Raw genomic sequence first — 57,671 nt, 5'->3', positions numbered from 1 at the left:
CAAGTACCTGCCACAGCTCGCCCGGCTGCCCGACAAGTTCATTCACGCCCCGTGGACGGCCCCGGCCGATGTGCTGAAGGATGCGGGCATCGTGCTGGGCGAGACCTATCCTGTGCCCATCGTCGACCACGCAGGCGCGCGGGCGGCCACGCTGGACCGTTACGCCGTCACCAAGGCGCGCCGCACATCAGATGCGGAGGCAGCGGCGTTAGGTAACACCACCGACGACTGACGCGAAAAAAACAACGGGCCGGTATCGCTCCGGCCCGTTGTCATTGCTACTGTGAACCGCGTCAGCCGACGTTGGCCGCCGGCGCGCGTTCGCCGATCAGGTTGCGCAGGTGCTGCAGCAATTCCTCTTCGTTGTACGGCTTGCCGAGGTAGACGTTCACGCCAATCTCCGCAGCGTAGCGGCGGTGTTTGTCCGCCGTACGCGAGGTGATCATGATGATCGGCGTCGCGCCAATGCGCTCGTCGGCACGCACGTTGCGCGTGAGGTCGAAGCCGTCCATGTGCGGCATCTCAATGTCGACCAGCATGGCGTCGGGCGTGATCTCCTGCAGCTGACGCAGCGCGTCCACGCCATCGCGGGCGAGCACGGCCTGGTAGCCGGAACGCGTGAGCAGACGCTGCGTGACCTTGCGCACCGTAAGCGAATCGTCGACCACCATGACGATCGGCTGCGTGGCCAGACCCGGCACGGCACCGGTGCTGCCGTTGCGTGAGAGTTCCGCCACAGCGCCCGTGGTTTCCTGGTCCGCCTGCGGCAAGCCCAGCGCGGCGGCTTCGCGCTCGAAGCGCTGCGTGAGCACCACGGGGTTGTAGATCAGCACGATCTCGCCGTCGCCCAGCGTGGTCGCACCGGCAATGCCTTCCAGTCGCGCGAGGTGCGGGCCAATGTGCTTGACCACCACTTCACGGTTGCCGAGCACTTCGTCCACATGTACGGCGGCGCGGTCGGCGCCGTTGCGCACCACAACGGCGGGCGAATACTTGCGACCGCCGGCCACGGGCTGCGCCTCTTCAAGCAGCGCGCCGAAGTAGTGGAACGGCACCGGGCCGGTCGGCAACTGCAGCGCGGCGGCGTTGTATGCCTCGGCCAGCGACTGCGGGCGCAGTTGCTGCACGTGGTCGATCATGCCCGACGGAATCGCGTACACACGCTCGCCAACGCGCACCAGCAGCACCTGCGTGATGGCCGTCGTCAACGGCAGGTGGATGGTGAAGCGCGTACCGACCTCCGGCGTGGTCTGCAGCGAGATCCGGCCGCCCAGCGCCACAGTCTCGGCACGCACTACGTCCATACCGACGCCCCGGCCTGCCAGTTCGGACACCTGATCGGCGGTGGAGAAACCCGGCGAGAAGATCATCTCGGTCAGGCGCGCGTCGCTGGCCTCTTCGTCCGGAGCGAGGAGCTGGCGCTCCAGCGCGCGGGCACGGATGCGGTCCAGGTTCAGGCCGGCGCCGTCGTCCACGAAGTGCAGCACGACTTCGTTGCCTTCCTGCTGCACTTCCAGCGTCAGTTCACCGGCGGGCGACTTGCCTTTCGCGCGGCGCTCGTCGGCCGACTCAATGCCGTGCGCGACGGCGTTGCGGATCATGTGTTCCAGCGGGCCGCCCATGCGGTCCAGCACGCTGCGATCCAGCTCCACCGTACCGCCCTTGAGAACCAAGCGGACTTCCTTGCCGGTTTCCGACGCGGCCTGGCGGGCCACGCGATACAGACGATCGGCCACGGTATCGAACTGCACCATGCGCGCACGCATCAGGCTGCGCTGCAGGCCGCGCGTGAGGCGGGCCTGCGTTTCCAGATCGAGCGAAGCCTGATCGAAACCGCGGAACAGGTTCTGCTGCACCGTCGCCACGTCGTTGACGGACTCGGCCATCATCCGCGTGAGTTCCTGCAGGCGCGTAAAGCGGTCGAATTCCAGCGGGTCGAAGGCTTCGGAGTGCGCGGCCGCATCGGCAATGCGCGACTCCATCTGCGTCTCGGCCTGGATTTCGATTTCGCGCACCTGGGAGCGCAAACGCGCCACGTTGTCGTTCAACTCCGACAGATAGGTCTTGAGCGCATCGACTTCTGATTCCAGACGCGCCCGCGCGGCACCCACCTCGCCCGCATCGTTGATGAGTGCATCGAGCGCGCGCGCCTGCACGCGCACCATGGCGCGCTGGCGTTCAGCCACTTCCAGCGCCTCGGCTTCGGGGCTGCGCGTGCCGGTCAGGTCAACGCTGGTGGTGGTCACGGCCGGCAGCATCGACGTGTTCGACGCAGCTTGTGCCTCGGCCGGGGCCTGCGGTGCTTCGGCGGCATCCGCCAGGCCGGCATCCAGCGGCAGCACCTTGCCCGAGCCCAGCCCATCGACGTGTGCCTGGATGCGGTCGAACCACACATAAAGCTTGCGGAACAGCGCGTCGTCCACGCGGTTCTGTCGCAGGCCGGTTTCGATGGCGCTTTCCATTTCGTGCGCCGCCTGGCCCAGCGTCATGGCGCCAGCCATGCGCGCACTGCCCTTCACGGTGTGGAGGTTACGCAGCAGCAGGCCGGAGGCTGCGCGGTCCTGCGGTGCGGCTTCCCACGCGCGCAGGTGCTGACCGAGTTCGGGCAGCGCGACGTGCGCTTCTTCCAGGAAGATTTCCAGCAGCGCCGGATCGAGTGCATCGGACGGTGCCTGGCGCACGAGCTCCGCGACCGCCGGCTCGGCCACGGGCGGCGCGTACACCGGCGTCAGTTGCACGAGGTCTTGGGCCGGCGCAAAGGCGGGCTCGCCAGCCAGGCCGGCGGTTTCATTCTCGGCCTGTTCGGCTTCGGTAAAGGCTTGCGGGGCAGGCTCCAGCGGCAGGCGCGGGCGCACCAGCACACGCTCGCACAGCTCTTCGATGCCGCGGCGCAACGGCTCATCGGCGTCCGGCCAGACGCTGGCGGCAAACTGGTGCAGCATGCCGCGCATGCGCTCGACGGCTTGGTCGAGCAGGCGGAAGTCGCCCGGATGCATGGCCACCGGACGGCTGTTCAGGTTCAGCAGCACCTGCTCCAGCGCGTCGGCCAGTTGGCGCACCGGCTCCAGTTCGACCACGGCGGAGCTGCCTTGCAGCGTGTGCGCCGCGCGCAGGGCGAGTTCGCTCGGCGGCGTGCGGCCTTCATGGCGCCACTCCGAGAAATCCACGCCCAGACGACGGATCAGGTCATCGGCTTCCTGCAGGTAGACGTTGTACAGCGCCACGCTGATGCGAACCGGGCCGATCTCCTTCACGCCATCGTCGTGCGGCGCTTCTTCCGGCGCGCCAGTCTGCGCGAACGGGAACGGGATCACCTTGGTGCCGGCATCGACGGTGTGCGCCGGCGCGTCAACCTCGGCGTGCGGAGTCTGGAACTTACCGACCGGGGTTTCGAACTCGTCATCCGACGTTGCGGACTCGGCGTTCGACGTTTCAAACTCCGCGTCCGATGACTTGAACTCGGTAGCCGGCATTTCAAACTCTACATTCGACGTTTCGAACTCGGCCGTCGGGGTTTCAAACGCGGCACTCGGCGTCTCGTGCTCGGCGCGCGAAGCATGGAGCTCGACGTTCGGCGTTTCGAACTCGGCGCTCGGAGCCTGGAACTCGGCGATTGCAGGTTCATCTTCCCAAACCAGGGAAGACGCGTCATTGGCCGGTTCGACAGCTTCAACCAAGGCCACAGGCTCACTGGTTGCAGCTGCGTCTTGCACCTCGAGCACCGACTCCAGCCACACGAACGGGCCACCATGGCGCACGCGCTCGGCGGCAGCGACCAGCGGCTCGATCGGATGATCGGCCTGCGGCGATTGCGCAATGGCAGCCGCCCAGGTCGACAGCTCGGACTCGGCACGTGTGAGCAGCGCGGCCAAGTCGTGCGTCGGCACGCGACTCTCGGCCAGCCACACGTTCATCACCTGTTCGATGGCCCAGGCAGCCTCGCCGTAGCGCGTGAGACCGACCATGCGGCCCGAGCCCTTGAGCGTGTGGAACGCGCGGCGCAGTTGCGTCAGCAGGTCCAGGTCGGAACCGGCGGCCAGGCCACCGGAACCCGCGCCGGCGGCGGCTTGCAGGGCGCGCAGATCGGCGCGCACGCCAGTCAGCACTTCTTCGGCTTCGGACAAGAAGATGTCGAGCAGCTCGGCATCGACGGATTGGGTGTCGCGTGCGGCAGCAGGAGCTGGGGCGACTCCGGGCGCGGCCATGGACGGCGCGGCTGCGGGTGCCGCCAGCGCGGCCTGCATGCGTTCCAGCGCCCCTGCACTGCCGACCTGCCACGCGTCGAACTGCGCCAGGGCCTCTTCCAGACGGCGGCGGCGTGCCGGGTCGTCGTCGATGGCGGCGGCGTCGCGTGCCTCTTGCAGCGCGGCGCGCAGCTCGGCGGCCAGCGGATCGCTCGGGTCGACCGGTTGCTTGGCCAGCAAGCGGTCCAGCAGCGATTGCAGCGGCGAGACCGCAACGGCATCGGCAGCTTGTGCGTCGGCGTGTGTCTCGGCCTGTGCCTCACGGCGGGCGAGCATGCCGGACTCGGTGTCGAAAGCGAACTCGCGCCAGGCGGTCTCGCGCTTGGCCGGGGTCAGCTTGCCCTCGATGACGATCTCGTCGATCTGTGCACCGGTCAGCTCAGTGCCGGCGGACAGCGCATCGAGCAGGCCCTGCAGGCCGCTGACGTTGGCGGCCAGCGCAGCCAGATAGCGCTCGCGATCCGCCGCAGCACCCTCGCCTGCGGCTTGCAGTGCGGCGATGGTCAATTGCGCGACCTCGGCCGCGTGCACAGCTTCGTAGGCATCCAGTGCGGCAAAGGCCCCCTGCATCTCACCGAACAGGCGGCTCGCTTCCTGCAGGCCACCGCTCTGCTCGCCTTCGCGCTCGAAAGCATCGAGATGCGTCTCGGCCGAGGCCAGCAGCGTCTGCAGCGCGCGGACTTGCTCAGCGCGGATGTTGCGTTGTGCGGTTTCTTCAGCCAGCAGCGACAGCCACGCGGGTGCAGGCACCGCATTGCCGTCTTGCGTGGCACGGGCGTGCTCGGCCAGCTCCGCACAGCGGGCGGCAAACCAGGTGCTGCGCAGATCGCCGGATTCACCATGCAGCGCCCACGGGCGGGCCAGCATGCGCGAGAGGAATTGCAGCGTGGGGGCGACCGGGGCGACCGGGCTGCCAACGGCGTGGGCCAGACGGTTCGACAACTCGGACAGCACGGGCTGCCCGAGCGACTCGGCATGCAGCGTCAGCGTCTGCAGCGCGGCATCCAGCTCGTCGGCAGCGGGTTCGGGCTGCTGGCTGAGCGACTCGAGCGTGCGGCCGACGCGCTGCAGCGTATCGCTCGCATCGACGGGAAGCAGCGCGTAATACTGGCGCGTGTGCAACGCACCGGCCGGCGCGTGCGTGGGCGGAATCGCAAACGCCTCGACACAGGCAATGATGTCCGGGCCGAGTGTGTCATCGCCCACGGGCGTGGCGGGCGCATTGCCGTAGGCCATGCCGGCCAGCAAGTAAAGCGCGTCGGTCAGCAGGCCCTGCGGCAGGTGGATATTGTTGTGCGAGTACTGGCGCAGCAGCAGGTTGACGCGTGCGGCCAGGCGCTTGGCGGTCATATCGGCCGGCACCAGGCCGGCACGCAGCGCGCCGAAGGTCAACGCCAGCACGAGCCACAGGTCGCGCTGCAGGTCGTCACCCGTACGGCGCAGTTCGCGCTCGATCGCGCGGATGCTGTGCAGCAACTGCTCCAGCGGAGCATAGGCGGCGGCAGCGGCGGCCGGATCCGCCTGCGTGCCTTCCGGGGTGGACGCAGGCGTGCGCAGCGCCGTCAGCAGCGCGAGTTCGAACTTGCGGCGCAGGCGCGCCAGACCCGGCAGATCACGCGAGGGCAGCAGCAACGCCGGCAGATGGCGCAGTTCATCGGCCCACAGGTCGGCCGGGTGGATGCGCTCTTCGCCCAGGCGGGCGAGCACGGCTTGATACGGCTGGAACAGGCGCAGCGGCTCTTCGGCCATGCCGGCCATCAGGTCGGCCACGTATTCCTGCAATGCCTGCACGGCGCGCGAGAACACATCGAGTGTCTGCACATCGGCAGGCACGGCGCCGGCGTCGACGGCTTCGAGCAGGCGCTTGGCCGCCTGGCAGTAAACGTCCACGCCACGCAGGCCGACGATCAGCAGCGCGCCGGCCGCCTGGTGCAGATACTGACCAGCCAGGCGCAGCGACGTGGTATCGCGCGCACCGATGACTTCCGGGCTGGCCATGACCTCGGCCGCGTATTCGCCGAACTCGCGCACGGCATCGTCCAACGCGGCGCGCATGTTGGGCGCAACCCAGGCCAGCGCGGAAAGGTCACGCGCCGGGACGGTAGCTTTCGGACGAACCGCAGGGGCCCCGGTCGCCTCGAGCGAGGCGGATTCGGGCTGGGCGGAAGATTGATGACGCATGTGTGCTTCCAAAAAGCAGGTGGCGGTTGCCGCAGTTGCCTGGGTGACCCCTTCGGCGCTCCCGCCCGAAATCCAGTGACGGCGTCGTTACGCGAATCAGGCGATGCGGAACCGCGCAACCGAGTCACGCAGCTCTTCAGCAAGCTGCGTGAGCTGGCGCACCGACTGTGCAGTCTGGCGGGTACCGGTCGACGTCTGCTCCGTGATGTGCAGGATCTGTTCGATGTTCTGCGCCACGTCCGAAGCCAGCGTCGCTTCGTGCGACGTCGTCTGCGAAATGCTCTCAATCAGTTCGGCAAGCTGGCGCGACACGCGGCCGATCTCCACCAGTGCCGCACCGGCGTTATCGGACAGCTTCGCCCCTTCCACCACACCCGCCGTGCTGCGCTCCATGGCGTGCACCGCATCTTGCGTGTCGGTCTGAATCGTGCGGATCAGCGCGCCGATCTGCTTGGCTGCCTCGGCCGAGCGTTCTGCCAGGCGCTGCACTTCCTCTGCCACCACCGAGAAGCCGCGACCGGCTTCACCAGCCGATGCCGCCTGGATGGCAGCGTTCAGTGCCAGCACGTTGGTCTGCTCGGTAATGTCCGAGATCAGTTCCACGATTTCACCAATCTCCTGCGACGATTCGCCCAGACGCTTGATCCGCTTCGAGGTTTCCTGAATCTGGTCACGGATGTCGTTCATGCCCGTGATGGCGTTCTGCACGGCCTGCTGACCTTGCTCGGCAGCGGCCAGCGAGGCGCGTGCAACGTTGGCCGATTCGGCTGCGCCGCGCGAGACCTGCGTAATGCGGTCGGCCATCTCCACCACCGACTGGCCGGTCTGGCGAATCTGGCGCGATTGTTCTTCCGATGCGGCCACCAGGCTTTCCGATGTGGTCTGCACCGCCGACGATGCCTGCGTCACCTGCTCGGCGGTCTGCTGCACCCGGCCGACCAGCTCGCGCAGTTCTTCCACGGTGTAGTTCACCGAGTCGGCGATGGCGCCGGTAATGTCTTCGGACACGGTGGCCTGCTTGGTCAAGTCACCGTCTGCAATGTCCTGCAGCTCGTTCATCAGACGCAGAATTGCGGCCTGGGTGGCGTCGTTGTTGCGCTTTTCCACCATCCGGCGTTCTTCGGCTTCACGCTGACGGGCTTCTGCTTCCATCGTACGCACGCGCGAATCGCGCAGGTACAGGGCGGCCAGGCCGGCCAGGCAGACCACCGTCAGGATGGCCGACAGCACCACCGCGCCGAGGGTCAGCGGACGGTTGCGCACGCTGCTCGCGTACGCCGACTGCAGATCCGACAGATCGGCACGCAGCTTTTCGTTGTCGTTGAAGATCTGCTGCTGGGCGCGCTTGGCGGCGATCAGGCCCGGCAGGTTTTCCAGGATGATCTGCGTGGTCTTCTGCACGTTGTCGAAGCGGGTCGACAGCTCTTGCAGGTAGCCCTTGGTCTCGGCATCGGTGGCGGCCGACAGGCGCAGCGCTTCAGAGCCATTGAGCAAACCGTTCAGGGTTTCACGGAAGGTGTTGGTGTCCTTACCGAGCAGGAACGCCGTTTCCGGGTTCACGCCTTCGCCGGCCAGGAACTCGTTCATGTTCTTACCGAGACGCTGCGTCAACATCACGAGCTGCGAGGATGCCGCCACCTCGCGCGCTGGCGCATTGGTCTGCAGCTTCATCGACGAGATCTGCTCGGCTTCTTCCAGCAGTTCGGGGTTCGACGCGTTGAACACGTTCAGCGTCTTACCCACCGCCACCAGCGTCTTCTCCTGCGACAGCACGGCCTGGGCGCTCTTGTCGCTGCGCTTCCATTCGTCGATTGACTTGTCGAGCAGGGCTTCGGCTTCGCCGCCCGAGGCACGCACGCCGCGCTCGGAGTTGCCGTTCTTCAGCGCTTCGAGGTTCTCCTGCAGGCGCGCGCGGCTTTCCTTGAGCTGGGCGAATGCGTTGGCGTTACCGAGCAGCGCCACCGGCACTGCCTTGGCCAGACGCTGCGAGTGCATCAGCGTGTCACCGGCAATTTCAATCTGCACCGAACCGTTGTTGGCCTGGCGGTTATCCAGGTACACCGAGATCAGCAGGGCCAGCAGGCCGACCACCAGACCGATGGTGAACACGCGCTGCTGCGCCGCGAACGGCACGCGCTCCATCCAGCCAACCACGGCGTCGATGGGCGTGCGGCCCAGTTGCGTCGACGCACCAGCGGGATTGTCGTCATCCACGTGGGCCGCATCATCCAACTGCGCCAACTGCACGGAGGCAGCCGCAGCGCCCTCCGATGCAACCTCCGACGCCCCTGCCCCTGCTCCAGCACGGCGACCCGCGTTGAACCACTTGAACCCCATAGGACCCTCTTGTTTTGTCGATGCAGCCGCCCCGTCAATTCGAGATCAGCGGCATGGATTTCCCGTCCGCGGCCACGCCTTCTCTTGCCCTGCGTGGTCCGCACCTTCCGCGATACGTGTGAAACGTTAGATCAAACGCGCCCTGTTGCCGCGCCACGTACCACCGTCTTGCCCCGCGCGCGCCTCCGCTCCCGTTGCGGATGCGCCCAATCATTTCTTGTTTCTTGTTCATTGCCGGGCCGATCAAGCGGCCAGGTCTTGCACCACGGTCACCGCGCCTCACGCGCGGCTGCGGCCCACCTGCAGGAAAGCCGGATCGGCCAGCAACTGACGCACGTCCAGCTCGCGCCACAGCGTGCCTTGCGCATCGCGCCACGCGCGGCCTTGCCACGGGTGGCTCTCGTCCTGCGCAGCCTCAACCGGCTGCAGGTCAGCAACGCTGCGCAGCCCCGCCACACGCGGCACGACAATCGCGCACGCACGCTGCGGGTCCTTCGAGAGCACTACGATCTTGCTGCCCACCCCGCCGGCCGCCGGCGCCTCGCCGCAGAACAGGCCGAAATCAATCACGCCGAGCAGGTTGCCGCGCGCGTTCACCAGACCGAGATACCACGGCTGCGTAAGCGGCACACGCGCGGGCGGCTGGTAGTCCAGCACCTCGCCGGTGTCCGACAGCGACAGCATCCAATGATGCTCGCCGATCTGCACGCCCAGAAAGCTGTCCGTCGACGCCTTGGCGCGCGCCTCTTGCAGGCGCCGTGCCAGCATCGCCTGGTATTCATGCAGGCGCTGGCGGGAGGTCAGGTTGGTGCGCGGTTCGTTCACGTCTGGCTCATGTCCGTTGCGTTCCGGTTGGCTGCGGGCCTAGAACGTGTTCATGATCCGTAGCGAGCGATCCGCGGTTGGCACGAGAAGCGCAGCCGTACATGGGTACGGCGAGCATCGCAGGGCCAAGATCGGGGCGCGCAGTAGGATCATGGACAGGTTCTTATTGCGGCAACTTGCCGATCTTATCCAGCAGTTCTTCAGCCTTGACCGGCTTGACGATGTAGTCCGACGCGCCCTGGCGCATGCCCCACACGCGATCGGTTTCCAGCCCCTTGGTCGTGCACATGATTACGGGGATATCCTGGAAACGCGCGTCCTTCTTGATCGCGCGGGTGGCCTGGTAGCCGTTCTGGCCGGGCATCACCACATCCATCAGGATCAGGTCGAAGGCTTCGGCTTCGAGCTTGGCCATGGCCTGATCGCTATCGGCAGCGACCGTCACCTTGAAACCGTTCTTGCCGAGGATTTCCGACAGGTGCAGCGCTTCGGTCGGGGAATCGTCGACCACCAACACTTTCTTGATTGCCATACAAACAGTCCTTCGTTTAGAGAGATGCCATCATTGCGGACCAGCCAGAACCTGGGCCGCCGGCAGATGAGTCAGGACCGCCTCCAGCAGCGCTTCCTTGGTGAAGGGCTTGGCGAGGTGGTCCACCGCCCCGACCGACCTGCCACGCGCGCGGTCGAAAATCCCGTCGCGCGAAGACAGCATGATCACAGGCGTGGCATGGAACTTCGGGCTTTTCTTGATGAGCGCGCAGGTCTGGTAGCCGTCTACATTCGGCATCAGGATGTCGCAGAACACGAGATCGGGCTTCAGATCGCCCACCTTGGCCAGCGCGTCGAAACCGTCTTCGGCCAGCACGACCTGGCAGCCGGCCTGGGTCAGGAAAATCTGCGCAGTACGGCGGATGGTGCTGGAGTCATCGATCACCAGCACTTTGCGGCCTGTCAGGGAATTCGCCAGCGGTGAATTCGCCAGCGGTTGGGATTCGGTCAGTTGTTCCACCCGCGCGGATTGCATCATGTTCTCGCAGTGCGCGACCACGGGTCGCCACGACATTCTGACCGGATGGATCGCGGCAAATCGACGCACAGCGTGCCCATACATCGGATGTTGGGCCCACGCTAGCGACGACTTCAAAACTACGCCCCCCGGCCCGCTTATGAAGTGTAAAGCTCAGAATTTGACGAAGTGTGACAAGTCACCTATTCGCCGTCAATGGCGCCGACCGTCCGCCTGCTGCCTGTGGCATGGAAGCGACGAGCCCGAATGAATGGATTCGATCGATCCGTCACTTCCTGATATTTGGCTGTCGGCAAGAGGGCAACCGCTCACTTGCCGAGCAGAAAAACGGCAGATCCGGATCAGATCTGCACCATTTCGAAGTCTTCCTTGCGGGCGCCACACTCGGGGCACGTCCAGTTGATGGGCACGTCTTCCCACTTCGTGCCGGGGGCGATGCCATCGTCCGGCGCGCCTTGTTCTTCATCGTAGATCCAGCCGCAAATCAGGCACATCCACGTCTTGTATTCAATCTGCTGTTCCATAGGGCAAAGCTTTGGTGGTTCCGTCTATTAAAATGGCAGGCCAGATGGTACCGAATCGCGCCCGCCCACGCCAGAACAGGCGTAGGGCGGGCGACGTGTTTGATTGCATCTGCACTGCATCTGCGTCAAACCGCCACGCAATCGGTCCAATTCACGCTCCAAACCGTGTCGCTGCGTTGTCCAGCGCGGCGCCTCTCTCTTCCAACTGCATCCATGTCGACCTCTTCCCGCAGCGCTGCCCTGTTTGAACGTGCCCAGAAGACCATCCCCGGCGGCGTGAACTCGCCGGTGCGCGCTTTCCGCTCGGTGGGCGGCACGCCGCGCTTCATTGCCAAGGCAGCCGGCCCGTACCTGTGGGATGCCGACGGCACCCGCTATATCGATTACGTCGGCTCGTGGGGCCCGATGATCGTCGGCCACGCGCACCCGGATGTCGTGCGCGCCGTGCAGGAGGTGGCAGCCGACAGCTTCTCGTTCGGCGCCCCGACCGAGGCCGAAGTCGTCATGGCCGAAGAGATCTGCAGGCTCGTGCCCTCGATCGAGCAGGTGCGGCTGGTCTCATCCGGCACCGAGGCGACCATGAGCGCCCTGCGCCTGGCACGCGGCTTTACTGGGCGCGACCTGATCGTCAAATTCGAGGGCTGCTACCACGGCCACGCCGACAGCCTGCTGGTCAAGGCCGGCTCGGGCCTGCTGACCTTTGCAGACACGACGCAGAACGCGCCATCCTCGGCGGGCGTGCCGGAAGACGTGGTCAAGCACACGATGGTGCTGCCGTACAACGACGTGAGCGCGCTGCGCGAAGCGTTTGCCCGCCACGGCAAGGAAATCGCCGCCGTGATCGTCGAACCGGTGGCCGGCAACATGAACCTCGTGCGTGCGACCGAGGATTTCCTGCAAGGCATGCGGGCGCTGTGCTCCGAGCACGGCGCCGTGCTGATCTTCGACGAGGTGATGACGGGTTTCCGCGTGGCGCTCGGCTGTGCGCAGGCGCTTTACGGCATCAAGCCAGACCTGACATGCCTGGGTAAGGTGATCGGCGGCGGCATGCCGGCCGCGGCGTTTGGCGGCCGCCGCGACATCATGGGTTTCCTTGCGCCGCTGGGCAACGTGTATCAGGCCGGGACGCTCTCAGGCAACCCGCTGGCCGTAGCGGCCGGGCTCACGACGCTGCGCCTGATTGCCGTCGATGGCTTCCATGACCGCCTGGCCGCGCAGACGCGCAAGCTGGTCGATGGCCTGAGCGACATCGCCCGCGAGGCTGGCGTGCCGTTTGCCGCAGACAGCGTCGGCGGCATGTTCGGCATTTATTTCCGCGAGGGCGTGCCGACGAGCTTTGCCGAGGTGACCAAGAGCGATGTGGGGCGCTTCAATGCGTTCTTCCATGCCATGCTGGATCAGGGCGTCTATCTGGCGCCGTCTGCGTTTGAGGCCGGTTTCGTCTCGGCGACGCATGACGATGCGATTCTCGATGCCACCTTTGATGCGGCACGGAAGGCGTTCAAGGCAGTTTGATGCGACAGGGCTAAGAGACGGACATCGTGGTCCGTCCCTTAGCCCGGGCACAGCTTCCGATCAATCGACGCGGTGCTCGACGAGTTCGAGGGTCTCGGAAAGCCGTTCCCAGCGGTTGGAATAGCCGGCGGTGAACCGCACCACGCGCCCCAGTTCCGGCGCATACCAGACTGTGGTTCTGTATGGCACCGCTGAGCTGCCCATGCCGTTGACGTTGGCGGCTCGATTGGCGTAGCCCCGATAGGCAATGCGGATCGCGCGATAGGCTCCTGCAGGAACGCGGATCATCTCCTCCTTCTCGGCCACGGCTTCAAGGCTCGTATCGTTCCGCCCCTTCGCCCGGCTGTACGCCACTTTCCAGCGGTCACCCACCTTCACGTTTGCAGGCACCCAGCCGCCCGGCGGCGACGCCAGGTCGAATTCACCGGCAATCGGGACATCAATACGATCGACTCGGCCATCCAGAAACTCGATGCGCGAGCCCTGGTTGTAGATCACGCGGCCATTGTCGATCCGGTCGACGCGGTAGGAGACCTCCTGATTCTTCCGCGTGAGGTCGTCGTGCAACTGGTAGCGCCACACTTCACCCACGCTCGGCGAACCGGCCGACGCTTCGCGCGCCGGAACCAGATCCGATGAAAGGTTGGTTGCCGCCACCCGATAACTCGCCATGGCGGCGGCACCGCGCGCCCGGATCTCGGGAATCCACGACGCCGGCACTGCCTGCTGGCGCGCATCTTTGGGCGAGGCCGGACTAACGAGAATCCCCATCAGCCGCCCGCTTTCATCGAACAGCCCACCGCCGGCCGCGCCGGCATCGGGTGCGACCGACGCCTCGATACGGTCCAGCTTGCCCCCGGCATCCGCCTGCAGGCCAGCAATCGTCGCCGTGCGCACTGCGAGTGCCGTGCCGCTGACCGATGCAGCCACAACCTTCTGGCCGAAGCCGGGCGCTGCTGACGGCGACAACGGCACGCCCGGCACGTTGAGATCCGCCACCGTCAACAAGCACAGGTTGCGCTCGATATCCGGCGCTTCGAGTGTTGCGCCATAGCTCACGTTGCCGCGACGCACGGCGATCGACCTTGACCCCGCCAACACATTGCACGTGGTGACGACCTGCCGCGGCCCAATGGCGACACCCGATCCGGCACGCAACAGCGTCTCTTGCTGACCGCGGGCTTGAACGGCGTAGACGCTCGCGTTCAGCCGTTCAAGGTCGAGGGCCACGGCCGGGGTGGCGACAGCAGAAAGCAATCCGAGCAAAACAGGAACGCGGCATGTATGCATGGCAGCAAAGTTTAGGACGGTAGGACCGGCGCGTGCGGACGTTGTCCGCCCTGCGCCGCAGCATGAAAGACGTTGAAGGCGGGGTCAGCGCGGCAAAACGTAGCGCAGGTCGTCCAATGTCGGGTGCTTGGGCTCACGGTTCGCCTGACCCGGCGCGTTGACTTGGGCTGCAAGCGCAGACGGCGCGCCGAATGTCGTCGCAGCCGAGGACGACGTGCCGGCCGCGACGATCAAGGGATCACTCTGGCCGCCCCCCGCGCGTGCATCGATGACCACACTCTCACCCATGCTCACGCGGATCATTTCCGGGTAGTCGTAGGCAGCACCCGAACTCGCGTCGACAGCGACCCCGATCGCACCACCAAAGATAAGGTTGCCGAACGCGAGTGCCTTGGTGGCAGAGATCACCGTCGCCTGGCCGGTATCCATGCCCTCCTTGTCGCAACGGACCGTCAGGTTGCCGTAGGCGCGGCTGATCGTTACCGTGCCGGGAGTCGTCACGTAATACGTGCCCTTGCTGTTGGCCATTTCACAGCGGGCGCCTTCCACAAGACGTTCGGCCTGATGGGTTTCAACGGAGACCACCTGCCCGGTGCCGCCCACAATGGACGCGCAACCGCTTGCCAGACTCGCGCTGGCCATGAGCAATAACAGCGTTGACCGCATTTTTCCCTGACGCCCCGGAGTTTTGTTCTTCAATCTTTCGGTATCGACGCTGTCGCAGATGGCCGGTAATGTAGCGCGGCAATTGAACTGGACGCGCCCTACTTCAGCAGGGTGGCAAGCATAATCGAGATTTCGGACTGCGTACCGCATGCCACCCGACATTTGCGAGCTAGCATGCCTCCCGGCTCAGACAGGCCTGATAGGTTGGCGCCCCCAAAAAACTGCTGACTCTCATTTCGAGATTGGATCGAGGTGAAATTCAGCATCGCTTTTTTGGGAGGGACCCGCTTTATAAGGAGCATGCCATGAACGGAAGAAATCAAATCGCCTTGACCGCCGCCAGCAGTTGAGTGCGCAACTCGTCAGACGCCATAGTCATCGGTGGTCGCAGCACATTCTTCGCCAATCCCTCATCAGCCAACCAAGCCTTCAACGGCCCGGGATTCGTCTGTGCAAACAACAGCCGAATGACGGGCGCGAGCGCATGATGCAAGCGCCGCGCATCGTTCAGGCGTTGCTCGTGGACGGCCCGCGCCATCTCGACGAACAACTCAGTCCGCACGTGGGCGGCGGCAATGATCGCCCCAACGCCGCCCGCGCATAGCGTACCGAACACCTGCGCGTCCTCGCCCGCAAGCACCTGCAGCCGCCCGTCGGCAATCACGCGCTGCGTCTTGTCTGCATCGCCGCCGCAATCCTTGATGCCGTGGATGTTCGGGTGTGCCGCCAGCGTGAGCAGGGTCTCGGTGGCGATGTCCGCACCGGTGCGATACGGAATGTCATACAGCAGCACCGGCACGGGCGATGCATCGGCCAGTGCAATGAAGTATTCAACGATCCCCGCCTGCGACGGGCGGATGTAGGAAGGTGGCGGCACGAGGAACGCAGCGGGCTGGTGTTCGGCCAGCCGCAGCATGCGTTCGCGCACCGATGCCAGCGCACTGCCGGACACACCCATTACCACGGGCAGGCCGTCGGCCGCGGCACGTACCGTATCAAGCACGTCGGCCTGTTCCTGGTCGGTCAGCGCCGCCGCCTCGCCGGTGCTGCCGCACGCGACAAAACCGACCACGCCCTGCGCGCGATACCGCGCCACTAATGTATACAGCGCGCCGTAATCGACCGAACGCGTCGCGTCGTCGGCAAACGGCGTAACGATGGGCACCCAGATGCCTGCATAGGACGGGCGCACGGTGGCGGACTGGTTTTCAAGCATGACAACACTCCTGGACGAATCAACGACCGATCAAGAACCATCAGGAGAGCATCGGGAATGCAGGGCCCGCGAGATGCGGGTAGAGGTCAACCGTGCTGGCTGTCCGCTGTTCCGTCGCCCATCTGACGGAACAGCGCCCCGGTCAGACGAGCGGCTGTTTGGAGGCTTTTTTGGCGCGCGCGAGCGTCGACGCAGCCGACAGGCAAAGTGCCGGCACAGAGCGAATCGACGAAACAGAGGAAATCGCGCGCATGGAAATTGTCAAAAAAGTCTCGATACCGTACCGATGTGTGACTGGACCGTCAAGCACATGGGCTAGAGTTCGACGGAACACCGTGAGACGATGTCGGTCTCATGCCACATCGTTTTTCCGATCAAGAGGACTTCATGACCCCTGCCCTGTCTTTGCGCGCGGCGCGTTTTTCGATGCTGCGCTGGCTGGCGCTGGCGCTGGCCGTATTGGCCGCCCCGTTCCTGTCCGCCTGCGGCTACAACGATTTCCAGTCCAAGGACGAGGCCACCAAGGCCGCCTGGGCCGAGGTGGTCAACCAGTACCAGCGCCGGGCCGACTTGATCCCGAACCTAGTCAACACGGTCAAGGGCTATGCGTCACATGAGAAAGACACGCTCGAAGCCGTGACGCGCGCCCGCGCCGCGGCCACCAGCATCCAGGTCACCCCCGAAACGCTGAACGATCCGGCCGCATTCCAGAAATTCCAGCAGGCACAGGGCGAGCTTTCCAGCGCGCTGTCGCGCCTGATGGCGGTGTCGGAAAACTATCCGCAGCTCAAGGCCGATCAGTCGTTCCGCGATCTGCAATCGCAACTGGAAGGCACCGAGAACCGCATCACCGTGGCGCGCCAGCGTTACATCAAATCGGTGCAGGACTACAACGTGCTGGCCCGCAGCTTCCCGACCAACCTGACAGCCAAGGTGATGGGCTACCAGGTCAAGCCGAACTTCACGGTCGAGAACGAGAAGGGCATCTCCACCGCCCCGGCGGTGAAGTTCTGACGAGCTGACGATCATGTCGATGCGCGCGCGTGCCTTCTTCGCCTTCCTGATGACGGCAACCTTGTGGCTGGCCGTCGCCTTGCCTGCGCGTGCGCAGAGCGACATGGTGGCCGTGCCGCCGCTGGCCGCGCGCGTGACCGACCTGACCGGCACGCTGTCTGCCCAGCAGCGCAGCGCGCTCGAACAGGTGCTGGCCGAAGAGGAACAGCAGCACGGCAGCCAGATTTTCGTGCTGATGGTGCCGTCCACCGCACCGGAGCCCATCGAGGCCTACGGCATCCGCGTGGCGGAGGCGTGGAAGGCCGGCCGCAAGGGCGTGGATGACGGCGCCATCATCCTCATCGCCAAGGACAACCCCGCTTCCCTGCGCAAGATGCGCATTGAAGTCGGACGCGGGCTGGAAGGCTCGCTCACCGACTTGCAATCGAAGCGCATCCTGCAGGACGTGATGGCGCCGCACTTCCGTCAGGGGGATTTTTACGGCGGGCTGTCGGCGGGCATCTCGGCCATCCAGACCGTCATCGCCCAGGAGAATCTGCCGCCGGCAGAGCGCGCCAAGCAACAGCAGGCCAGCGGCGGTATCGGCGATTGGCTGCCAGTGCTGTTCCCGCTGGCGATCATCGTGTTCTTCGTGCTGAGCGCGGCCATGCGCTCGGGCGGCCGGGTGACGGGCAGCCTGCCCGGCCGGCCCGGCTCGCGCGTGATGATGGGCAACCGCGGCTGGGGCCCGGGCACCATCGGCGGGCTGGGCGGTGGTCTCGGCGGCGGCTGGGGGCGCGGCGGTGGTGATTTCGGCGGCAGCGATGGCGGCGGCTTCAGCGGCGGTGGGGGCGGTGATTTCGGCGGCGGCGGTGCCTCCGGCAACTGGTGAGCACGAGGACGTTCATGGCATCCACGACCCAACACCATCGCGGCGCCCGCCGCGCCCTCACCCACCTGTTGACGACCCCGTCGCATGCGCGGCGCGTTTTCCCGCCTGCCGATCTGCTCAAGCTGGAGGCCACCGTGCGCGAGGGCGAGCAACGCCATCGCGGCGAGGTGCGCGTCGTCATCGAAAGTTCGCTGCCCGTGCGCGACGCCTGGGCAGGTGTCACGCCTCGCGAGCGTGCCCGCACGCTGTTCGGCCTGCTGGAGGTGTGGAACACGCACGAGCACGTGGGCGTGCTGCTCTACATCAACTTCGCCGATCACGCGGTCGAGATCCTGGCGGATCATGGCATCGCGGCCAAGGTCGATGCGCACGCGTGGCACGCAGTGTGCGAAACCATCACACGCGGCTTTGCGCAGCGGGTGACGATCACGCCGGTGCTCGAAGCGCTGGCGCAGATCAACGACATCCTCGCCACGCACGCACCTTTCGACGGCACACCGCGCGCCAACGAGCTGGCGGACAAACCGCTCGTGCTCTAGGGTCTGCTCAGTCCAGCCGCAGCAGGTAGCGACAATCGCGCCCCTGTTGCGCCGATGTTTCACGCCAGGCCGGCCCCTCGGCCCCTCGGCCCCTGTTTCAGGACTGATACAACCTTGCACAGGCAAGCAGACTCCGGCAGCACCCAGCACGGCCAGCGAGACGCCTCATCTTTTAGGATGAGCTGACGGGTATCCCCTCTCATGAATCAGCGGCATCACGTGCGGTGCACTCGTCCACATCGCCGAGTCGCTGCTACGTCATTTCCGCGACGCCGGCGTGACCGGTGCGATACGCCCGGCATGTGAAGCCGCCTGGGCAGGTGCCATATCCATGAGCCATGTTTCACGGATGCAACCACCGCGCGTGCTTCTGGTTGTCCCCAACCTGCGGCACCGCAGCAGGCTGCTTCGATCACCTTTTGTGGTCGTTTGCGTATCGGATCACGCACAAATTGGCGGGAAATCGCGTGTTTTTCATGGCGCGAACGGTCGTTCGCAGGGTTTCCATTTCGAAACATCTCCCTGAAGCCTGCCGCCGCAAGCACCTCGTTTCGAGTAGGAGCCCTTGCAAATCAAGGGGTTGAGGCCCGTGGCATGGTCGTCGCTCATGTGTTCCCGCCAACAAGGCAATGCAGAGATTCGGCAGTCCAGACCATAAATCGGCACCGCAGGCGATGCCGCAACCGAACCCGCAGGCCAGATCAAGAAGACAGGGTGCCATGCCATCAACAGCGAAAGCACTCTGAGGGGAAGTACCGGCAGAAAGGGGTGCACCAGCCACATGAGATGGCCACGCGCCCCGCAGTTGCGCCAAGGGCAGTGACTGCACGCGCTGCCGGCAACGCGATAGGAGTGATCGAACAGTTGCAGTACCCGGGGGATGTCATCGTCGGCGCGAGCCGACTCCATGCCGGTCTCGTCGCGACGAGATGAATAAGTTGCCAAGCAAGCTGCCGCCCGATGCGCGGTTGCTGTTCGGCGCCGGCATGACCCTCCCCCAGACAGAAGTCAGTTGCGGACAGGTGGCCCTTGTCGCCTTTGTCCGAGTAGTCAGTTCAGCTGTCGGCCAGCGGTCGCAACAGGAAATGCGACCCAAATACAAGAAACTGGGGGAAGCCATGAACGCGTACATCAACCGCCCGTTGCTCTACGTCTCGCTGCATCACGACGCAACGCTGTGCCGCACCTTGGCACAACAGGGCTGGAGGCTCATCTTCGCGACCAGCCGCCGCGAACTCGAAGCCCTGGACCTGGACGAAGACCCCGCGCTCGGCGGCCTGATGGACTTGACCTGCGGCTTTTCGGATGCCGAGCTGGAAGAGCTGGAGCCTTGGCTGGCCGCACGCAACATCGGCTGGATCGGCGTGACCGGCACCGGCGACGTGCTGACCGACCCGATTCGCAAGCTGCTCAGCCTGTACTTCGTCGACTACTACAACGTCCCCTGCGACAACGCCGAGCTGGCCCGCGCGCTAGGTCACGCCGTGGGCATGGCGAGCCTGCGCCCCAGCGCGACCACGGCACGCAACGCACTGCGCCCAGACGGCATGATCGGCAACTGCCCCGCAATGCAGGCGCTGTTCCGCGGCATCGAGAAGGTATCGAAGTGGGACACTCCCGTGCTGATCTCTGGCGAATCCGGCACCGGCAAGGAACTCGCCGCACAGGCCATCCACCGAGCCTCGCGCCGCGCAGACCGCCCGTTCATCGCCGTCAACTGCGCGGCCATCCCGCCCACCTTGCTGATGTCGGAACTGTTCGGCTACGAGCGCGGCGCCTTTACCGGCGCGACCCGGCGCAAGCTTGGCCGCATTGAACTGGCCCAGGGCGGCACGCTCTTCCTTGACGAGATCGGCGACATGCCGCTGGAGAGCCAGACCAGCCTGCTGCGCTTTCTGGAAACCGGCTGCATTGAACGGCTGGGCGGCACCGAATCGGTGGCGGTGGACGTGCGCGTCATCTCCGCCACGCACGTCGACCTGGAAGCCGCGGTCATGGCCGAGCGCTTCCGCGGCGACCTCTATCACCGGCTCTGCGTGCTGCGGGTGAAGCAGCCGGCGCTGCGCGAGCGCGAGAGCGACATCGCGCTGCTGGCCGAGCACATCCTCAACACGATCCGCGGCCACTCGCCGGAGCACATCAAGGGCTTTTCTCCGGCGGCGATCCGTGCGCTCAACCAGCACGAATGGCCGGGCAACGTACGCGAGCTGATCAACCGCATCCGGCAAGCCGCGGCGATGTGCGAAGACGGCATCATCAAGCCACGCGATCTGGACCTGCAGCCGCCGCCGGAACCCGTCCGCCCGCTCACGCTGGCCGAAGTGCGTGAAGCAGCCGAGCGCAGCGCCGTGAAGGAAGCCTTGCAGCGCCATCACGAGCGGCTCATCGACGTGGCCGAAGAGCTGGGCATCTCGCGCGTCACGCTGTTCCGCATGATGCGCGAATACAAGCTGCAGATCCGCAAGGGCGAACTCGGGATGGTCTGCGTGCAGGGTTAGCGTGCCCGGGTACTCCGGTGCTCCGGCGCGCCTGCAACCTCATCACCACCACACCCGGCCATGCCCCTCTTCCAGCAGAAGACGAAGCCTGTCCTGCCCGCGCTGACGTTGACGTTGACGTCGAAAGGCCAGCAGAGCGCGCACCGGTTGGCCTTCTATGCCACAGCCTTGCTGTTCTGCGAGGTTTTCGCGCTCGGTGCGTGGCTATGGGGGCATGCCGTCCTGAAGAATCCCACCATCCCTGGGCTCGCCTGGGATCTTGGCGTCTTCTGGAGTGCCTCCAGCGTGGCCCTGCTGCATGGGGCCCCCGCCGCCTACGACTGGGAACTGCTGCGGGCAGCAGAAGCGGCGGGACTGTCCACCAGTACGTTCGGGCCGTTCCCGTATCCGCCCACGTTCCTGCTGCTGATCTACCCGCTCGGCAAGCTGCCGTTCGGCGCAGCCGCACTTGTGCTGTCCGCTGGCGGCGTGGCGCTCTATCTGACGGTGCTGCGATCGATGCTGCGGCTGCAGGCCGGCTGGTTCCTCCCAACGCTGGCGTTTCCGGGAGTCTGGGTAACGTTGCTCGCCGGGCAAAACTCGCTCTTCACGCTGGCAGCGGCGGCGGGCGCACTGCTCCTGCTGCGGCGCCACCCCATCGCCAGCGGCGCCTGCATCGCGGTGCTGTGCATCAAGCCCCAGTTGGGAGTGCTGTTCCCGCTGTTCCTGCTGTGCCAACGGCAATGGACGGCGCTCGCGTCAGCCGCCGTGTTCTCGATCCTGTCGCTGGCGCTGAGCTGGCTGGCCCTCGGCACGGAGACGTTTCTCGCGTTCACCCACAGCCTCGCCATGTTCCGGCACGTGGTGGTCGAGAACGGCGACTCGGTCCTGTACGGCGCGCCAACGGTGTTCGGTGTGCTGCGCACCGCGGGCTGTTCGCTCGCCGTGTCGTACCTGGCACATGCGCTCGCATCGCTGCTGGTGGTCAGCACCTGCGTATGGCTCTGGCGCAGCCGCTGCCGTTTCGCGCTGCGCGCGGCCACCTTGCCGATCGCGACCATGCTGGTGCAGCCCTATCTGCTGTATTACGACCTCGCCTGGCTGGCCCTGCCGATCGCCTGGCTCACGCTCGACTGCCTCCGCCACGGCAGCAGCCGTTCCGAACGGGCGATATTGGTCGCGAGTTGGCTGGTGCCGGCGCAAGCGTTCTTTGTGGTCTTTTCGCACACCATGGGCCAGTGGGCTCCACTGGTACTCATCGCATTGCTCGTGATGACCGCGCAGCGCGCACGCCAAGCCCGGCGCAGCGAAACCGCCGCCACACCCGACTGGGTTGCAGCCACGCCGGGTCCAATCAGGAATGGCGGAGTGCGGCCATCCGCTGACCAGCCTCCTGCGCCCGCACGCTCGTCCAATACCGGCGCATGACCATCGCAAGCAACCCAACCAGCACCACGGGCACCACCTGCAGATACCGCCCCAGGTAGGCCGCCAACACGCCTTGCAATGGCGCCAGCCACGCAGCGGCAAGCACCAGCCATTCAACGCGGTGCAGCGGTTGCGCCTTCGCATCGCGCAGGAGCAAGACGATTGGCAGGATCAGCCACGCCAGGTCATAGAACATGACGTAGGGCTGCATCAGCAGCGTGGCCACGACAAAGGCGGACGCGCACAACTCGAACCGGGCGCGTCTGGCCCACAGGAATGCCATCGCCACGACCGCAGGCGCGGCAACCAGCGCATGTGCCAGATAGGCCGCGTTCACCGGCAGGCCCAGGCTGCGGCTGATGGCAAAGACTGTCGGCATGCCAATCCACATGGAAGGGCCGCCTTCTTCCACCGCCAGGCGGCGAAACTCCGGCAGGTAGGTGGCAAACGCCGTCCATGCATCGCCCCCGAAGGCCAGCGCACTGATCGCGCCAAAGCCAAGGGCACACAGCGCGGCCACACTGAACACTTTCCACTGCCCGCTGCAAGCGAGCGCCAGCGGAAAGAGCACGCCAAACTGCGGTTTGATGGCAAGGGCCGCGATGCACACCCCGGCAAGCGCGGAATCAATCTCGAGCAAGGCCAGCGCCGCGCCTGCGGCCCCGACCGTCAACAGCGTGTTCTGTCCCAACCCAAGCGCGACGCACAGCCCGGGGAAGGCAGCGAGCAGTGGCCACAGCACGCGATCGACATGGCGCCCAAGGCGTGTAAGCATGCCCCAATAGATGCACAGGCCCAGCACGGAATAAAGCACCAGCGCCGCACCGAACGGCAACAGGCCAAACGGAAAAACCGCCAGCAAGAACGTGGGTGGATACGGCCACGGCGCGTAGTTGAAGGCATGCCACACCGACACCTCGATGGGCTGCATCCACTGCATCGAAAACACCGCCGTCGCACCGTGCGCCAATGTCACGCGGGCGGCCGACCAGAAGACCCCGAAATCAAACCCGACCATGGGGGCCGTGTGGTCCTCCAGCATGTAGAAACGGACGATCCAGACCAGCAGTGCCAGAATCTGGATCGCCAAAGCCGCCGTGGCGTAAACCGCCAGGCGACGCGCCGCCGGGCGCCGATACCAGGGTGACGACATGGCTCCCCTCCCCTTTCATCCATCCCGCATACGCGGGCGCAGGCCATGCACGTCACGCAACGCCGCTAACCGCGCTGCCCCCTGACCAGCGGAATGACCCGCCGCTCACCCGACACCCGACTGCGCACGCGCCGCTCCTGATAGCGGCGCTTTACAAGATAGATCGGCCGCCCCTTGGCCTCGTCGTAGATGCGGCCGATGTACTCGCCGACCACGCCCAGGCCGATGAGCTGCAAGCCGCCAAAGAACAGCAGCAGCGACAGCACAGAGGCATAGCCCGGCACATCCACACCCAGGATCAAGGTGCGTGCAACGATGAAGCTGCCATAGCAGAACGCCAGGCTGGCGATGGCCACGCCCAGGTACGTCCAACTGCGCAGCGGCAGCGTGCTGAAGCTGGTGATGCCCTCGAGCGCGAAATTCCACAGGCGCCACCCAGAGAACTTGGAGGTACCGGCGCTGCGCGGTTCGCGCTCATACGGCACGATGACCGTGCTGTAGCCCACCCAGGCAAACAGGCCCTTCATGAAGCGGTGCCGCTCGGGCAACTGCTTGAGCGCGTTGACTACGGCCCGGTCCATGAGGCGGAAGTCACCCACGTTCTCGGGCAGTTTCAGGTCGGACAGCTTGTTGTGCACACGGTAGTACGCCTTCGCCGTAACGCGCTTGAGGAACGAATCACAAGCGCGACTGGTGCGCTGGGCCAGCACCACCTCTGCCCCCCGCTTCCAATGCGCAACCATCGTGGGAATCAACTCCGGCGGGTCTTGCAGATCCGCGTCGATCGGGATGACGGCATCACCGAACGCCTCGTCAATGCCAGCCGTGAGCGCGGCCTCCTTGCCGAAGTTGCGCGTCAGGTCGATCACCCGCACGCGCTCGTCGCTGTGCGAGACCTTGATCAGTTGCGCCAAGGTGTCGTCGGTGCTGCCGTCGTTCACGCACACGATCTCAAACTGCATCGACTCGATGGCTTCCAGGATGGGCACGACGCGCGCAAAGAATGCGTGCAGAGCCTTGCTTTCGTTGTAGAACGGCACGACCAGCGAAAGCAGTTGCGTTCTCTTGTATTCCGTCATCATTTCCTCCCCGTCCGCGGCGCGTGCGCCCACGGTTCCTTTTATGTGTTGCTTGCGCGCTCAAGATGAATGCGGCGCGCGATCTGCGCGAGTGCCAGCAGCAGGATGATCGGCATCAACTGGAAGCCGATCGATTCGATCAACAGCATCCCGGCGAGTGGCAGCAGCCAAAGCAGGACCAACAGTTCGCGCTCTCCGGGCAGCCAGCCCTGGCGCCAGGCATACGTGCCAAACCAGGCGATTGCCAAGCCGAGAAACGCCAGGTCGTAGTCGTACAGATAAGCGCTGGCGAGCAGCGTGGCGACGATCAAGGCGCTGGCCTGCAGCGCGAACGCGCAGGGGCGGCGCCAGGCATAGACCACCACGCCGGCGGCCACCACGGCCACGGCCAGATGCAGCACATAGGCCGGCACCACGCCGCCGTGCAGCATCTTCACCAGGGCGAACACCGTCGGCATGCGCGCGAGGATGACCGCGCCGGATTCCACCACCGACCGCGCGAACCCCGCGTTGTGCAGGAAGGCCGTGAACGACTGCACGCCGAACGCACCCAGCGCAACGGCAGTCAGGCCGAGCGTGGTCAACGCCATCGCCGCCAAGGTCTTCCACGCCCTTGCGCAGACCAGCGCCACCGGCACCATCAGGGCCAGTTGCGGCTTGAGCGTCAGGAGCGCCAGCAGCATGCCCGCCACCACCGGGCGCGACTGCAGCTTCGTCAGCGCCAGCCCCGCGCACGCCGCCAGCAGCAGCGCGTTCTGGCCGGTCGCCAGTACCACGGCAATACCGGGGAATGCCACGCACGGCAGCCACGCCTCGCGCCACGGCACGATGCGCCGCACAACCGAGAGAAAGGCGCCGGCGCTCACGCCAAAGAACACCGGCACCGCCAGCCAATACGGCAACAGGCCGAACGGCAGGACGAACAGCAGGAAGGTGGGCGGGTAGAACCACGGCAGGATGGCGTGGTTGGTGGCGATCAATGGCACGGTCGCCACTTCCAGCGCGTGCAGCGTGGCGAAGTCGTACACGCCCAGCGGCGTGCCCTGCAGCGTCAGTTGCGCGGCGCTCCAGAACACGACAAAGTCGCCGCCCAGCGGGAACACGCCGTCCACCTTCAGCACATCGGCACGCACGCACCAGATGCCGAAATACGCGGCGTAGCAGACCAGCGCCACGATGGAGTACACGCGCACGCGCTCGCGGTCGAGCCAGTGCCCGGCGGCAACGCGAAGTGGATCTCGTGTGATCTCAGCGGCAGCCATGATGCGCGCTCACGTCCGGCCAGCCACGCGCCGCAAGATCAGCAGCAGCATGGCCATCAAGATCAGCGGCCCGAACTGCGGCAGCTTGAGGAACGGATTGGCATGCTCGAAGAGCGGCAGCAGCCACGCCAGCACGAGCAGCATGCGCTCTCCGCGTGACAGGCCATGGCGGATGCCGTCGCCCACCACGCCGGCAATGGCAACGCCAAGCCAGGTCAGTTCATAGTCACGCAGATAAGGCGTCGCCAGCATGGTGGTGATCACCAGCGCCCCCGCACGCAAACCGAAATCGGGCGTGCGATGCCAGACATAGACCAGCGCGGCCACACCGCCCAACGCCACCAGGGCCTGCACAGCATAAGCACTGGCGATGCCCACGCCACCCAGGCGCGCCGCCGCCAGCGGCGTCGGCATGCCATACCACGCGATAACGCCACCTTCCATGTAGTGCGTCCGCGCCCACTGCGCGTTTTCCAGGAAGGCCGGCACGGTCTCCCAACCGCACACCGCCACGCTGGTGGCGGCAAACAGCGCCGCCGTCAACGCGGCGCTCGCAAACGTCTTCCATGCGCGCGCTGCGACCAACGCCAGCGGAAACAGCATCGCAAGCTGCGGCTTGATGGCCAGCATGCCGATGAGCACGCCGGCCAGCACGGGCCGTTTCTCGACCCAGTACACAGCAAATGCCGCCAGGCCTGCCGTCAGCAGCGAGTTCTGTCCCATCACGGCCGCGATGATGGTGGCGGGCGAAGCGATCACCGGTAGCCAGAGCCCCCGGCGCCAGAAGGCACCGGTGCCCAGCAGCGCCGCAACCGACTTCAGATAGATCGCCCCCGTTGCCAGCAGGAACAGCAGATAGCTCTGCGCCAGCGGCAGCAAGGAGAGCGGCAACACCATCAGCAGGAACGTGGGCGGATAGAGCCAGGGCAACACAACGGTGCTGTCCTTGCCCAGGGTGCCGTACTGGGCGATGACGGCAGTCAACTGGCCGACGTCATAGGCATGCAGCGGGCCCAAGGTCAGGGCGAGATGCGAAGCACCCCAGAACACGGAGAAGTCCGAACCGGGCCGGGAGATGGTCGCGTCGGAAAAACCCTTGCTGACCCATCCCCACGTGATGAGCAGCGCGGCAAACAGCACCAGCAGGGCAGCGCTGTACACGCGGACCCGATCGAGATCGAGCCAGCCTTCAGCGACACCCGCATGCGCCAGCGCATCGCTCTTGGCCGGCAGGCGCACAGACTTCTGGTTCATGCCTTCTCCTCGCCGCGTTCCCCGGGGCGCCGCGCATGTCATGAAGCGTGCGCGATGCCGGGCGGGTTCTACTGAACAGGTTTGAAATCAGTCTTGTTCGCCGGGTTGGATAAGGCAAGGCAGGAGGCCCGCGTGGCGCGGGTGTTGGCGGCTTGCGAACAGCCAATTGAGCCTCAACGTTTCAGCGCTGAATCGCGCGCCATGCACCTGCGGACCAGCCATCTGTGCGGCGTTGACGTGCATGACGACGAAGGTGACCTCGCAAGGGGCGCCACCCGCGTTTCCAGCCGGAAACGTCGCGTCTGCAATGGGGGGACCGGCCCACACCCTCGTTGAACCCACCCATGTGGGGCCCAAGCCAATCCGGTGGTGGATTACCACCGTCCACCACGCTAACACCCCTCTGGCCGTTCGAATGAGGGCGCGTCCGGACCGCCTCATCCCTATGGCGCCTCATCCAAATGCGCGTGCCACGGCGCGCGTTTCCACCCGGCAACGGCACCCAGGCGGAACCCTTCTGGCCGCCCTCGCCGCTTCCGCCAGGCACCCAACAATCGCCCGCAAACCCTTGTCGCATCTAGATCGACATAGAGGTGGCCCGCCTTTTGCCTATCCCCGCTCGCAACACCCGCCACCTTCGATCAGCGAGGGGAGCAGCAGAGTCAAAGGCGACGGGAGGGCAGAACGAACGCTCAAGTACTCACGCTGAAACCGACCAAGGGACCCGAGCCAATGTCTACCAATGCCGTGCTCACATCGTCCGCACAGAACCACGCAAGCCGCGTCACCGCATGGTGCGCCTCGCGTGTGTCTCTGCTGCGTGCAGGCAGGCCCGGCACGCTGGCACGCTCGGCCCGGCACACGCAAGAACGGACTGCGCGTCTGCTGCAGATCCACCGCGAGCGGGTGCCCGGCAACAACGGAGGCTGCTGGCCGTTCCATGCCTGCGCCATCTGTGCGCCGCCGACATGCGCTCCCTCATCGAGCCTTTTCACAGCAGTACCTTTTTTAATTCAGTGAAGGAGATTGTCATGGACCGCCTGACTACCACTCTCAAGCAATTCGTTCGTGATGAAGATGGCGTGACCGCCATCGAATACGGGCTGATCGCCGCCCTGATCGCTGTCGTGATCATCGCCTCGGTCAATGCCGTGGGCAAAAACCTGAGCACCGTATTCAGCTACATCGCGACGGAACTCGGCTGACCAGCGGCACGGGTCGATTGCGCCGCGTATCGGTATCGGGGTCGCCACGCAGCGACGGCGTGCGGAGCAGGCGTGGGCTGCCAGGAGGTCGGCAGTCCACGCACTCCACCCACCGCTTGCCGGCGTTGCTGACTCGGCAACACGCCGTCCCTCTGCACATGAAGGAGATTGAGATGGAACTGACCAACAACGCACTTGCCCTGCTCCTGCGCGACGAGCAGGGCGTCACCGCCATTGAGTACGGCCTGATCGCGGCACTGATTGCCGTCGTCATCATCGCCTCAGTTCAGGCGGTCGGCACCAACCTGAGCACGGTGTTCAGCTACATCGCCACTGAGCTTGGATAACCAGTCCGATGAAGTCGAATAACAACGGGGAAGCGGGTGCGCACAGGAGCCCTCACGTGTCCTGTGACGACATCACGCGCAGGAGGGCCCCGCGAAGCACTGCACAACGGCGCTTCGCGGGGATTTACAGAACATCGCTGGAGACTGACATGAAGCGACCAATGGATCAGACCAAGCTGCTGCGCGGCGAACAGGGGGTGACGTCAATCGAGTACGCCCTGCTGGGCGCGCTGATCGCCATGGTCATCATCGCGTCGGTCGCTGCGGTGGGCAGCAGCGTGAGCTCCCTCTACCAGATGATTGCCGCTGCCATCCCTTGATGACACCGCCTGCTGAACACCGATGAACGCCTAAGAATTCCGAACTTGCCGAGCTGACCCGGCAAACGCGCACGAGGACACCATGAACGCCGCTACCCTGCTCTCGCCAATGATCGCCCCCGCCTCGATGGGGATGGTGCTGACCGCGGCGGCCATTGACCTGCACGAGCGCCGCATACCCAACTGGCTGACCTTCGGCGCCTGGCTGGCGGCACTGCCCTTGCAGATTGCCGTCCACGGGCTCGGGCACGGTGCAGCCGACTGGGCGACCGGCTGGGTCGCCGGGCTCGCCATCGTCCTGCCCTTCTACCTGGTGCGCGGCATGGCCGCTGGCGACGTGAAGCTGATGGCCGCCGTCGGCGCCTGGCTGGGCGCGTCGATGGCCCTGCAGATCGCCCTGGCCACATTCGTGATCGGCGGCGTGTGGGCGTTGGCGATTACCGTGCGGCGCAAGCGCATGGTCCAACTGCGCCGCAACCTGGCCAGCATTCTGCTGACGCAGGGACAAGTCAGCCGTGATGCGCAACCGCCCAAGCCAGGCGTGGACGCGTCGTGGTCGGTCGGCAGCTTGCCCTACGGGGTGGCGATTGCCGCGGGCACGATCACCATGCTGCTGGCTTCCGCCTGGTGAGCAAGGTCATGCACACCCCCACTCCACACAGACAAACGGTGACGAACATGATCCTGGACGAAATGATCGAGCACAAAGACATCGGGCACGTGACGCACATGCTTGAGCCCGTGCCGTCTGCTGGGGAAAGCGTAGCCGAGAAGAAACCGGTGCCGCCCTGGCATGCGCTGCCGCGCACCGTTGCCGAGACCGGCCTGGACATCTCACTGCTGCTGGGGCTGCTGCTGAAAGTGGCCTACCTGCACCGCAGCGCCACGCTGGTCATGCTGATGGACACGCTCAAGCTGCCGGCCATGGTCATCAACGAGGTGGCCGCCTACGCGGTGCGCGAGCGCCTGCTGGAAGTCGCCCACCGCGGCTCCAACGATCTGGACGTGCGCTTCGGGCTGACGGATGCCGGCTATGCGCGTGCCGCAGAGTTCACCGCCCGCTGCAGCTACGTGGGCGCCGCACCTGTCACGCTGGCAGCCTATGTGGAGGCCGTGCAGCAGCATTCCATCCAACTCGCGTCGATTTCCAAGGCCGATGTCACGGCTGCGTTCGGCGCCCTGGTCATGCCGTCGGAGTTGCTCGACAACGTGGGCATCGCGCTCAACACCAGCCGGGCGGTGATGCTGTACGGCCCGGCCGGCGGCGGCAAGACCTACCTGGCCCAGCACCTGGGCACCCTGCTGCCGGGCGCGGTGCCCGTGCCGCATGCCGTGACGGTGGCCGGCGAGATCATCCAGATCTTCGATCCGCTGGTGCACGAACTGTACGACGGCACTGACAGCCCCCTGACGCAACGCCCGCTGGACCGGCGCTGGCTGGTCTGCCACCGGCCGGCCGTGCTCTCCGGCGGCGAACTCACGCTCGAAATGCTGGAGCTGCGCTACGACCATGCGACCGGCTTCTACCAGGCCCCGCCGCACATGAAGGCCAACAACGGCATCTACATCGTGGATGACCTCGGCCGCCAGCAGGTGGGCGTGAGCGAACTGCTCAACCGGTGGATCGTGCCGCTGGACCGCCGCGTGGACATGTACTCGCTGCGCAATGGCGTGCGCTTCTCGGTGCCGTTCGACGTATGGCCGATCTTCTCGACCAACCTGAACCCGAGCGACCTGGGCGACGACGCCTTCCTGCGCCGGCTCGGCAGCAAGCTCCATGTCGGCCCGCTGTCGGTCAACGAATACCGCGAGGTCTACATGCGTGCCGCGCAGGAACTCGGCCTGCAAAAGGCAGATGCGGCCTTCGACTACCTGCTCGAAGCCTTGCACGGCCCCGCCGGCAAGCCGCTTCTGGCCTGCATTCCGCGCGACCTGCTGCGGCTGGTGGCGTCCGCTGTCCAGTATCACGGGCATGAGCCCCACGTGAGCGAAGACGCTTTGCGCCGGGCATGGCAAAGCTATTTCTGCGCACACGTGGATGTCAAGACAACCCAGCCCACGAATGCAAACACGGGCGCGCAGCCGGACACACCGGCCGCCACCTGACGCTTGCGTATCCGAACCGCGTCATTGATCTCAGTAGGGGGAACTCATCATGAAGAACGCGCGTGCAATCCTGATGCTGGTTATCGCTCTTGCAGCCGGCATCGCGGCAGTCATCTCCGCATCGCGGTGGCTGGCCCAACAGTCGTCCAGCTCGGTCAAACAGGTCGTGGTGGCCACCGTCGACATGGATCTTGGCCAACCACTGGGCAGCGACCAACTGCGGACGGTGAGCTGGCCGTCGGGCAGCGTGCCTCCCGGCACCTTCGACGACATCAAGGCGCTGCAGGGGCGCGTGGTGCGCACCAGCCTGCAGGCGGGTGAACCGATCCTGGAGAGCAAGCTCGCCCCGCTCGGCACCAAGGGCGGCCTGTCGGCGGTCATCGGCGAAGGCAAACGCGCCATCACCGTGCGCGTGAACGATGTGGTGGGCGTGGCCGGCTTTGCCCTGCCAGGCAACCGGGTCGACGTGATCGTCAACACCAATGAAGACACGAAGGCCGCCAACAACGGCAACAGCATCTCCAAGATCGTGCTCGAAAAGATCCTGGTGCTGGCGGTCGCGCAGCAGGTCAGCCGCGACGATACCCAACCCAAGGTGGTCAACGCGGTCACGCTCGAAGTCACGCCCGAGCAGGCCGAGAAGCTCGATGTCGCACGCAGCGTCGGCACGCTGTCGCTGGTGCTGCGCAATCAGGTCGATGTGGCCGCGGTGTCAACCGGCGGCGCAACCAAGGGCACCCTGTTGGGCACCCCGGCAGCCGAGCCTGCCCCCAAGGTGGAGATGGTCAACGTGCCGGTACGCACGCCCGTCAAGGTCCGGCGCGCCAGCACCGCCACAGTCAAGCAGCGCGATTGCATCGGCGTCCTGTCCGGTGTGCACGGCAGCGTCGAATGCTTCTGATCTGAGCACATCAACCAGTCCAGTCAACAGAGGGTTTCACAGACATTTTCTTCGTGTGCAGCACCAACTCTCCGGGGGGGAGATATGAAGACGAACCAAAAAACCAATGCCGCACTGCTGAATGCCCGCGCCAAGGCCTGCGCCTTGGTCCTGGCGGGGGCAGCAGGTGCCATGCTGGGCACGCCCAATCGCGCGAGTGCGCAAACGGCCATGGAGGCCGGCGCCGTCGCCAAGTCCACCACGGCGCCCGTCGTCACGCAGTCCCGTGCGGGTGGCACAGCGCCCATGCAGATGACGATCAGCATGGCTCCGGCCACCGTACCGGCACAGCCCGACGTACGCGGCCCGAACTGCACGGGCGCCGTGCGCAGCGAAAGCAACGTGGTCGTGCCAGTTGGCAAGTCGACCATCATTTCGCTGCCCGAACCGGTGCGCAACCGCACCCTGGGCAACCCGAACGTGGTGCAGGCCAGCATGGTGTCGCCGCAGAGCATGTACCTGCTGGGGCGCAGCGTGGGCACCACCAACATGATCGTGCAAGGCCGCAGCGGCACCTGCAGCGTGGTCGACGTGGTGGTCAACGCCGATGCCGGCGGCCTGCAAACGTCTCTGTCGCAACTGATGCCGGGCGAATCCAGGATCCGCGTCACAACCGCTGCCGACAACCTCGTGCTGACCGGCTCCGTATCGAACGCGCAGTCCGCCTCGATGGCAATGGAAATCGCACGCGCCTATGCGGCCTCGGCACAAAGCGGCAATGACAAGGGCGGTGGCGCCACCCCCGGTGGCGGCGTGCTCAACATGATGACCGTCGACACCCCGCAGCAGGTGATGCTGGAGGTGAAGGTGGCCGAAGTGTCCAAGACCCTGCTCAACCAGATGGGCTCGGCGCTCAACATCCAGGGCGGCTTCGGCTCCTGGAGCGGTGGGCTGCTGACCTCCCTGCTGGCTGGGTCCACCACGGCGCTGTTCGGCAACAAGAACAACAACCGGCCCTTCCAGGTCCAGCTCGATCCGCAGAAGAACGACAACCTGGTCAAGATCCTGGCCGAACCGAACCTGGTGACGCTCAGTGGCCAGGAAGCCAGCTTCCTGGCGGGCGGCAAGATCTACATCCCGGTCGCGCAAAGCAACGCCCTGGGCGGCGCCTCCACCATCACGCTGCAGCAAGAGGAGTTTGGCGTGGGGCTGAAGTTCACGCCAACGGTAATGGCCAACGGCCGCATCAACCTCAAGGTCGCGCCGGAAGTGTCCGAACTCTCGCCCACCGGCGCGACCGTCTCGGGTTCGAGCCTGAACGGCCAGACCATCCTGCCGCTGATCACCACCCGGCGTGCCTCCACCACGGTCCAGATGCGCGATGGCGAAAGCTTCGCCATCGGCGGCCTGCTGCAGGACAACGCACGCGGCACGCTCAAGGCCGTGCCTGGCGTCGGCGAGGTGCCCGTGCTCGGCACGCTGTTCCGCAGCACGTCGTATCAGCAGGACCTCACGGAACTGGTGATCGTGATCACGCCGCACCTGGTGCAGCCGATGCAGGCGGCTTCGTATCCGCTGCCGACCGACAGCTTCTCGACGCCGAACGAGTTCCAGGTCTACCTGATGGGCAACATGGAAGGCTCCGGTGGCAAGAACCGCCCTGCCAAGCCGATGCCGCCCGCACCGAGCGCGCCGTCCGCGCCGTCCTCGCAAGCACCTGTGCCTGCACCGGTTGTGCCTGCAACGCCCACCCCTGCGCCCGCACAGCGCACGGAAGTGAGCACCGCACCGGCGGACAAGCCCGCCAAGGCAACACCCTCCGAGCCCGTTGCAGTTGCCGAGCCTGCAGTCGCCAAGCCGATCACCGCCGAGCCCGTTGCCAAAGCTGTGGAGCTGGCGCCGCCTGAACACGCCGCAGCACCGGCAGATGACACCGCCGCGCGTGTTGCCCGCATCGAAGCCACCGCGGCTCGCCTGGCGCAAGCCAAGGCGGCCGGCACCCCGCAATCGCGCTGAGCACCAGGAACCCTTTGGAGACAAGCCATGAACGCGAACCTCAAACTCCTGTCCCGCGTAGCACTCCTGCTGCTGGCCAGCCAGGCACTGACCGCCTGCATGTCCACCACGCCCGTGTGGGACAAGCACTTCGGTGAGGCCGTCACCACCGTCAGCCACGCCCAGGTCATCAACCCGGATGCGCCGGCCAACCTGCCCCCAGCCAACGGCGTGGACGGCAAGGCAGCAGTGGCCGCCATGTCGAACTACGACCGCTCGCTGTACCGGCTCGGCACGGGGGGCGCCGGCGGTACGACGGGCCTGGGCGGCGCCGGTTTTGGTGGCGGCGGTTACGGCGGTGTCGGCATGTCAGGCGGCAGCTCGCGCTGACGCAAGGTGGCGGGCCGGACGCCGCCCCAAGCGGCGCTACGGAACACAGCAGGAACGATAAAAACAGGAGTCCTTGCCATGCTCAAGATCTTGATCGCATCCGAAGACGGCGATCGCTTGGCGGAAATCGCACGCCTCTTGGCCGCCAGCGGAAGCTACCAGGTCATGCGGCTGCAGGACGCGCCGGGCAACCTGGCATCGCATGCCTGCCAGTTGCGCAGCGCCGATGTGCTGATCATCGACCAGGCGCACGGCGGCACCCCGCAGATGCAGTGCATCGAAGCGCTGCGCCAGCAGCAGCCCGACCTGCCCTGCATCCTCGTCACGCAGACGCAGCAGCCTGACCTGCTGATCCGCGCGCTGCGTGCCGGTGTGAGCGACGTGCTGGCCTGGCCGCTGGAACGCAGCCAATTGGCCGACGCTCTCAAACGCCTGGAGAGCAACTTCACTCCCAGGGCACGAGAAGAAGCGCGCGTGATCTCCTTTGTGTCGAGCAAGGGCGGCGCCGGAGCCAGCTTCATTGCCAGCAACGTCGGCCATGCGCTGGCCACGCATGAGCACAAGCGGGTGCTGCTGATCGACCTGAACACACAGTTCAGCGACACCCACTTCCTGGTCAGCAACCAGACGCCGCCGGCCACCCTGGCAGAGGTCTGCGCGCAGATCGACCGGCTCGATGACGCCTTCCTGGAAGCCTGCCTGACGCGCGTCGACAAGGGCTTCGACATCCTGGCCGGCGCCACCGATCCGATCAAGGCCGGTGAGATCAAAAAGGACCGGATCGAATACGTCCTCTCGCTGGTCGCGCCAAGCTACGACTTCATCCTGGTCGACATCGGGCAGGCCATCAATCCGCTGTCGATCGCGGTGCTCGATCGCAGCGACCAGATCTGCCTGGTGGTCCAGCCGACCATCGCCTTTGCCCGCACGGGGCGGCGCCTGCTGGACATCCTGCACGGCCTGCACTACCCGGCCGACAAGATCCGGGTGCTGGTCAACCGCCACGGCCGGCGCGACGAGCTGCCGCGCGGCACGCTGGAAAACGTCTTCGGCATGAAGATCTTCCACATGCTGCCCGACGATCCTTCAGCGGTGGATGAATCCATCTGCCAAGGCGTGCCCGTCATCCGCGAACACCGGCACAGCGCCATTGCCAAGGCCACGCTGGCCCTGGCCGACATCTTTGCCACGGCGCGCGAAAACGAACGCCACCAGCCGCAGGAGAAGGGCTTCTCACTGAGCAAGCTCTTCATGCGGACCAGGGCGTCCTCACCCAACGTTGCCTGATTTCTCCAGCCACATGGAGCCCATCATGTCGATCCGCGAACAACTCATCCTGCCGGAACCTCCGCCGCTGACCATGAACGGGCACGCGGCTACCCTGCACGTCTCACCGGGGCAATCCAACTATCGCGATTTCAAGAAGACGGTGCATGAAGCCGTGCTGGACCGCGTGGACCTCGAGCGGCTGGCCCGCTTCCCGACGGAACGAGTGCGCCAGGAGATCGGCGTCCTGGTCAACGGCATCATCGATGAAGAAAAACTGCTGCTCAACGACACCGAGCGCCGCCAGTTGTCGACAGACGTGTATGACGAGATGTTCGGCTTCGGCCCGCTGGAGCCGCTGCTGCAAGACCCGACCGTGTCCGACATCCTGGTCAACACCGCCAAGCAGACCTACGTCGAGCGGCGCGGCAAGCTCGAGCTGACCGACATCACCTTCTACGACGACGCCCACCTGATGAAGGTGATCGAGAAGATCGTCTCGCGCGTCGGCCGCCGCATTGATGAAACCAGCCCGATGGTGGATGCACGCCTGCCCGACGGCTCGCGCGTGAACGCGATCATCCCGCCCTCGGCCATCGACGGCCCGCTGCTGTCGATCCGGCGGTTTGCGGCCAACCCGCTGCAGATCGCCAACCTGATCGAGCTCAAGACCCTGACGCCGCCGATGGCCAAGCTGGTGCAGGCGCTGGCGCACGCCAAGCTCAACGTGCTCGTCTCGGGCGGCACTGGCAGCGGCAAGACCACCTTGCTGAACATCCTCTCGGGCTTCATCCCGGCCGACGAACGCCTGGTCACGATTGAAGACGCGGCGGAACTGCAGTTGCGCCAGCCGCACGTGCTGCGCCTGGAAACACGCCCGCCCAACATCGAAGGCAAGGGCGAGATCACGCAGCGTGCGCTGGTGCGCAACGCCCTGCGCATGCGTCCGGACCGCATCATCCTGGGCGAAGTGCGCGGCGGCGAGGCGCTGGACATGCTCAACGCCATGAACACCGGCCACGAAGGGTCGCTCACCACCATCCACGCCAACACCCCGCGCGACGCCCTGACCCGCATGGAGAACATGGTGAACATGGCGGGCCTGGCCCTGCCGCCCAAGACGATCCGGCAGCAGATCGCTTCGGCCATCACGGTGGTGATCCAGGTGGCGCGGCTCACCGACGGGCGCAGAAAGGTGGTCAGCATCCAGGAGATCACCGGCATGGAAGGCGACACGATCAACATGCAGGAGATCTTCACCTTCCAGCGCACCGGCGTGATGCAGGACGGCACCGTCAAGGGCAACTTCCATGCCACGGGTGTCTATCCGCGCTTTGCCGAGCGGCTGCGCGTGTACGGGGTGGGCCTGCCTGACGAGACCTTCGACCCCGCGAGACAGTTCGAGGTTTGAAGCCGCACAGACGGCGTGATCCGGAAAAAGGGGGAACCTCAAATGAGCGAAATCTTCTATGCCTTCATGATCCTGCTGTTCGCCGCGGTGGTGCTCTGTATCGAGGGGCTCTACCAGTGGTGGAACAACTACCACGGCCCCGCGGCCAAGCGCGTCGACGCACGCATCCGCGCCTTGTCCGCAGGCGGCCATGTCGATCAGGAACGGCTCACGATCCTCAAGAAGCGGCTGCTGAGCGACTCGCCGCGCTTCCAGCGCTGGCTGATGAGCCTGCCCCGGGTGACCGTCATCGACCGCTGGCTGGAGCAGTCCGGCAGCTCGTGGTCGGTCGGCCAGTTGCTGGGAATCTGCTGCCTGTTTGGCTTCGGTGTGCTGGCGGCGGGCGCCTGGCTGCCGGTTCCCATCGCCATCGTCGGCGCGGTGGCGTTGCTGGCGGGCATGCTGCCCGTGCTGTACATCGTCAGGCTCCGGCACAAGCGCATCAAGCACCTGGAGGCGCAACTGCCAGACGCGGTAGACATGATCGCCCGCGCGCTGCGCGCCGGCCACTCCTTCGCCAGCGCCCTGGGCATGGTCGGGCAGGAGATCAAGCCGCCGATGGGCCCCGAGTTCCGCATCACGTTCGAAGAGATCAATTACGGCGTTGCGGTGGATGAAGCGTTGACCAACCTCGCCATGCGGGTGCCCGTCAATGACCTGCGCTACTTCGTGATCGCGGTGCTCATCCAGCGCGAGAGCGGCGGCAACCTGGCCGAGATTCTCGACACCATCGGCATGCTGGTGCGCGAGCGCCTGAAGCTGTACGACAAGATCCGCGTGCTGTCGGCCGAAGGTCGCCTGTCGGCATGGATTCTCGGGCTGCTGCCGTTCTGCACCGCCGGGCTGATCCTGGTCGTCAACCCGGACTTCATGAAGGTGCTGTGGCACGACCCGATCGGCCTGAAGATGATCGGGGCGGCGCTGCTCAACATGGTCCTGGGCGTGCTCTGGATGCGCAAGATCATCCGCATCCGGGTGTGACGAATCGACAGGCACTGATATGCGGACATCGGTCCGCGCAGCCGCAATCCCGCAATGTCGCAATGCCGCAATGCCGTAGAGGGAGACGATCATGCAAACCATCTATTCCACACAGAACGTGGTGCTGGTGCTGGTCTTTATTGCCGCCTTTATTGCCGCGCTCGGTCTGCTGCAGATCTTCTCGCCAAGCCGCACGCGCGGCCGGGTGCAGCAGATCGCCGGCCAGACAGTGGACACCGGTGCCACAGACGGGCTCGACAACGCCTGGGTTGAAAAACTGGCGACGTGGGCCAAGCCGGTCTCGCAGCTCTCGCTGCCCAAGGAGGGCTGGGAGAATTCGCAACTGCGCGTGCGCTTCATGAACGCCGGTTGGCGCCACGCGTCGGCCGCGCCGCTGTACTTCGGTATCAAGACCGTGCTGGCCATCGCCTTTCCGCTGTTTGGGCTGGCGGCCATGAGCGCCCGGCACGTCACGTTCCACGACCAGGAGATGACCTTTGCCGTGCTGGGGCTGCTCGGCGCCATCGGCTACTACCTGCCCAGTGCCGTGCTGGCGCGCAAGATCGAGAACCGCAAGCGCGCCGTCTTCGAAGAGTTTCCGGACATGATCGACCTGCTCACCGTTTGCGTGGAGGCCGGCCTCGGGCTGGATGCCGCGCTGCTGCGCGTGTCGCAGGAACTCGCGCTACGCTGCCCCGTGCTGGCATCGGAGCTGGAGCTGATGCTGCTGGAACTGCGCTCGGGGTTCTCGAAGGAGAAAGCCCTGCTGAACCTGGCCCTGCGCACCGGCGTGGAAGACGTGGACAAGTTCGCGTCGATGCTGATCCAGGCCGACCGCTTCGGCACCAGCCTGGCAGACTCCCTGCGCGTGCTGTCCGACATGCTGCGCACCAAGCGCCGCATGATCGCCGAAGAGCAGGCCGCCAAGATCGCGCTCAAGCTGCTCTTCCCGCTGATCTTCTTTATCTTCCCGACCCTGCTTCTGGTGCTGCTCGGCCCGGCCTTCATCCAGATCTACCGTGTGCTGCTTCCCACCATCACCGGCAGCACGGGAGGCTGACATGCGAAAGCGAACATAACTTGGCTGCAACGGCCCCCGGACTATCACTTGGCGCGCGACGCTGGGGCGATGGTCCTGTTTCCCGGACGCGCGCCGGGTTTTTTCCTTCCCTTGGCGCGCAGTTGGCACACGGTGCCGGGTCGCTTTCCGGCTGCCGGCGTGATGACCGCATTGGAGATGCACCATGCTCCGCCAGACCAGCAACACCCACAACATCCTGACCCGCGCCTTGCGCGATGCTGTCGTGATCGCCTCCGTGCTCGGCGGCGTTTCGTATCTGCAGCCAACGGCAATCGCCGCAGGCATCGCACCTGCACCCGCCAAAGGGGCGAGCATTGCGCCGGTCGATCTCCCCACCATCGTTGAGCGATACGGCCCGGCCGTCGTGAATATCAGCGCAACCGCGCCGGAGCAGCCAACGCAAGGGCAGGCCCCCGAGGACCTCGATCCGGACGATCCCTTCATCCAGATCTTTCAGCGCTCCGCCCCACAGTTTCGGCAGCCGCAAAGCGGCGCGCCGCATGCAATCAGGGGAACCGGCTCGGGTTTCATCGTCAGCCCGGACGGCCTGATCCTGACCAGTGCGCACGTGGTGGACCGCGCTGAAGAGGTCACGGTCAAACTGACTGACCGGCGTGAGTTCAAGGCAAAAGTGCTGGCTGTCGACCCGCGGAGCGACGTGGCAGTGATCCGAATCGACGCCAAGAAGCTGCCGACCGTCAAACTTGGCGACTCGTCGCGCGTGCGCGCCGGCGAACTGGTGCTGATGATCGGATCGCCCCACGGCCCCGAGAACACCGTGACCGCCGGCATTGTGAGTGTCGCCCCCCGCGCGCTGCCGGAGGGCGTCTCGACTCCGTTCATCCAGACCGACGTCAACATCGTGACCGACAACTCGGGCGGCCCCCTGCTCAACCGCTCCGGCGAGGTCATCGGCATCAACGTGCAGATCTATGGGCAAACGGAGGGGGGATACTCGGGCCTGACCTTTGCCATCCCGATCAACGTCGCGGTGCAGGTGGAGAAGCAGTTGCTGGCCCTGCGCAAGGTGCCCCAGGGCAACCTTGGCATCGGCATGCAAGACGTCGACCCTGGCTTGGCTCGGGCCTTTGGCCTGCCCCGGCCGGCCGGGGCACTGGTCAATTCCGTCGAGCCCGGCTCGCCTGCCGCCGCCAGCGGCCTGAAGCCCGGCGACGTCATCACGCAGATTGGCGACAAGGCAGTCGACCGCTCCGCTGAACTCGCCGAACATCTTGCTGCGCTCAAGCCCGGAACAAAGATCGCGCTCACGCTGATCCGCAATCAAAAGCCGATGACGGCCACAATCGTGGCCGCCGCATCCGAGGGAAGACCCGGCACGCAGCAGGACGAAGGCAGCGCAGCCCATCGCCTCGGATTGGCCGTGCGCCCGCTCAATGAGGCCGAACGGCTCGCTACCGCGCTCACGGAAGGACTGGCGGTGGATGCAGTCGAGGAGCCCGCGGCAAGTGCCGGTATCCAACCCGGCGATATCGTCCTGTCGTTCAATGGCACGCCAGTCAAATCACCCGAGCAAATGAGCGCACTCACTGCAAAGGCCGGGAAGCAGGTCGCATTGCTGATCCTGCACAACAACGCCCGCATCTTTGTCTCGGTCGAGCTGAGGTGAATTCCAGACCGATTCAGAAACCTCCGACTTGCCCCACGCCGCGCGAGCCCGCTACACTGCCCGGGCTCGCATCAGACAGATGCGGCCGGGCTTGGAAACCCCGTTTTTCAGATCTTGTGACGAAGAGCCGTTTATGGCTCTGCGGCGCCGGTGTTCGCTCCTACGGGCGGGCCTCGGCAGGTACGGCTTCGGCCGTGCCGGTTCTCTTCGCAAGATCTGTCCGGTGTTTCCAGCCTGTCGTGTGCCCGCCCACCCTCGTGGTGGGTGGCTCCTCAACTCACCACGAGGGCAAGACCATGGATCACCCGATTCAAGCTGTTTCATCCTCACGCGGGCATTGCCCCGCCATCCACCCGCCGCCGCTTCGCATCACGCATCACACCCGATGCACGCCGTGCTGAGGTGCGTAATGAAGCTCGAACACAACCGCGACTATCTGAAGGGCGCGCTGTTTGCGCGTGACTTCCTGCGCCGCACGCAGGCAGGCCTGAAGCTGCATCGACAGTTCGAACCCAAGACGCTGCGCTGGGAATATCAGATCCACATCCAGGACAAATCTGGCGAGTACCAGGCCGGGTTTCTGGACGCCATTGGTGCGTACGTGCTGACCACGCTGGAAGGCGTGCTGGTCGAGCTGTACCGGTGGGAGATCCTGCGCATACTGGAGCGCGGGAATCCGCAGAAATAGAAGAACAGCAGAAGAGCAGCAGTGAACGCGGCCCCGGCACGGGCGGGGACGCCAAGCAAAAACCCTTGTGCGCGACGGTCCGAGGCTGACGCCTCCGGCGCAAACCCTCAAGCGGCGAGTTCAAACTGTGACGCGCGACGCGGAAAGCGTCAGGGGTCGCTCAAAAAAACAGCAAGCGCGAGGAAGAAAGCGTGACGCATCGCGTTCTGAACGCCGAATGCCGAGTTCAGAACGTCGCGCGCCGAGTTCAAACCGTGGCGTGCGGCACAAAAAGCTCGGAGGGTTGCTGAAAAAAACAGCAACCGCGAGGAAATAGACACGGCACGTCGCGCTCTGAACGCCGAATGCCGAGTTCAAACCGTGGCGTGCGGCGCAGAAAGCGTCATGGGGTCGCTCAAAAAAGCAGCAGCCGCGAGTGAAGAAGCACGGCGCGTCGCGTTCTGAACGCCAAATGCCGAGTTCAGAACCTCACACGCCGAGTTCAAGACCGCTCTGGCCTGGGGCCTGGGTGCACAGCAGGAAGATCAAGAGCAAACGCTGCTGCTGTTCGCGTCCTGCCCCATGACCTCCCTGGGCAGATACGTTGAGAAACCCGGCACGCCCAGACTGGAGAAGCCGATCCATGTGGCCGGAGACACCGGCGAGATGGTTAGCCCCGTAATGCCAACAGACACGCCCGCGCAGCTCGACGCATCGCACGTTGCGCTTACCGCGCCAGTGGAGTCGTACCACTGGATGGTCACGTTCGATGACGTGAGGCTTGGCAGGATGCGCTGCATGCGCGAGAGCACCGAGCTGGACCCCTGCGCGCAGACCACCGCCTGGCGTGCGCCCCAGCGCGTTGCCTCACCCGCCGCGTTCCACGTAAAGAGAATGCGGCCGAAATCCAGGATCGCCAGCAACACGGTGAGGAACAGCACCGCCACGATGGCGAATTCGACCGCGGTCGTCCCTTTTTGTCGCTTATTCATAGGATTGCCTCATGGTCACGGAGATGTTGCTGAACGCGATCGATGTCAGCTTTCCGGTGCCGCCGGTGTAGTAGCGCGTAAACGCCAACATATCCAGCACCGGGCTGAACGTGTAGCCCGAGATCGTGACGGTGACGGTGTTGATGGCGGGGTTGGAGCCCTGAACGATGTTGCCGGTGCAGCTCGTGTTGGATGCATCGCAAATCGACACCATGCTGGTCTTCAGCCCCGGCACCAGCGGCGTACTGCCCACGGTGGGCGTACCGTACACCGCCAGGTTCTGTGCCGTGGTGTAGGCGGCCGAATTGCCGGCCGCCTGCGTGCTCAGGTAGCGTGCGGCATCCCGCGTGGATTTGGTCAGCGTGTTGTAGGTGTAGATGGCCCGGCCAAACTCCGTAACCGCAAAGGTGACCGCCAGCAGCAGGCAAATGGTGATGGCCAGTTCGATCAGCGCCACACCGTGTTGTCGTGTCTTCATGGCTTGCTCCTACTCCACCAGGGCCGGCACCAGGGGGCCTGCTGTACCGCCCGCCAAACCACTGGGCGTGCACGGGCTGGTCAGGCTGCCCCCGTTGCTCAGGAATTCGAACTGCATCGTGGTGTGCACGCCGTCAACAGGCTGCAGCATCAGCATGCAGGCGTAGTCGATGATCTTGGAGGCAGAGGAAATCACCGGCACGAGAACAAGACGCCGGTTCGCGCCGTAGGTGGCAAGGTCGCCGCCGGCTCCTGCAGTAGCGAGACTCTTGTAGCCGCCTTTGATGTTCAGACCGGTGATCTTGTCACCGCCATTGATGCTGCTGCCGGTATCGTCGTAGTTGGCGTAGGCCAGCCGCTTGGTCTTGAAATTGGCGGCAGTTGGGTCGGAGCCCTTGGCGGGTGTGCCGCTGTAGGCGTTTTGCGGCACGGCGTTGGTCCAGTTGGTCGACGTATAGGCGTAGCCCGAGAGGTCGGGCTGCAATTGCGAAGCGCCAGACTTGTTCTTGTAGATGCCGAAGCGGGAGTTCCAGGCGTCGTCCACCGTGACCTTCGCACCGGGTGTGCCCAAGGTGTCGCCAATCTTGGAGTTGCAGTAGCCGTTCAGCATCTCATTTTTCGTTTCATTGGCGTTGGTGGAGCCATCCAGGTTGTACCAACCCATTTCCCCCGGGGTGAGCGAGCCGCCGCCATAGAGCATATTGACCCACTCGCCTACTTGGAAACCGTAGTTGGGGGCGGTTCCGCCGTTCTTCGGGAGCAGGGCCACAGGAATCGGGCAGGTGCTCTGCGCATGGACTCGCGTCGCCACAGCCAGCGCGGCAACGGAGTTGGTGGTGGCACCGCCCACAAACCTGATCAGGCGCGCCACGATGCCGCTGGTGGTGTGGGTGCACTTCACATAGCCCGAACTGGCAGACCCGCCTGCGGCGACGCTGTACGTCCCCGTCAGCGATGTGCTGAACGTGACGTCGTTCGCCACCAACGACGCCGAAACCTTCTGGTATGTGACGCTGTTGGCATTGCCTGCCGTGAGCCCCGCATTCGTGGCGCGCGTGAGCGCATCCGAATTGCCGTCCAGTTCCTGCGCCGCAGCCAGCGCACAGCTGTCCACCGCGGATTGCAGTTCCGACTTGGCGACAAACAGGCCACCCAGATCGATGACGAGGCCCGCCATGCCCAGCAAGATTGCAATCACCAGGCCAACGATGGGAAGAACGACCCCGCGTTCTCGCCGCTTCGAATAGTTGCCGTTACGCATAGCTCGTCGCCCCCGTTCGGTGAGGTCATTCGATCGGCCAGTCCGCGCGTCGCGGTGGCTGAACAAGGCGAAGCCAGCTACGCCACCCCCGCCCCGCAGCACGCCCGCTGCACGTTGATCTGGCTACCTGCTGCGCTCAACTCCGCATGCAGGTTTGCCGTTGTTTATAAGTAGTTGTAGCTGCGCCAACCGCAGACCGAAACTGGCCGTAGGGATGATTCAGCGTTGAAACGCGGTGCGCGCGATCAACGAAAGGTCCAGGTCCGATGCAGCACGAAGGTGATCGGCGGCACCATCATCAGGATTGCGCACAGCCCAACCCAGTAGTTCGCGCCCAGCCTTTGTGCGGTCCAGGAGATGGCGAGCGTCAGCAGCAGCCCGAAGACGGCCACGCAGACAAAGCGCAGGAAATTGTCGCGACTGGGCTTGGCGGAGAAGCTCCAGAGCGCATTCAAGAGGTATGAGAAGACGGTGGCGCAGACAAAGGCGACGCCGTTTGCCACCACGGGCGACACGCCAATCCCGAGCGCCAGCGGCGTGGCGATGGCCACGTGCACGCCGGTGGCAATCACGCCTGACACCCCAAAGCGCGCCAGCCGGACGATCGTGAGACGGTCTGGCGTCTGGTCTAGGATGCGGCGCGCGACCCTCTCCAGAACGGCGCCTGTTGCAGCGCCCCCGACGCTCTGTTCCGCTTGTCGCATGGCTTCCCCCGTCTTGCAGTCGACACGGATTGAGGGAACGGAGTCTGGCGATGTTCCTCGCTGTGTCGCGAGGTTGCCTACCGCAAGTCGCGGGCGCTATGGGAATCGTTGTCGTTCGCCACGCAATGCACCTGACGCCGCTGGCTCAAGGCGTTTCCTTCTCCCCTGAGCCCATCTTGGTCATCGCGTCGCCGGATAGAAATCCGTCAAATGAACTACGGGTGAGAACGCACCGCCTGGTGCGTCACTCGGCGTCGCTGCCGCCATGCGTGCGGTCAAAGCGGCGCAAGGTGGCGATGCGCTCGCGTGTGAGCGGGTGGGAAGAGAAGAACGCAGAGGCGTCGTCGTCGGCGTTGCTCGTCTCATCGGCATTCTTGGAATGCTTCGCGGTATCGGCCTTGCGCGTGCCGCCGTGCGTCTCTTCCAGTGCCTGCAGCACGTCGGCAAACGCGCCCACCGACAGGCCGTTGTCCTGCAGCAGTTGTGCGGCGTAGCGGTCGGCATCGCGCTCGTAGTCGCGCGAGTAGCGCAGCGTGAGCATCGCTGCGGGCACGCCCGACAGGATGGTCGACACGTCACCAAACAGCAGCGCCGCTGTCGCGCCAATCGCCGACGATTGAATCAACTGGCGCAGCCCGTGCCGGTATTCGACATGCCCCGCCTCGTGCGCCAGCACACCCGTGAGGCCATCGCCCTCGCCCACCAGCTTGACCAGCGCATCGGTCACGATGATGTCGCCGCCGGGCAGCGCAAAGGCGTTGGCACCCAACTTGCCAGCATCGCGAAAAACAATGTGGTACGTGTGGGTAGCCCGCGGCGCGCGCAGGGCTGCGAAGCGTGCACGGATGCGTGCCTGCTGCGCCTGCGGCAGCTTGCTGGGCTCGAGCCAGCGCTCATCCAGCGCACGTAGCGTACCGCGCCCAAGCTGCGACTCCACGCGTTGCGGCACCAGGGTTGCCACCACCTTGGCGCCCCACGGCAGGCCATAGCGATAACCCAGCACCAGCACCAGCACCGTCACAACCAGCGCGCCCAGCGCAAGCTTCCAACTGTTCTGCGCGCGCACGACCCAACCTTCGTGGTGGCCGGTGCGATGCAGCAGCGCGTTGAGCGCAGCCTGCTCAGCGGGGTCGGCAATCTCGCAGAAGGCACCGTCCTCAAAGGTGATCAGACGCGGCGCATGCTTGCCGCGCTCCGACACGCGCAGCGCGGCAAGCGATGCACGGCGCAGCAGCGTGCCATCCGTGTCGTACAGCACCGCCTCCCCCGCCTCGACGGCAAGGCGCACGGGCTGCGCACGCGAGGTCCGGCCGTCGAAGTAGGTAGCGAGGATCATGGAAACAGCCTTACAGCGCGATGTCGATGTCGTACCAGTCCACCGCCGCATCGCCCAGTGCACCCACCTTGATGGTCTCGCCGGCCACGAAGGTGTCGAGCGAACCGGCTGCCAGCAGCGTCATGGAGTCGAGCTTGTAGCGCAACGTGCGCACGCGCGCAAACGGTGTGAACAGGCCGATGGTGATGACGATCAGCACCGCGTTCGACACGTAGATCCAGAACAGCTTGCCTGCGCCCACTTGACTCTGGAAGCGGTGCGCGCCCAGCGTGGTGTGGTTCCAAACCACGTTCTGCAGACGCGACATGAAGTACGGCGCCAGGAACAGCATTGACGCGTACATGAACACGGCAACGATGACGAGGCCCACGATCTGGCCTGCACCGGCCTGCGCATTCTTGACCGACACGCCCAGCAGAAATGCCAGCGCGATGCCCACCACAAATGCCAGCACCGCCAAACCGAACGTACGCAGATACACGCCGTAGAAGTTGCCCGGCGTGCCCGAAAAATCAAACGGCGTGGTGCCGAAGCGCGTGTTCTTGTGCTGGTAGCGCTTGAAGCGCTGGTGCGCCAGCGGGGCCAGCAGGTACAGCGAGACCACGCTCAGAATCGGCCAGACCAGGAATACCATGTAGCCCTCGGCATCCTTGCCTGTAAACGCAAAGTGTAGGCCCCGGTAGCTTGAGTTGGCCATGCGGAAGCGCAGCGAACGCACCAGCAGCCAGGGAAACGCGCCCGCCAACAGCGCGAGAAGCACCATCGACAACGCCACCGAGGATTGACTGAGAATGTTGAACGCAAGGGCCAGCACAAAAATGATCGCGCGGCCCTTGAGGATGGCGATCGGGCTACCGTGGTAGTCGAAGCTCGACCCGGCCAGTTGCGTGTTGCGATAGAAATACTGCAGCGTGCGGACCTTCGCCCAAGCCGAATAGATGCCCACCGTGACGATGGTCAGCAGCAGGTTGACGATCCAGATGCGGAAGTACTCTGAGCCGCTGCCGATAAAGCGCATCCGCAACGGTTGCGGAGCCGCCGGAGCGGGAGCACCGCCCAGGACGGGCTCGCGTGCGATGTCGTTCATCTGATTTCCCTTCCCTGTGATTGTTGTCGTGCCCCGCGTGGGAGCCTGCCCCTGGGGTGAGCCGATTGTAGCGAACACCGTTGCGGTATGGCGTTAACGTCGCCTTAACAAATCATGGAGACGCACGCCCAACAAAAAACCCCGCAGGCTCGCACCCGCGGGGTTCTTTGTTTGGAGCAGCCGTCCGGAAAGGACGGCCGGGCCGGGTTGCCGGACAGGCAAATTACATCATGCCGTCCATGCCGCCCATGCCACCCATGCCGCCCGGCATTGCCGGAGCTGCATCGTCCTTCGGCAGTTCTGCCACGGCGCAGTCCGTCGTCAGCATCAGCGAAGCGACCGAAGCGGCGTTCTGCAGCGCGGTGCGGGTCACCTTGGTCGGGTCCAGCACGCCCATTTCCACCAGGTCACCGTACTCGCCGGTGGCGGCGTTGTAGCCGTAGTTGCCCTTGCCTTCGATGACCTTCGACACCACAACCGAAGCCTCGTCGCCAGCGTTGGTGACGATCTGGCGCAGCGGCTCTTCCATGGCGCGCAGCACGATCTTGATGCCGGCGTCTTGGTCAGCGTTGGAGCCCTTCAGGCTGGAGATCAGAGCGCGGGCGCGCAGCAGTGCAACACCGCCGCCAGCCACGATGCCTTCTTCCACGGCAGCGCGCGTTGCGTGCAGAGCATCTTCCACGCGGGCCTTCTTTTCCTTCATTTCGACTTCGGTGGCAGCGCCAACCTTAATCACGGCAACACCGCCGGCCAGCTTGGCCACGCGCTCTTGCAGCTTTTCACGGTCGTAGTCCGAGGTCGCTTCTTCGATCTGGGCACGCACTTGCTTCACGCGCGCTTCGATGTTGCGGGCATCGCCAGCGCCATCGATGATCGTGGTGTTTTCCTTGCCGATTTCGACACGCTTGGCTTGGCCCAGATCGTTCAGGGTTGCCTTTTCCAGCGTCAGGCCGACTTCTTCAGCGATGACCTGGCCGCCCGTCAGGATGGCGATGTCTTCCAGCATGGCCTTGCGGCGGTCGCCGAAGCCCGGAGCCTTGACGGCAGCGGTCTTCAGGATGCCACGGATGTTGTTGACCACCAGCGTTGCCAGGGCTTCGCCTTCGACGTCTTCAGCGATGATCAGCAGCGGACGGCCAGCCTTGGCCACTTGTTCCAGCACCGGCAGCAGGTCGCGGATGTTGCTGATCTTCTTGTCGAACAGCAGCACGAACGGGTTGTCCAGTTGGACAACTTGCTTTTCCGGGTTGTTGATGAAGTACGGCGACAGGTAGCCGCGGTCGAACTGCATGCCTTCNNGTGATCACGCCTTCCTTGCCGACCTTGTCCATGGCTTCAGCGATGCGCTGGCCGATGGATTCGTCGCTGTTGGCCGAGATGGCGCCAACTTGAGCGATTTCCTTGCTGGTGGTGGTGGGCTTGCTGATCTTCTTCAGCTCTTCGACGGCAGCGTGCACAGCCTTGTCGATGCCGCGCTTCAGGTCCATCGGGTTCATGCCGGCGGCCACGTACTTCATGCCTTCGCGCACGATCGACTGAGCCAGCACCGTTGCGGTGGTGGTGCCGTCACCGGCGTTGTCGCTGGTCTTGGAAGCGACTTCCTTGACCATTTGCGCGCCCATGTTCTGGAGCTTGTCCTTCAGCTCGATTTCCTTGGCGACCGACACACCGTCCTTGGTCACGGTCGGGCCACCGAAGCTGCGCTCCAGCACCACGTTGCGGCCCTTCGGGCCCAGGGTCACCTTCACTGCGTTGGCGAGAATGTTCACGCCTTCAACCATCTTGGCACGTGCGGCATCGCCGAACACTACGTCTTTAGCTGCCATCTTGAGAATCTCCGAAATCTTGGGGTATTGCCCGCGCAGCATGCGCAGACAAGGAATGAGGGGTTACAGGTAAGCCGCTGCGAGTAAACGCGTGCTTACTTCGTCACCACGGCCATGATGTCTTCTTCGCGCATGACCAGGACTTCCTGGCCTTCCACCTTGACGGATTGGCCGGCGTACTTGCCGAACAGCACGCGGTCGCCGACCTTCACGTCCAGCGAGATCGCCTTGCCGTTGTCGTCTTTCTTGCCCGGGCCGACAGCCAGAACTTCACCTTGGTCCGGCTTTTCAGCAGCGGCGTCGGGAATGACGATGCCCGAAGCGGTCTTGGTTTCGTTGTCCAGGCGCTTCACGATCACGCGGTCGTGCAAGGGACGCAGGTTCATACAGACTCCTCAATGCAAAGTGAGTGTTTATTCACAAAACGCGCCGCTGGGCGCGGCGCATCGGAAAAGCATCGGGGGACAGAGGCATTGTTAGCACTCCAACCCGGCGAGTGCTAATTATAGGGACGGGGTATTACGATTTCAAGAACGGGGAAATATCGAGATTCGTTGTCGAGATTCATTCAACGCTGAACTTTGTTCACTCAACTCTGAACTCGATCGCGCCCCTACTCGACCTCACTCCGGAGAATCCCTTTTCCATCAATAGGTTGTTGGACGTAGCGTGACAGAGACTGACCGGCGAAAGAACCTCGAAACTCGCTACGAGTGAAGCTCAACAACTTCTTTGGGAAGTCATTTTTGTGCATCATGAAGCACAAAATATTACCCGACGTGCCGAATCGCACGCGACTACCGACACTCGGATAAACCATGATGCGCTAGCTCTGCCACTTTCCAGCTGCCGCCCGACCCATTGCTGCCATTCGAGCTTCGATTGCCAATGTATGCTTCGCAGCGGTAGCTACGGCTGTTCAAACTGCAAAGCCGTCGTGCCATGTCGGTGGCCGTAGAGGAACTACAGCGCTATGTCTGATATGTAGGCTGCCTGCCGGCTTGATCGATACATTGTTTAGGCTAGGGTCAGCTTGTCTATCCGACTCGGGGCAGTTCACCGTGGACAATCATGGCGGCCACACGCCGAAGTCAACTTAAGCGAATCAACTTGGCAACCTCACATAATCCGACGAGTTCTCGAACCATCCCCAGTGGCGGCGCCGCAGCAGCGGCGGGTATTGGGTTTCAGGCTCAGCTAGGGGCGCTTTTCGGTCTGCAATTGCTTGCTCAAGTTCCGGTCGACCACGTACTGGAATTGGGCGCCGCCGTTCCCGCCTGGATTCGCTTTGAGACCGAAGCACCTGTGGACGACATCCTGGTGGCAACTTCGGAAGGCGGGTTCATCGCGGTGCAGGCCAAGACGACCGTGAACCTCTCGTCCCAGGCAGACGGAGGATTGGCCAAGACCGTCCAGCAGTTCATTCGACACTGGCTTGTCTGCCGCGATGGTAAGGGCGAACAATTTTGGGATCGCTCTCTCGACCCGAACAAGGATCGACTCGTGCTGGCAGTAGGGCCCACGGCACCCGCTTCGATTCGCGTGGATCTCCCGGCAGCGCTGAGGTCTCACTCGCAACCATCGCCAGGTGCGCTGACGCAAGACCAGCAAAGGGCACTAGAGGTACCAACCCCAGACCGTCCAAGTTCTCGCTGCGAGTACTTGCGATCGCTGTAAGCGCCGGCTTACCCCTAATGATGGAGAGTGGCAGGAACGCCTATCGTTCGATCACGACTGCGGCTTCAATTCAGTCTTTGGCGACCGCAACACGGTCAGCCTTGATTTGTGCCAACACTGCTTGCGGGAAGTGCTGGGCCAGTGGCTGCGGATCAAGCACTGTGAGTAAGCGGCATTGCCTCCTGGACCAGCAGTCTGGACTGCTCAATGTGAGCTGATGATGAGCGGGCAACTCGCGTTCCGCCCCGAGGTCGAAGCCGTCGAGTCGGAGCTGGAAGCCAATGGCTACGCCGCCGTGCCGAGCTGGCGCAACGATGGGCGGTGGGAGCTTTGGACGCGCGAGGTGGTGGCCGTCGCGCGCGATGCCCGCGTGCTTTTCATCAGCGGTCCCAGCGAGACCTTTGCCACTCGCGGTGCAGCTCTTGCCGCCGGCCTCGCCTGGCACGACGTGCAGCAACAGCTCTAAAGCAAAGACCCGGCCGAAGCCGGGTCTCGTCAGATGACTGCTACGTAGGTGATCGTGCTGCAGCTAGGTCGGCCAGCAGCTCGCAAGTCAACTTGAACTCAGGCCGTGGGTCCATTCCAGCAGCTTCTTCGAAGTAGCTAACACTCCCCTCATACGCGATTGAGAAGACGAACCCCTTAACGCACCACACCTTCGCGTTCAGCTTCCCCATTCCGGTCAATTCAATCTTCACGTTAGCGACAAGTAATTCCGTCGTCTTGTTCGGGAACGCTAGCTCTTGGTCGAAGCTGGGACGACCGTTCTTCATCCTGTAGAAGTTAGCCTCGACGCCTTCGGGCAGGCGTTGGACCTTGTTAATCTCCAGCACTTGGCGGTCCCACAGATCCGAAGTCTGAGTCTCAAGATGCTCTCTCACGCAGTCGAGCACCATCTTTTCAAGGGCTGACAGCCGCGAGCCTGCCCCGAGCAACTTAGCGATGAAGGATTTCATTATCGGCATGTGCAATCACTGCTCATGGCAGCACCAGCGGCCCCGTAGGCACCACCGGCGGCAGCCCCCTTATAGACATTCGGAATGCGGGCCCATTGCTGCCATGCCACGTTCGGCATTGGGTTCTCAGCCTTCCAAGCTCTGGGCATAAATCGGTAACGGTACGGGTCTGACATAGCATGCTCGACCGTTGACACGAAGTTACCGTTCCACTTCGAGCGTGGCCCGCCCATACGGTTCGGAATCCAATGTGAGAACTCCTTGCCAGCACCCCTAGCCCCTGCGGCCTCCCAACCTGCCGCACCTGCTAGTGCAACATCGACCGCAACACCAGCTACTTCGCCAGCCGTGTAGTAACCCGAGCACTTATCTACCGCCCCATTTGTGCCCATCTGGTCGCGTACCCAGTTGGTCGCGCCGAACGACATCGTATCCCCGAACCCTGCCGAGAAATCGACCATTCCCTGCGGCAGCGGGTCACCCCATGCCCACAGGCCATAGGGGTCCGTGTACATCAGCGGGTTTCCATTGACATATGCGTAGTTGTTGGTCTGCCCACTGGCCCATCCAATCGGGTCCTGCGAAATAAACCTCCCCATCTGCGGACTGTAGTATCGCGCTCGGTAGTAGTACAGCCCCGTTCCGTCGTTCTCCCGTCCCGTGTATTGCTGGCTGTTGTCGTTTGTCCCCGTCTGCATCGTGGCACCGTAGGCGTCGTAGCTGTAGCTCGTCACGATCGCTTGCGTCGCATCGGTCGCCATCAGGATGTTGCCCAGCGCGTCCGGCAACAGGCTGTGCGAGCCCGCACTGCTCTCGCGCAAGTAGGGCTCGTCCATTCTGGGGCCAGTAACTAGGTTGGCCGTGCCGGCGCCGCCGTTCTGCTCCTGCACGAAGTTCGCCCCGTCGTACAGGTATCCAGTGGAATTGCTGCCGATAGTTTTGCTGGTACGCCGTCCCAGTGCGTCGTACTGGAAGCTGGCCGTGGTCGCTCCGCCGATGCTGCGCAGCTGGTTGCGTTCGTCCCACGTGTAGGTGTTCGTGCCGTCGCTTGTCAGGTTGCCGTTGGCGTCATACGTCAGGCTCTGGCCGTTCCAGTTCGTCAGTTGGTTGTTGGCGTTGAACTGGGTGCCGGTGACGGCGGTGCCGGGATTGACCTGCGCGAGGCTGCCACCCATGCCGGTGCGCTGACCGGCGGCGTCGTAGGTGTAGCTCAGGTCTCCAATCGGCGTGCCGTCGGCTTTCTTGTAGGTGATTCCGGTTAGTTGGCTTGCTTTGTCGTAGCTGTAGGTGGCCACGATGCCGTTGGCGTAGGTGGTGCTTGCCCGGCGGTTCGCCGCATCGTAGCTAAAGCTGATCGTCTGGGCTGTGTTGCCGTTCGTGCTGCCGGCGGCCTGCTGGATTTGCGTCAGACGATTGGCGGCATCCCAGCTGTAACTCACGGTTGGCTGGCCGGCCACGGTCATGCTCTGGCGCCGCCCGCCCACGTCGTAGGTGTAGCTCACGCTACCCTGCGGAGTCGTTTCCTTAGTGAGACGATCCAGCATGTCGTAGCTGCGCGTGATGGTGCCGCCAACGGAGTCAACAAGCTGGGTCAGCCGGTTGCCGGCGTCCCAGGTCACCGCGATGGTGCTCACCGGCGAGCCACCGCCAGCCGCGGCGCCGAAGGAAATGAGAGTCGGTCTGCCCAACGCGTCGTAGGTGCGGTTGGTGGCTTGGCCCTTGTTGTCGACCACTTGGCTGAGGCGGCCGCCTGGCTCGTAGGCCAGTGTGCTTACATGCCCCAGCGCGTCAGTCGTGCGGGTAAGGCGGTTGCGTCCATCGTAAGCAAAGCTCGTCGTGTTGTTGTTCTGGTCGACTTGGGTCAGCAGGTTGCCATTCGGGTCATAGCTTGCTTGAGCGACGCCGCCTTTGGGGTCGGTCACGCTGGTAACGCGGTTCAGGGCGTCGTAGGCCAGGTAGCTGCGGCGACCCAATGGATCAGTCCGACCGATGGGGCGTCCGGCGGCATCGGTGCTTTGGCTCGCCGCATTGCCCAACGGATCGGTTACGGTTTGCAGGTCAGCGCCGCTGTAACTGAAGGTGGTCGTGCCACTTAGCGCGTCGGCAATGCTGGTGGGACGGCCTTGGCTGTCGTAGGTCAAGGCGACGCTGTGATTCAGAGCGTCGGTGCTTCTGACGAGGTTGCCCAGGTTGTCGTAATTCAGCGTCAGGGTGTTGTTATTCGGGTCTGTGATGGTGGTCGGACGGCTGTAGTTCAGATCCCAACCAATCTTGGTGGTTGCCGCGCTGCTGGTGCCCGAGGCAGCGGTGACCTGTGTGGTGTTGCCCAGCCGGTCGTACTGGTACGCGGTGGTACGGCCGAGGGCATCGGTGATGCTGTCGAGCAGATTGGTGCTGGCGTTCCAGTTGTATGTGCGAGTCTGAGCCACCGTCGTGCCTTGGCCCACCGTCATGCTAGTGATGGCCTTGCTGGTGTTAAACGCGTAGCGTGTGACCGTGCCACGTTCGTCCGTGGCATCCGTCTGGGTCACCGCGTCGTAACTGCCTGCCGGGAGGGTCTGGCTGGCGGACAGCAGCGTGTAGGCGAACGAATAGGTCTTGCCATCGGCATAGGTCTGGGTCGCCACCCGGCCATTCGCATCGTAAGTGTTCGTCACAACGATGTTGCCGTTCTTGTCCTGCACCGTGAGCATATTGGTGCTGGTCGCAACGCCACCGATCGAGTGTGCTGCGGGTACTGTTTGCCTGGCCCAGGTGTAGGCTCGAGTCTTGCCCAGTGGGTCCGTAACTTGGGTCAGCCTGCCTTGCGTGTCATAGACATAGCTGTAGGTGCGCTGCAGGTCGTCCTTGACCTGCGTAACGCGGTTGGACGCGTCGTAGCTCAGGTAGACGTTCCGTCCGTTGGGCGAAATGATCTGAGTAAGGTTGGCGCTCCCCGAACTGCGCACCAGCTGCATGGTGTTACCAAATCGGTCTTTAATGCCAACTACTGCGGCCGTGCGCGCCGTGCCACCGCCATCCCCCACGCCAGGGAAGTAGTAGCTAGTGCCGTTCTTAAGGACCAGGCTCCAGTTGGCGCCTGGGTAACTAACGTTGTCCCACTTGATGATGGCGCCGTAGTAGATGCTGCCCGGTGCAGCGATGCTCTGGAACACGGCGTCGGTGTAGCCGGTACCGCCAGAGACGCGGCTGAAATAGACGCGGCTGCCGTCAGGCAGGATCAAATAGGAATACGGCTTGATCTGATCTTTGGCGGAGTCGTAGCCCCCCACAAGGAAGAGGTCATACGAAAGGTTGGTTCCGATACCGAAAGCGCGGGACGTCTCGTCGGCCTGCCGGTAGGTGCGGCCGATGGTGATGGGCATCACGTCCGGAATGACGAGGTCGGTTTCCCGGTTGAGGAACAGGCCCGTGGCGGTGTCCACCGGGTCGCCGGCCTCGGCCTCTTCCTTGCACTGGCAGTTCGGCGTCGGGCCCTCCGACGGCGCCTGGGACTCTGGCGTGAAGGTGGTGATCATCGCGCCGGTGAATTCGTAGATGCGCACGTCCGCATCGGGCATCACCTGCTTACCATCAGCCGTGACAGTGCCGTGGCCGTACTCGAACCAGCCCCGGTTGGTGGCGTCGTAATCCCAGAAGGTCATGCGCGTGCCGGGCGCAGCGTTCGGGTAGTTCGGGTAGATGAGCTGGGCGCCCTTGGCATTGGCGTTGATGCCTTCCAGGCGTGAGCCTCCCGGCTGGACGGTGAAGTAGACCGGCACTTCAATGTGCGGTAGCGGGAACGGCGGCTGGTTAACGGGCACCGCCGTCATGCTGATCTCGGTCACGATCTTGCCCTGCGAGTCTCGGATGACCATGCCCGCAGGGATGCGCAACTCCATGCCCGGAATCTGCGGGTTGGTCACGACAGTATCGGTCGCGGTGGGGGAGGCCAGCGTGACGGTTCGCGGGTTCAAGCGCGACATCCAGATGACGAAGGGCAGCAGCGTGGTCCGCCCTTCTTCGATCTTCACACCGTACTCGTAGCGCCCATAGTGCCGGTTGCCGCGGCTGGCTGTCTCACCGTCGATCACCAGGATCTGACGGCCGGCAGGCACGCCTGCGAGCAGGAACTCGCCGTTCTCATCAGTCACCACCTTCTGCGAGCCGATGGACAGCGTCGCGCCTGCCAAAGGCTTGCCATTGAGGCGTAACACTTGGCCCGCAACGCCCGTCACGCCATCGGCGGGCGGTGTGACATCGGGAATCTTGTGCTGGGCCACGTCGGCGGGCGTCAGCTTCATCAGCTGTGGGTAGCCGTACAGCCTGTGGCGCAAGTGCTCGTTCTTGGGCAGGTACTGCCGCGAAACCTCTCGGTTGCCACGGCGCCACTTGCCCCCAAAGTTGCCCGGGCCAGGGATCCAGATATCGCTGTCTTCGTCCGCATCCGCAGCGGCCCGGTTTGCCGCGTCATACGCAGCACTGGCTACCGCGGGGGTTTTGGGGGTGGCGACCGTACCGTTGACGGTAGTGCTACCTGCCGTTGCGGCGACAGCAGCCCCACCCTGCGCCGGTGCTGCCGCGAGCATTGCCTGCGCGACAGCAGGCGTTGTTGTGGACCGCGCTGCGGACGTCCCAAGCGTGACGGTCTTGAAGCCCACTGCGGTCAGCGGCAAGGCGTTGCCAAATTGATCGGTCGCGCCTTGCACGAACAGCGTATAAGCGGTCCCTGGAAGCAGTTCTTGCTTGGGCGTGACAAATAGCAACATCCCGCCTTCCACGGGAACCGGCTGGATGTCCACCGCGCCACTGGGACCGATCAGGGTGACAGTACTGGCGTTCAACGTCGTCACGGCCATGCGCTGGCTGAAGCGGAGCATGAAGCGCTGCGCAACCGGCACGTGCTTGGCTTGGTTCGCAGGAACACTAGTCACCAAGGTCGGCACCGTTCCCGGATTAAGCGACTGCGCCAGCGACTGCGCGCCATCGACTGCAACAGCACTGAATTGCTGCGCAGTGGCATCGAACACGCTGCCACTGGCCAGTGTCTGGCCAGCACCGTCTTGACCGCCCCACAGCAAAACCTTGGCGCTGGGCAATAGCGTCGCGATGTGCTGCATGCGCGCTGCGTCCAAGGCGGTGTTGACCCGTTCGACCTGGTTCGTGGCAGGGTCGTAAAGTTCGACCGTGCGCAGCGGCTTGCCTGCAGCGTCGGCCCCCCCTGCTATCAGGAGGCGGCCATCCGTCAGCACTGTCGCGCTATGGCCACTCCGTGCCAGCAGACCCGGATTGGCGAGACTGCTGAAGCTGTTGGTCGCAGGAGCGAATATCTCCAGATCGGTAAGCGTGTTGCCCTTGGCATCAAGTCCGCCGAAAACGAGCACGGTGCCATCAGGCAACAGGGTCGCACTGTGGTTCATGCGCGCTGTGCGCAAGGTGGCGGGTAGCGGAATAGACTTGCCAGCTGCATTGATCACCCAAGCCCCGTTGCCTGCTGCATTGGCGGCAGTACCACCCAGTACTAGCCACTGACCATTGGCGAGTTGGGTAGCGCTCTGACCTCTGAGGGTCGTGGGCCGAGAAGCGAGCAAACTCATGAGCGAGTCGCTCGCGGACGTGGAGGCGACCGGCGCAACCTGCCCCTGCCCAATTGACTGCGACGCATGAAGCATCCCAACGGCCAACAGGATTGCTGGAACCATGTGGCGCAGCGAAAGGCGCCAGCGCGGCACCACATCAAGACCAAGAGCGTTCGGTTTCGACATCGCTTCTCTTTCTTTCATTCGGAGGGTTCTCGTCATCGTCGTCGGCGTCTTGTTCTTGCTCTATGGGCGCAGACTGAATTGCTTCAGGCTCAGGGAGCCACTCACTGCGGTCGCGTAGCTATTTGGTGTGACCACCACGGTGTAGGTGCCGGTGCTAGGCAGACCCACGTTGTTGGTGCCCGTTCTCGACAACGCGGGTACGCTGCAACTGCCGCTCGTGCTGAAGCTACCGCAATTGACGACCGTGGTGACGTTGTCGGGGGCGATTACCGTGATAGTGACTGTGCTGCCAGCTGGTGTAATGGCGACGCCGCTGAAGCCCAGATTCAGGAACTGGCCCGCAGTGCCCGTAAAGGTGTAGCGGCCCGCCGCACCCGCCTGCTGGCTGATC

General features: G+C 64.4%; 44 protein-coding genes and 2 pseudogenes (1 of these 46 running past the window's edge). 22 read left to right on the top strand and 24 right to left on the bottom strand.

Annotated elements, in window-relative coordinates; all coding sequences use genetic code 11:
• Positions 1-232 carry the 3' portion of a cryptochrome/photolyase family protein gene (locus B4F51_RS10935; RefSeq protein WP_296225407.1) on the top strand. 1,322 nt of this gene lie to the left of the window's left edge, so only the last 232 of its 1,554 coding nucleotides appear in the window; its start codon lies off the left edge, out of view; its stop codon occupies positions 230-232.
• A 61-nt stretch (positions 233-293) separates the two neighbouring features.
• On the opposite strand, the gene B4F51_RS10930 is transcribed toward B4F51_RS10935, so the two are convergent.
• The 6 genes from B4F51_RS10930 to B4F51_RS10905 form a co-directional block, all read right to left on the bottom strand.
• Complete coding sequence (locus B4F51_RS10930; RefSeq protein WP_296225405.1) at positions 294-6,425, bottom strand: Hpt domain-containing protein; 6,132 nt, start codon at positions 6,423-6,425, stop codon at positions 294-296.
• A 96-nt stretch (positions 6,426-6,521) separates the two neighbouring features.
• Entirely contained in the window at positions 6,522-8,762 is a 2,241-nt protein-coding gene (locus B4F51_RS10925) for a methyl-accepting chemotaxis protein (RefSeq protein ID WP_296225403.1), read from the bottom strand.
• A gap of 279 nt (positions 8,763-9,041) precedes the next feature.
• Positions 9,042-9,587: a chemotaxis protein CheW gene (locus B4F51_RS10920; protein WP_296225402.1), complete on the bottom strand. Its 546-nt coding sequence runs from the start codon at positions 9,585-9,587 to the stop codon at positions 9,042-9,044.
• Between the two features lie 163 nt (positions 9,588-9,750).
• A complete protein-coding gene (locus B4F51_RS10915; protein ID WP_296225401.1) occupies positions 9,751-10,119 on the bottom strand; it encodes a response regulator in 369 nt (122 codons plus the stop codon).
• Positions 10,120-10,149: 30 nt separating this feature from the next.
• Entirely contained in the window at positions 10,150-10,653 is a 504-nt protein-coding gene (locus tag B4F51_RS10910; protein WP_296225443.1) for a response regulator, read from the bottom strand.
• A gap of 305 nt (positions 10,654-10,958) precedes the next feature.
• Positions 10,959-11,141 carry a rubredoxin gene (locus B4F51_RS10905; RefSeq protein ID WP_003261842.1) on the bottom strand — a complete coding sequence of 61 codons (183 nt, stop codon included), beginning with the start codon at positions 11,139-11,141 and terminating at the stop codon, positions 10,959-10,961.
• Positions 11,142-11,354: 213 nt separating this feature from the next.
• On the opposite strand from B4F51_RS10905, the gene hemL reads away from it, so the two are divergent.
• Complete coding sequence (gene hemL, locus B4F51_RS10900; RefSeq protein WP_296225400.1) at positions 11,355-12,656, top strand: glutamate-1-semialdehyde 2,1-aminomutase; 1,302 nt, start codon at positions 11,355-11,357, stop codon at positions 12,654-12,656.
• 60 nt (positions 12,657-12,716) lie between these two features.
• Here the strand turns inward: hemL and B4F51_RS10895 are convergent, their stop codons facing one another.
• The 3 genes from B4F51_RS10895 to dapA form a co-directional block, all read right to left on the bottom strand.
• Positions 12,717-13,886, bottom strand: coding sequence for a S1 family peptidase (locus tag B4F51_RS10895; RefSeq protein ID WP_296225399.1), 1,170 nt, complete (start codon positions 13,884-13,886; stop codon positions 12,717-12,719).
• A gap of 144 nt (positions 13,887-14,030) precedes the next feature.
• A complete protein-coding gene (locus B4F51_RS10890) occupies positions 14,031-14,645 on the bottom strand; it encodes a hypothetical protein (RefSeq protein WP_296225398.1) in 615 nt (204 codons plus the stop codon).
• Positions 14,646-14,931: 286 nt separating this feature from the next.
• Positions 14,932-15,828, bottom strand: a complete 897-nt coding sequence (gene dapA / locus B4F51_RS10885; protein ID WP_296225397.1) for a 4-hydroxy-tetrahydrodipicolinate synthase — start codon at positions 15,826-15,828, stop codon at positions 14,932-14,934.
• Between the two features lie 387 nt (positions 15,829-16,215).
• Here dapA and B4F51_RS10880 point away from each other — a divergent pair, with 387 nt between their 5' ends.
• The 5 genes from B4F51_RS10880 to B4F51_RS10860 all read left to right on the top strand — a co-directional run bounded on the left by B4F51_RS10880 (position 16,216) and on the right by B4F51_RS10860 (position 22,157).
• Positions 16,216-16,842 carry a LemA family protein gene (locus B4F51_RS10880; RefSeq protein WP_296225396.1) on the top strand — a complete coding sequence of 209 codons (627 nt, stop codon included), beginning with the start codon at positions 16,216-16,218 and terminating at the stop codon, positions 16,840-16,842.
• Positions 16,843-16,855: 13 nt separating this feature from the next.
• Positions 16,856-17,713 carry a TPM domain-containing protein gene (locus tag B4F51_RS10875; RefSeq protein ID WP_296225395.1) on the top strand — a complete coding sequence of 286 codons (858 nt, stop codon included), beginning with the start codon at positions 16,856-16,858 and terminating at the stop codon, positions 17,711-17,713.
• A 14-nt stretch (positions 17,714-17,727) separates the two neighbouring features.
• Positions 17,728-18,252 (top strand): TPM domain-containing protein, encoded by a 525-nt coding sequence (locus B4F51_RS10870; RefSeq protein ID WP_296225394.1) that lies wholly within the window; start codon positions 17,728-17,730, stop codon positions 18,250-18,252.
• 1,118 nt (positions 18,253-19,370) lie between these two features.
• The gene (locus B4F51_RS10865) at positions 19,371-20,750 is read left to right on the top strand and encodes a sigma-54 dependent transcriptional regulator (RefSeq protein WP_349676279.1); all 1,380 of its coding nucleotides are present in this window, start codon (positions 19,371-19,373) and stop codon (positions 20,748-20,750) included.
• A gap of 60 nt (positions 20,751-20,810) precedes the next feature.
• Positions 20,811-22,157 carry a glycosyltransferase family 87 protein gene (locus B4F51_RS10860; RefSeq protein ID WP_296225392.1) on the top strand — a complete coding sequence of 449 codons (1,347 nt, stop codon included), beginning with the start codon at positions 20,811-20,813 and terminating at the stop codon, positions 22,155-22,157.
• Here the strand turns inward: B4F51_RS10860 and B4F51_RS10855 are convergent.
• The 4 genes from B4F51_RS10855 to B4F51_RS10840 form a co-directional block, all read right to left on the bottom strand.
• Positions 22,084-23,310 (bottom strand): glycosyltransferase family 87 protein, encoded by a 1,227-nt coding sequence (locus tag B4F51_RS10855; protein ID WP_296225391.1) that lies wholly within the window; start codon positions 23,308-23,310, stop codon positions 22,084-22,086. The two genes, B4F51_RS10860 and B4F51_RS10855, sit on opposite strands and share 74 nt — an antisense overlap.
• A 65-nt stretch (positions 23,311-23,375) precedes the next feature.
• On the bottom strand, positions 23,376-24,389 hold the full coding sequence (locus B4F51_RS10850) for a glycosyltransferase family 2 protein (RefSeq protein WP_296225442.1): 1,014 nt from the start codon (positions 24,387-24,389) through the stop codon (positions 23,376-23,378).
• 41 nt (positions 24,390-24,430) lie between these two features.
• Complete coding sequence (locus B4F51_RS10845) at positions 24,431-25,651, bottom strand: glycosyltransferase family 87 protein (protein WP_296225389.1); 1,221 nt, start codon at positions 25,649-25,651, stop codon at positions 24,431-24,433.
• A gap of 9 nt (positions 25,652-25,660) precedes the next feature.
• Positions 25,661-26,905, bottom strand: a complete 1,245-nt coding sequence (locus tag B4F51_RS10840) for a glycosyltransferase family 87 protein (protein WP_296225387.1) — start codon at positions 26,903-26,905, stop codon at positions 25,661-25,663.
• Positions 26,906-27,936: 1,031 nt separating this feature from the next.
• Between B4F51_RS10840 and B4F51_RS10835 the strand changes: the two genes are divergently transcribed.
• From B4F51_RS10835 to B4F51_RS10770, 14 genes are all read left to right on the top strand, one after another.
• Positions 27,937-28,110, top strand: a complete 174-nt coding sequence (locus B4F51_RS10835) for a Flp family type IVb pilin (RefSeq protein ID WP_296225385.1) — start codon at positions 27,937-27,939, stop codon at positions 28,108-28,110.
• Between the two features lie 173 nt (positions 28,111-28,283).
• Positions 28,284-28,457 carry a Flp family type IVb pilin gene (locus tag B4F51_RS10830; RefSeq protein ID WP_296225384.1) on the top strand — a complete coding sequence of 58 codons (174 nt, stop codon included), beginning with the start codon at positions 28,284-28,286 and terminating at the stop codon, positions 28,455-28,457.
• Between the two features lie 149 nt (positions 28,458-28,606).
• On the top strand, positions 28,607-28,777 hold the full coding sequence (locus B4F51_RS10825; RefSeq protein WP_296225382.1) for a Flp family type IVb pilin: 171 nt from the start codon (positions 28,607-28,609) through the stop codon (positions 28,775-28,777).
• Positions 28,778-28,859: 82 nt separating this feature from the next.
• On the top strand, positions 28,860-29,408 hold the full coding sequence (locus B4F51_RS10820) for an A24 family peptidase (protein ID WP_296225380.1): 549 nt from the start codon (positions 28,860-28,862) through the stop codon (positions 29,406-29,408).
• A 62-nt stretch (positions 29,409-29,470) separates the two neighbouring features.
• Entirely contained in the window at positions 29,471-30,883 is a 1,413-nt protein-coding gene (locus B4F51_RS10815; protein ID WP_296225441.1) for an ATP-binding protein, read from the top strand.
• 49 nt (positions 30,884-30,932) lie between these two features.
• Positions 30,933-31,784, top strand: coding sequence for a Flp pilus assembly protein CpaB (gene cpaB, locus B4F51_RS10810; RefSeq protein WP_296225379.1), 852 nt, complete (start codon positions 30,933-30,935; stop codon positions 31,782-31,784).
• Between the two features lie 84 nt (positions 31,785-31,868).
• Entirely contained in the window at positions 31,869-33,779 is a 1,911-nt protein-coding gene (locus B4F51_RS10805) for a type II and III secretion system protein family protein (RefSeq protein ID WP_296225377.1), read from the top strand.
• 27 nt (positions 33,780-33,806) lie between these two features.
• Positions 33,807-34,148 carry a hypothetical protein gene (locus B4F51_RS10800; protein ID WP_296225375.1) on the top strand — a complete coding sequence of 114 codons (342 nt, stop codon included), beginning with the start codon at positions 33,807-33,809 and terminating at the stop codon, positions 34,146-34,148.
• Between the two features lie 78 nt (positions 34,149-34,226).
• A complete protein-coding gene (locus B4F51_RS10795) occupies positions 34,227-35,435 on the top strand; it encodes an AAA family ATPase (protein WP_296225374.1) in 1,209 nt (402 codons plus the stop codon).
• A gap of 25 nt (positions 35,436-35,460) precedes the next feature.
• Positions 35,461-36,825, top strand: a complete 1,365-nt coding sequence (locus B4F51_RS10790; RefSeq protein ID WP_414706742.1) for a CpaF family protein — start codon at positions 35,461-35,463, stop codon at positions 36,823-36,825.
• Between the two features lie 42 nt (positions 36,826-36,867).
• Positions 36,868-37,845, top strand: a complete 978-nt coding sequence (locus tag B4F51_RS10785) for a type II secretion system F family protein (protein ID WP_296225373.1) — start codon at positions 36,868-36,870, stop codon at positions 37,843-37,845.
• A gap of 91 nt (positions 37,846-37,936) precedes the next feature.
• Positions 37,937-38,905, top strand: coding sequence for a type II secretion system F family protein (locus tag B4F51_RS10780; protein WP_296225372.1), 969 nt, complete (start codon positions 37,937-37,939; stop codon positions 38,903-38,905).
• A gap of 184 nt (positions 38,906-39,089) precedes the next feature.
• Complete coding sequence (locus B4F51_RS10775) at positions 39,090-40,553, top strand: trypsin-like peptidase domain-containing protein (RefSeq protein ID WP_414706741.1); 1,464 nt, start codon at positions 39,090-39,092, stop codon at positions 40,551-40,553.
• A 409-nt stretch (positions 40,554-40,962) separates the two neighbouring features.
• Positions 40,963-41,241 carry a hypothetical protein gene (locus B4F51_RS10770; RefSeq protein ID WP_296225371.1) on the top strand — a complete coding sequence of 93 codons (279 nt, stop codon included), beginning with the start codon at positions 40,963-40,965 and terminating at the stop codon, positions 41,239-41,241.
• Positions 41,242-41,765: 524 nt separating this feature from the next.
• Here the strand turns inward: B4F51_RS10770 and B4F51_RS10765 are convergent.
• The 8 genes and pseudogenes from B4F51_RS10765 to groES all read right to left on the bottom strand — a co-directional run bounded on the left by B4F51_RS10765 (position 41,766) and on the right by groES (position 49,289).
• Positions 41,766-42,212: a TadE/TadG family type IV pilus assembly protein gene (locus B4F51_RS10765; protein WP_296225370.1), complete on the bottom strand. Its 447-nt coding sequence runs from the start codon at positions 42,210-42,212 to the stop codon at positions 41,766-41,768.
• Positions 42,205-42,690 carry a TadE/TadG family type IV pilus assembly protein gene (locus B4F51_RS10760; protein WP_296225369.1) on the bottom strand — a complete coding sequence of 162 codons (486 nt, stop codon included), beginning with the start codon at positions 42,688-42,690 and terminating at the stop codon, positions 42,205-42,207. The genes B4F51_RS10765 and B4F51_RS10760 overlap by 8 nt, the downstream gene beginning before the upstream one ends.
• A 9-nt stretch (positions 42,691-42,699) precedes the next feature.
• Positions 42,700-43,950, bottom strand: coding sequence for a pilus assembly protein TadG-related protein (locus B4F51_RS10755; RefSeq protein ID WP_296225368.1), 1,251 nt, complete (start codon positions 43,948-43,950; stop codon positions 42,700-42,702).
• 245 nt (positions 43,951-44,195) lie between these two features.
• On the bottom strand, positions 44,196-44,654 hold the full coding sequence (locus tag B4F51_RS10750; RefSeq protein ID WP_296225367.1) for a GtrA family protein: 459 nt from the start codon (positions 44,652-44,654) through the stop codon (positions 44,196-44,198).
• 244 nt (positions 44,655-44,898) lie between these two features.
• Positions 44,899-45,990, bottom strand: a complete 1,092-nt coding sequence (locus B4F51_RS10745; protein WP_296225366.1) for a M48 family metallopeptidase — start codon at positions 45,988-45,990, stop codon at positions 44,899-44,901.
• Positions 45,991-46,000: 10 nt separating this feature from the next.
• Complete coding sequence (locus tag B4F51_RS10740) at positions 46,001-47,077, bottom strand: YjgN family protein (protein ID WP_296225365.1); 1,077 nt, start codon at positions 47,075-47,077, stop codon at positions 46,001-46,003.
• Between the two features lie 223 nt (positions 47,078-47,300).
• Positions 47,301-48,903, bottom strand: a pseudogene (groL, locus tag B4F51_RS10735) (chaperonin GroEL).
• Between the two features lie 95 nt (positions 48,904-48,998).
• Positions 48,999-49,289 (bottom strand): co-chaperone GroES, encoded by a 291-nt coding sequence (groES, locus tag B4F51_RS10730; RefSeq protein ID WP_296225364.1) that lies wholly within the window; start codon positions 49,287-49,289, stop codon positions 48,999-49,001.
• 1,511 nt (positions 49,290-50,800) lie between these two features.
• On the opposite strand from groES, the gene B4F51_RS10725 reads away from it, so the two are divergent.
• Positions 50,801-51,046: a hypothetical protein gene (locus B4F51_RS10725; RefSeq protein ID WP_296225363.1), complete on the top strand. Its 246-nt coding sequence runs from the start codon at positions 50,801-50,803 to the stop codon at positions 51,044-51,046.
• 40 nt (positions 51,047-51,086) lie between these two features.
• On the opposite strand, the gene B4F51_RS10720 is transcribed toward B4F51_RS10725, so the two are convergent.
• The 3 genes and pseudogenes from B4F51_RS10720 to B4F51_RS10710 form a co-directional block, all read right to left on the bottom strand.
• Positions 51,087-51,536 (bottom strand): hypothetical protein, encoded by a 450-nt coding sequence (locus B4F51_RS10720; RefSeq protein ID WP_296225362.1) that lies wholly within the window; start codon positions 51,534-51,536, stop codon positions 51,087-51,089.
• The gene (locus B4F51_RS10715) at positions 51,536-57,298 is read right to left on the bottom strand and encodes a kelch repeat-containing protein (RefSeq protein ID WP_296225361.1); all 5,763 of its coding nucleotides are present in this window, start codon (positions 57,296-57,298) and stop codon (positions 51,536-51,538) included. Before B4F51_RS10715 ends, B4F51_RS10720 begins: the two co-directional genes overlap by 1 nt.
• 42 nt (positions 57,299-57,340) lie before the next feature.
• A pseudogene (locus B4F51_RS10710) lies at positions 57,341-57,671 on the bottom strand (hypothetical protein); the annotation flags it as partial.

The sequence above is a fragment of the Ralstonia sp. UBA689 genome, assembly GCF_002298975.1.
In the GTDB taxonomy this organism is placed as follows: Bacteria; Pseudomonadota; Gammaproteobacteria; order Burkholderiales; family Burkholderiaceae; genus Ralstonia.
The sequence above is the reverse complement of the archived record's forward strand: the minus strand, read 5'-3'. Positions and strand labels throughout refer to the sequence as shown.

Bases quoted from the DNA above. Each gene is read 5' to 3' on its own strand.
- B4F51_RS10840 (WP_296225387.1), bottom strand. From the start codon at position 26,905: ATGAACCAGAAGTCTGTGCGCCTGCCGGCCAAGAGCGATGCGCTGGCG.
- B4F51_RS10905 (WP_003261842.1), bottom strand. From the start codon at position 11,141: ATGGAACAGCAGATTGAATACAAGACGTGGATGTGCCTGATTTGCGGC.
- B4F51_RS10925 (WP_296225403.1), bottom strand. From the start codon at position 8,762: ATGGGGTTCAAGTGGTTCAACGCGGGTCGCCGTGCTGGAGCAGGGGCA.
- dapA (WP_296225397.1), bottom strand. From the start codon at position 15,828: ATGCTTGAAAACCAGTCCGCCACCGTGCGCCCGTCCTATGCAGGCATC.
- B4F51_RS10765 (WP_296225370.1), bottom strand. From the start codon at position 42,212: ATGAATAAGCGACAAAAAGGGACGACCGCGGTCGAATTCGCCATCGTG.
- B4F51_RS10825 (WP_296225382.1), top strand. From the start codon at position 28,607: ATGAAGCGACCAATGGATCAGACCAAGCTGCTGCGCGGCGAACAGGGG.
- B4F51_RS10845 (WP_296225389.1), bottom strand. From the start codon at position 25,651: ATGGCTGCCGCTGAGATCACACGAGATCCACTTCGCGTTGCCGCCGGG.
- cpaB (WP_296225379.1), top strand. From the start codon at position 30,933: ATGAAGAACGCGCGTGCAATCCTGATGCTGGTTATCGCTCTTGCAGCC.
- B4F51_RS10875 (WP_296225395.1), top strand. From the start codon at position 16,856: ATGTCGATGCGCGCGCGTGCCTTCTTCGCCTTCCTGATGACGGCAACC.
- B4F51_RS10785 (WP_296225373.1), top strand. From the start codon at position 36,868: ATGAGCGAAATCTTCTATGCCTTCATGATCCTGCTGTTCGCCGCGGTG.
- B4F51_RS10865 (WP_349676279.1), top strand. From the start codon at position 19,371: ATGAACGCGTACATCAACCGCCCGTTGCTCTACGTCTCGCTGCATCAC.
- B4F51_RS10770 (WP_296225371.1), top strand. From the start codon at position 40,963: ATGAAGCTCGAACACAACCGCGACTATCTGAAGGGCGCGCTGTTTGCG.
- B4F51_RS10720 (WP_296225362.1), bottom strand. From the start codon at position 51,536: ATGAAATCCTTCATCGCTAAGTTGCTCGGGGCAGGCTCGCGGCTGTCA.
- B4F51_RS10805 (WP_296225377.1), top strand. From the start codon at position 31,869: ATGAAGACGAACCAAAAAACCAATGCCGCACTGCTGAATGCCCGCGCC.
- B4F51_RS10725 (WP_296225363.1), top strand. From the start codon at position 50,801: ATGAGCGGGCAACTCGCGTTCCGCCCCGAGGTCGAAGCCGTCGAGTCG.
- B4F51_RS10930 (WP_296225405.1), bottom strand. From the start codon at position 6,425: ATGCGTCATCAATCTTCCGCCCAGCCCGAATCCGCCTCGCTCGAGGCG.
- B4F51_RS10850 (WP_296225442.1), bottom strand. From the start codon at position 24,389: ATGACGGAATACAAGAGAACGCAACTGCTTTCGCTGGTCGTGCCGTTC.
- B4F51_RS10755 (WP_296225368.1), bottom strand. From the start codon at position 43,950: ATGCGTAACGGCAACTATTCGAAGCGGCGAGAACGCGGGGTCGTTCTT.
- B4F51_RS10780 (WP_296225372.1), top strand. From the start codon at position 37,937: ATGCAAACCATCTATTCCACACAGAACGTGGTGCTGGTGCTGGTCTTT.
- B4F51_RS10915 (WP_296225401.1), bottom strand. From the start codon at position 10,119: ATGGCAATCAAGAAAGTGTTGGTGGTCGACGATTCCCCGACCGAAGCG.
- B4F51_RS10820 (WP_296225380.1), top strand. From the start codon at position 28,860: ATGAACGCCGCTACCCTGCTCTCGCCAATGATCGCCCCCGCCTCGATG.
- hemL (WP_296225400.1), top strand. From the start codon at position 11,355: ATGTCGACCTCTTCCCGCAGCGCTGCCCTGTTTGAACGTGCCCAGAAG.
- B4F51_RS10870 (WP_296225394.1), top strand. From the start codon at position 17,728: ATGGCATCCACGACCCAACACCATCGCGGCGCCCGCCGCGCCCTCACC.
- B4F51_RS10815 (WP_296225441.1), top strand. From the start codon at position 29,471: ATGATCGAGCACAAAGACATCGGGCACGTGACGCACATGCTTGAGCCC.
- groES (WP_296225364.1), bottom strand. From the start codon at position 49,289: ATGAACCTGCGTCCCTTGCACGACCGCGTGATCGTGAAGCGCCTGGAC.
- B4F51_RS10860 (WP_296225392.1), top strand. From the start codon at position 20,811: ATGCCCCTCTTCCAGCAGAAGACGAAGCCTGTCCTGCCCGCGCTGACG.
- B4F51_RS10910 (WP_296225443.1), bottom strand. From the start codon at position 10,653: ATGTCGTGGCGACCCGTGGTCGCGCACTGCGAGAACATGATGCAATCC.
- B4F51_RS10760 (WP_296225369.1), bottom strand. From the start codon at position 42,690: ATGAAGACACGACAACACGGTGTGGCGCTGATCGAACTGGCCATCACC.
- B4F51_RS10740 (WP_296225365.1), bottom strand. From the start codon at position 47,077: ATGAACGACATCGCACGCGAGCCCGTCCTGGGCGGTGCTCCCGCTCCG.
- B4F51_RS10800 (WP_296225375.1), top strand. From the start codon at position 33,807: ATGAACGCGAACCTCAAACTCCTGTCCCGCGTAGCACTCCTGCTGCTG.
- B4F51_RS10715 (WP_296225361.1), bottom strand. From the start codon at position 57,298: ATGAAAGAAAGAGAAGCGATGTCGAAACCGAACGCTCTTGGTCTTGAT.
- B4F51_RS10750 (WP_296225367.1), bottom strand. From the start codon at position 44,654: ATGCGACAAGCGGAACAGAGCGTCGGGGGCGCTGCAACAGGCGCCGTT.
- B4F51_RS10795 (WP_296225374.1), top strand. From the start codon at position 34,227: ATGCTCAAGATCTTGATCGCATCCGAAGACGGCGATCGCTTGGCGGAA.
- B4F51_RS10830 (WP_296225384.1), top strand. From the start codon at position 28,284: ATGGAACTGACCAACAACGCACTTGCCCTGCTCCTGCGCGACGAGCAG.
- B4F51_RS10855 (WP_296225391.1), bottom strand. From the start codon at position 23,310: ATGTCGTCACCCTGGTATCGGCGCCCGGCGGCGCGTCGCCTGGCGGTT.
- B4F51_RS10745 (WP_296225366.1), bottom strand. From the start codon at position 45,990: ATGATCCTCGCTACCTACTTCGACGGCCGGACCTCGCGTGCGCAGCCC.
- B4F51_RS10790 (WP_414706742.1), top strand. From the start codon at position 35,461: ATGTCGATCCGCGAACAACTCATCCTGCCGGAACCTCCGCCGCTGACC.
- B4F51_RS10775 (WP_414706741.1), top strand. From the start codon at position 39,090: ATGCTCCGCCAGACCAGCAACACCCACAACATCCTGACCCGCGCCTTG.
- B4F51_RS10880 (WP_296225396.1), top strand. From the start codon at position 16,216: ATGACCCCTGCCCTGTCTTTGCGCGCGGCGCGTTTTTCGATGCTGCGC.
- B4F51_RS10835 (WP_296225385.1), top strand. From the start codon at position 27,937: ATGGACCGCCTGACTACCACTCTCAAGCAATTCGTTCGTGATGAAGAT.